Below are 57,671 nucleotides of genomic sequence, written 5' to 3' on the forward strand. Positions count from 1 at the left end.
TGCCCCGACCCGGGGGTCCGGGCTGGCCGTCCCGAGCCGGGACCCCGGCCCTCATCGGGGCGATGCGGTGGGCTACCCCTTGATCGCGCCGCCCAGCGCGAACCGGCCGCCCAGGGCTCCTGAGACGGCCATGTACAGCACGACCACGGGAACGGTGTAGAGCAGTGAGTACGCGGCCAGTTCGCCGTAGCGGACCGATCCGTACTGACCGAAGAAGGTGAACACGCGGACCGCCGCTGGCATCTTCTCCGGGCTCGTGAGCAGGATGAAGGGGACGAAGAAGTTGCCCCAGGTGGTGACGAGGGTGAAGATCGCGACCACCGCCAGCCCCGGTGCGAGCAGCGGGGCCACCAGGTAGCGGATCGACTGCCAGGCCGAGGCCCCGTCCACCCAGGCAGCCTCCTCCAGGGAGAGGGGGATGCCGTCGATGAAGTTCTTGGTGAGCCAGATCCCGAAGGGCAGCGTGCTGGCGGCCAGGAACAGCGTCGTCGCGACGAGGGAGTTCAGCAGGTTGGCCTGCACGAACATCCCATAGACCGGAACCATGATGGCGGTGACGGGCAGCCCGGTGGCGAACAGCACCGTGTACAGGAACGGCTTCCTGAACCGGAGGTTGTACCTGGAGAGCGGGTAGGCGGCCAGCATCGAGCACACGGCCGTGATGAGCGCGGCTCCCCCACAGGTCAGGATGCTGTTCCAGATCGGCAGGTAGACGATCTCCGGGGTCATGATGGCCGTGAAGTGGTCCAGGGTGAACCCCGAGGGCGGGCTGGCGCGCAGCGAGGGCTCGGGGTCCACCGCCGCGAAGACCATCCACAGCATCGGCACCAGGAACAGCACCGCGAGCACGCCGAGGACCAGGTAGGCGAGCAGGCCGCCCGCGGCCCGGCTCGGGGCGCTGACCACGGCGCGCGCCCGCCTCCGACCCGCCTCGGCCGCCCTCCTTCCGGGGTCGTGCCCACGGCTGGTTTCGTCGCTCACCGGTCCTCCTCCTTACGGAGCATCCACACGTAGACGATCGAGAACAGCCCGGCGACCACGAGCAGTGCCAACGCGATGGCGGTGCCGTAGCCCAGGTCGCCCATGCGCAGCGCCTCCTGGTACATCAGCAGCGGGAGCGTGGTGCTCCGGGAGCCCGGCCCGCCCGACGTCATCACGAAGATCAGGGTGAAGACCTGCACCGTCTGGAGCGTGATGAGAAGCAGGGTGGTGGCCAGGGTCCGACGCAGGAGCGGGATCACGACGTGCCACAGCACCTGGAAGGCGGAGGCGCCGTCCACCCGCGCCGCCTCCTTGAGGTCCTCGGGGACCTCGGACAGCCCCGCCGAGTAGGTCATCATCGAGAAGGCGGTCCCCTTCCAGACGTTGGCCAGGACCACCGCCAGGAGCGGGGCCGCGAAGAGCCAGTTCTGGGGGCCGGTGCCGAACCAGCCCAGGACCGTGTTGAGGGTGCCCTCCCGTTCCAGGAAGGCGTACCAGACGAACCCGGCCACGACCTCGGGGACCACCCACGCGCCGACCACGATCGCGCCCACTGTGGCCCGGACCGCGCCGTTGCGGTTCTGGAGCAGCAGGGCCAGGGTCAGGCCCAGCACCGTCTGCCCGAACACGCAGCCCACCAGGAAGAGCACGGTGAGGACGGTGGCGGTCCGAAAGCGGGGGTCGGAGAGGAGTTCGGTGAAGTTGTCGAGCCCCACGAACTCGGTCTGGGCGGCCTGCGCTCCGGTCAGGGCCGCGTTGGTGAGGGAGGCCCAGACCGTCCACAGGATGGGCCCCGCGAAGAAGGCGAGGAGCAGGAACAGGGCCGGGGCCATCGGGACGGCCCACCGCGCCACCCCGGCCAGGGGACGGCGGGACCGGACGGTGGCCACCGGTCACGAACCCGTCGTGACGTTGTCGGGCCCGACGATGCCCTCCACCTCTTCGGCGTAGACCTGGGCGGCCTCCTCCGGGGTGGCCTGTTCGAGCATCACGCTCTCCATGGCCTCCTGGACCGCCAGCGAGATCCTCGGGTACTCGCTGTAGGCGGGGCGGAAGCCGGTGATGTCGACCAGGGCGGCGAACTCCTCCGCCTTGGGCGAGTCCTCCAGGAAGGCCGGGTCCTCGGCGACGTCCGCGCGGACCGGGATCTGCCCGCCCTCGACGGCGAACTTGACGCCGTTCTCCTGGTTGAGCGCGTACGTCATGACCTCCCAGGCGAGGCCGGGGTCGGTGGCGTTGGCGCCCATGGAGAGCGCCCAGCCACCGGACATGCTGGTGGCTCCGGCGCCCTGACCGTTCTGGGTGGGCATCGGGGTGAACTCCATGACCTCCTCCCACTCGGGCCAGGGCTGGTTGGCCTCCTCGATCCAGGACTGGGTGGCCCAGGAACCCTCCAGGCTGATCGCCATCCCTCCGGAGGGGATGCGCTCCTCGTTGTTGACCGTGCCGACGTTGGCGTCGAGAGCGTCCTGGGGGTCGAGGGTGAGGTCCTCGTCGTAGAGGGTGCGGAGGAAGTGCAGGGAGTCGGTGAACCCGGTGCTGCCGGTGACCCACTGTTCCGAATCGTCGTCGAAGAGGGTGCCCTCGGTGCCGCTGAGGAGCATCTGGAAGCCCTGGAGGGAAGCCATCTCACCGGCGGGGGTGCCGGAGTAGACGTTGAGCGGGACCACGTCGTCCCCGAGTTCGGCGCGGACGGTGCGAGCCGCGTCCAGGACGTCGTCCCAGGTCGCGGGCTCCCAGGGCGTGTCGATCCCGGCCTGCTCCAGCAGTTCGGTGTTGTACCAGAGGCCGCGTACGTCGGTGCCGAGCATCACACCGTAGCGCTGGCCGTCCAGCGAGGTGACCGCCACCGCCTCCTGGTCGCTGTACTGGTCGCGTTCGTCCCAGGCGTCGAAGTGGTCGTCGAGCGGCATCAGGTACCCGGCGTCGGCGTCCTGGTTGATGGTGAACGTGTCCTGGTAGATCAGGTCCGGCGCCTCGCTGGGCGAACCGTTCATGAGGTTGACCTGCGTCTGGTAGTCCTCGGCCTGCGCCTCGATGGCGTTGAGTTCGACGGTGACACCGGGGTTGGCCTCCTCGAACTCCTCCTTGACCTGGCGCATCAGCGAGTCCATCGCGATGAAGGTGCCGAACTTCTGGTAGACGACGCGGACCGTGTTCTCGTCCCGGTCGGCGGCGGTCGAACAGCCCGAGGCGACCAGCGCCAGGAGCGGGACGGCGACCGCCGCACGGATGGTGTTCCGTCGGATTCTCCTCATCGTGGCCCCTCGCGCAGAAGTGGGTGCCGGGCACCCGAGGCCCCGACACGTGACTTACATCACTTGCTTACTAAAAACCTTGGATAAAGACAATGGGTGAAGTGGGCTCTTCCGGGGCGGTTACCCTCATGTGGTCAGTCGGCGGCCCGATCGGGCGGAGGGAATCGGCGTATGCGTACAAGCACCAACCTGCTGTGGCTGGGCGGGCTGAACCAGAGCAGGGTGCTCGACGCCGTGCGCCGCTCCGACGGGATCAGCCGGGTGGAACTGGCCGAGCAGACCGGCCTGACCGCCCAGACCGTGTCCAACATCGTGCGCAGGCTCCTGGAGAACGGTCTGGTCCTGGAGGACGGGCGGGCCAGCTCACGCGGCGGCAAACCGGCGACGGTGCTCCGGCTCAACGCGGGCGCCTACTACGCGGTCGGTATGCACATCGACCCCGCTTCCACCACTCTGGTCGTCACGGACCTGGCCGGGCGGGTCGTCGCGCGGAGTCGTCGACGCACCCCCACGTCGCAGGGGCCGCAGCGGGTGATCGACGCCCTCAGCCGCTCGGTGCGCGCCATCGTCGCGGAGGCGAACGTCCCCGACCGCATCCTGGGGCTCGGGGTGGCCACACCCGGCCCGCTGGACACCGAGGGCGGCGCGGTGACCCCGCCCCACCTGCCCGGGTGGAGATCGGTGCCGCTGCGTGAGGCGCTGGCCGAGGGCACCGGGCTGAAGGTGGTCATCGACAACGACGCCACCGCCGCCACCATCGGCGAACGGTGGTCGGGCGGCGAGGAGCGCTCCCCGGACATGGCCTTCGTCTACGTGGGGACCGGGGTGGGCGGAGGACTCGTCCTGGACGGACGCGTCTACCGCGGGGCCACCCTGAACGCCGCCGAGATCGGCCACGTGACGGTGGACCCGAGTGGACCGGAGTGCCCCTGCGGCAACCGGGGCTGCCTGGAGACCTACATCGCACCGCACGCGGTCGCCTCGGACGCGGCCAGACTGCGTGGGGAGGGTCCGGCGGACTTCGAGCGCGGCCAGGCCCGCACGGTGGCCGCGTACCGCAGGGTGTGCCGCGAGGCGCACGCGGGAGAGCCGGTGGCCCTGGAGGTGGTGTCCGCCGCGGGACTCCGTCTCGGCCAGGCCGCGACCACCCTGCTCAACCTGGTCGACGTGCCTCTGGTGGTGCTCGGTGGCTGGGGGATGTCGCACGTCGGGGAGCTGTACGGCGCCGCACTGCTCGAAGCCGTGTCCGGGCGCTCGATCGCCCGATCCATGCGGCGGGTGCGGGTGGAGACGTCGCGCATCGGCGAGGACGTCGGCGCCATCGGAGCGGCGGCGCTGGTGTTGCACTCGGCGTACGCTCCCGAGTTCACCAGCTAGTCCGTGCGGGTGCGGGCTCGCCGGTGGCCCCTGGGATCAGTCCTCGCCCAGCGCGTGGCGGAGGGTCTGCGCGACCCGGGCCTCGTCGAGGTCCTCGTCCCCGAGCAGGATCCTGGCACACAGCCCGTCGGCGGTGGCGGCGAAGCGGCGGACGGTCAGCTCGTCGACGCCCTCCCCCCTGGCCAACTCCGACACCGCGTCACGCCATCTGCGCGCCACCGGGCGTAGAGCCGGGCGGCGGGCGGCCAGCAGGTTGAGTTCCCGTTCGGCCAAGGCGCGTGCGCGCCCCTCGCCACCGGCTCCGGCGATCACGCGGGCCAGCCCCGCCACGGCCTCCTCAGCATTGCGACCGGGTTCCCGCAGGAGGGTGAGCTGATCGATGTAGGCGTCCGAAGCTGCTGTCAGCGCGGCGACCAGCAGGTCGTCCATGGTTTTGAAGTAGTAGACGGCGGAGCTGGCCGGGACGTCCGCCTCCCGGGCGACCGCTCGATGGGTGACCCCGGCGACGCCGTCGCGTTCCACGACCCGGAGCGTGGCGGCGATGATCTCCTCACGCCTGCGTTCGCCCCGGGCCCGACGTCCGTCGACCCGCTCCGTCGTGCCGCTCACGATCTCTCCCGTCGTTCTGGCGGCGACGATACCAGCGGGTTCAGGCCCGGGTGCGCTCTCTTGGGGCCTCGGGCTCCTCCCTCGTGTGGGCCCGGCCGAGTTCCATGGCGAGTGCGCCGGCCATCACCAGGGCCAGCCCACCGACCTGTACCGAGGTGAGCTCGTCCCCGAGCAGAACCACCCCGAGGAGGGCGACGATCGCCACTCCGGAGGCGGTCCACAGCCCGTAGGCGACACCCACGGCCATGCCACGCCTGAGGGCGAGGGCGAGCAGGAAGTAGGCGGCGAGGACGGCCGGAACCGCCACCAGGACCGCGATCGGGCGGGTGAAGCCCTCGGAGAGCCCGGTGGCGGTGGCACCGATCATCTCGGTCGCGAGCGCCGCCGCAAGGTAGAGCCAGGCCATGTTCGTTCCCCTCGGTCGTTGGCCGCTCCTGCGCGACCAACTACTTGAACTATCGTTCAGTTAGATGTGTACTCTGATCGTAGATCTACTTGAACCATCGTTCAAGTACTTGTGTGTCAGAGACCCTCAGGAGGACGCGTGTCCCTCGCCTATCTCTTCCTTTCCGGAACGATCACCCTGGAGGTCGCGGGTGCGATCGCCAGCCGGTACTCGGACGGGTTCACCCGCCCCGTCCCCACTGCGGTCACCTTGGTGACCATCGTCGGCGCCTACTACCTGTTCGCCCTGGCCCTGGAGGAGGGGCTCGGGCTGGGTGTGGCCTACGCCGTGTGGGCGGCTGTGGGCATCGTGGCCGTCACCCTCATCGGGGTGTTCGCGCTGCGCGACCGAATCACGCGCATCCAGGCCGCCGGGGTCGCGCTGACCGTGGCCGGGGTCCTGGCGCTCCAACTCGGCGGTTGAGGAGGGGAGCTACCGCTCGGGGTAGACGGACTGGATGCGTTCGGCGACGTCCGGGAAGCCGCTCCGCTCCAGGATCTCCACCTGCTCGCGGACGAACGCCGCGCGTTCGCCCTCCCCCTCGACGGAGTCGATGAGCCCGCGCAGGATGGCGACCTGGACGTCCTGCTCCATGCCACCCTCCTCCGCGTCCTCCTCGGCGGGCCACCAGTAGCTCTCGTAGCCCTCCTCGTCCACCCCGCTACCAGCGGTGGGGACGGCGGGCTCGGGCTCCTCCAGTAGGTCGGACAGATCGTGCGCCGGAAGGGGGAAACGCGGCTCCGGTTCCAGGTCGAGTTCGAGGCCGGGCTCGTCGGACAGCGACTCGCGGACCCGCGCGGCCTCCTGCTCGGCGACCCACAGCGCACGGTCCTTGCGCAGGTGCGCCATGCGGCCCAGGCGTTCCTCGTCCTCGTCGTCCAGTTCCAGGCGGACGTTCTCCGCCCACACCTGGATCGTGCCCCCGGCGACCGGCTCCTCCACCGCGAACACCGACTCGAGTTCGCTCTCGGCCAGCGCGCGTTCCCCGGGGCGGACGTCGCACAGGATCTCACGGGCGCGCAGCACGACCGAGCGGACCGCCGGGCCCGCCGGGTTGCGCAGACTCAGGTCGACCCGGTGGGCCCACCGCCAGTGCACCAGCGCGGAGAAGCCGAAGGTGTAGTCGTCCACGGCGCTCGGAAGCTCGATCCGACGCGTGCGGACACCGAGGGTTCCGCTCTGGCCGCGCGGCGCCTCCATGGGCGCGGGCTCGTCCCCCTGGTCCGAGCGGTCCCGGAGTTCGTCCCCAGAACCTCGCACGTCGCTCTCCTCCCGCTGCTCGCCCTTGTCGACCCCGCCACCGCCTGTCACCGAATCCAGCGCGGCCGCCAGCACCTCCGGTCGCGCCAGGGCCAAGCCCAGGAGCGCCATCGCGCAGGGCAACCAGAGCAGCGTCCATCCTCCGACCAGCGGAAACAGCACCGCCGGGACGATCAACACCACGATGACCGCCGTCAGGCGGATACGGGCGAAGGTGGCCACGGGGTGTCTCCTCGTGCGGGGCAGGGGTTCGGAAGGAAGGTTCCTCAGGCCAGTCTGCCCGAAGACCGGCGTGAACGCGTCACCAACGCCGAGTCGGACCCCACTTCGATCCCGTTCAGGGCCCACTTTCTCCCCCTCCGGGTCTGTTGCGCCCGGAGGGACGCCCTCCCGGTCCCCGTTTCCCCGCTCGACTCGCCGGATAAGACCCCAGTGCCCGACCGGTGCCCCGACCATCCGCCCCCGACGCGTTTCCCTCCGCCTCTGGTGAAGGCACCGGAACACCCCCGCTCCACCCCCCGAAAGGTGACAAGAATGTTCGGTGCCGAGCTTCGCCGACGTCGGCAGGAAGCCGGGATGACCCTCGAAGAGCTGAACCGGAGGGTGCACTTCAGCAAGAGTCACCTGAGCAAGGTGGAGACCGGGGCGAAGAACCCCTCCCAGGACCTGGTGCGGGCCTGCGACGCGGCTCTCGGAGCCGACGGGCGGCTGGCCGCACTCGCTCCGGTCACCACCGCGGAACGGGCAGACCAGGCCGACCGAGCCGACCAGGCGGAGCCTCCCAGCGTCGACCAGGAGGTATGGCTCATGAGTATGACCCCGAGCGGAGAAACGGGCTTCGCCGGAATGGACCGCCGCACCGCCCTCTCCCTCAGCGCGCTGGGCGTGCTGGGCGCCGGACTCGGGAGCGGTGCCGCACCGGACCGCCCTGGAGGGGAGGCAAGCGGCGACGCCCAACCCGCGCTGGCCAGTTTCCGCGTGCAGTTGGGCGAGCTGAGGAACATGGGGCAGCACGTGGCCCCGTCGATGGTGTTCCCCATCGCCGCGGTCCAGACCAACGCGCTCCGCCAACTGGCGAGGTCCGCTCCCCCGGCACAGCGGAAGGCCGCGCTGCGGCTGGCCGCTCGGTTCGCCGAGTACGCGGGGTGGATGGCTCAGGAGAGCGGAGCGGAACAGCGAGCCCTGTGGTGGACCGACACCGCCGTGTCACTGGCCGGTGCCGGTGATGACTCCGAAATGGGCGAGTACGCGCTGGTGCGGCGGGCCCTGATGACCATGTACGCGCACGACGGGCCGCAGACCGTCGCTCTGGCCCAGCGCGCGCAACGGGGCCGGGCGAGCTCTCCACGGGTCCTCGGCCTCGCCGCCAAGCGCGAGGCACAGGGCCATGCCCTGGTCGGCGATCTGGTGTCCTGCGAGAGATCTCTGGAGCGGGCCCGGGAGCACCTGGCGGCCGACCGGGCCACCCGTGGCGACTCCGAAGCGGGAGGGCCGGAGATCCTCGGGTCGCGCAACGTCAGTGATCCGGTGGGGGTCACCCGGGGGTGGTGCCTCGTCGACCTGGGCCGTGTGGAGGAGGCCGCCGCGATCCTGGACCAGGAGTGCGCGTCGCTGCCGGGGAGCGCGGTCCGGGCCCGGACCAGGTTCGGGGTTCGCCGGGCGCTCGCCCACGCCCTGTCGGGGGAGGTGGAGAACTCATGCGAGATCGCCACCGAACTCCTACCCGAGGGGAAGGGGGTCGACTCGGCCACCGTCCGTCTGGACCTGCGCCGTCTGCACCAGACCCTGGCGCGTCACCACGGCCACCGGTCGGTGCGTGAGCTCTCCCCGACGCTGGTCACCGCTCTGAGCGCCGTCTGAACGGTGCGGGGCTGCTTCAGGAACGCTGAAAGGGGCCGTGCCCGAGGTGCTCTCGGGCCCGGCCCCTGCTCACAAGCTCCGTCGCGGGGGCGTTGGTCAGAGGGGCACACCGTTGCCGTTGGGAGAGGGAACGGCCTCCGGGGCGATGTACGTGACACCCACCAGGGGCGATCCGTCGCCGTCGTCTCCGACTTCGTGGCCAAGGGGGTGGCGGCGCCGGATCAGTTCGGCGGTCTCGTACAGCGAGGCCGACTCGAAGGTCCTGGCCCACCGCTCCACGACCTGGGCTCGCAGATCCTCATCCTCGATGCCCTCGACATCGTCCATGAGCCTCCCGACCGCACCGGCGAGGCCGACTTCCGCCCCCGCGGCTCCCCCGTCGCTCGTGGGAGGACTGACGGTCACCTCATCCGCCCAGTCCCGCTCCTGCGGCCACTCCCACAAAGGGCGATCCGGTGCGAGGCCCCCGGGCACGGTCCCGTTGAGGAAGGAGAAGGCCTCCGGTGACGCGACGCGCAGGCGCTCCAGGAGGTCAGCCGGATCGGCGCCCTTCGACGCCTCGGCCACACGGGTGAGGATCTCGATCAGACCGTGGGTCCGGTTGATGTCCGCGTCACCACGCACCAGGTCCCAGACGATCGCGCTACCGGGCGTCGCGAGGACGTCGTCCGCGTAGTACCTGCGTTTGGCGGCCTCCACCGAACGCTCCACCTCCCACAGGACCCCTTCCTTCCGAGCCGTGGCGATACGGCTCAGACGTGTCTCGTCCTCCTCGGAGAGTGAGAGCGTCACGTCCTCGGCCCACACCTCCACGGCGCCACCGAACCCCTGGTGGGAGACCCCCAGGGAGGCCGCGACCTCGTGAAGCGCCACATCGTGTTGCTCGGGCCGGTAGTTCGCGCACACCTGTCGGGCCTGGTCGATGACCAGCTGCCCGGCCAGCCCGTCGGGATTGCGCAGCCGGTGGTCCGGTTCTCCCGTCCACCGCCACCGGACCACGGCGGAGAAGACGAACGGGTACTCGCTGTCCCGGCTGCATACCAGGGACGGCCTGATCCGGGTGCTCTTCGGTCCGCTCTCCACGAACCGGTCCGGACGCGGCGCGGTCTCGCCCGGGAGCGCCGGCCTGGTACTGCTGAGCATGAGCGCGAGCACACCGATGAGCACCAGGGGAGGTGCCAACAGCAACGCCCACCACTGGATGGTCAGGTACAGCACCAGGCCCAGCGGGACCGCCACCCCAGCCAGGACAGCGACGCGTCGAAGCGTGGAACTCATCCGTCCTCCTTCCTTGGCGCCGCGGCGCCATTCGGCCCGTGCGCCATGGCGGGCGTCCGGCTGCCCAGGCCCTCCACCTCGTCGACCATCCGGACGAGGTGCTCTCCGTCCGCGCGGCGCCGTTCCCTCTCCTCCGAGGTGGCCGTCTCGTCCCGCCAGCGCAGTCCGGCGGTGTAGAGCGAGGGGAGGGTCCCCGCGAGGACGGAGGCGTTCACGAGGATCTCCATCAGCTGCCTCCCGAACCCGATCCACCGGGCCGCGTAGGTCTTCGTCAAGGCGCGTTCACGGCGGAAGAGGGCGCCCAACCCCTCGGTGAGCCACCGCCGCACTTCGCTGGTGTCGTGTCGGCCTCGCTGGACCCCGGCTATGCGATCAGGATCAGCCAGGTCCCAGAGCAGCTCCCGTTCCGTGTCGTGTTGCCAGTCCGGCCTGGGGCCGTGGTCACGGAGACGCTCGCAGACCCTGCGGAGGAGTTGGAGGTACAAGGGGGCCTTCATCGCCAGGGTGCCCAGTTCGGCGCGGGCCGCGTCGGCCACCGCGCCTTCCCTGCTCCCTGCGAGCATGTGCAACCGGATCAGGGCCTGTCCGGGATGGGTCTCGGCCAGCTCCTGGGCGCACACGGCGACCAGAACCTGACCGAACTCGGAGGAGAGCGTTGCGTTCTGCGCCTTCGTGTAGAGGAACTGGCGAACGTCCCTCCCATATCGGTCGTCGCGCAGCATGGTTGTCAGGAGCACGGCGGCCTGCGGAGCGCTCCGGCCCTTCCGCGTGGCCCACCGCTCCGCACGGAGGAGGAGCGCCCCGGGGTCCGCGATCCGCAGCGTCTGTTCGGCCCAACGCTCCGCCAGCCGGTCCCGGTCCGAGGGCGTCAGGGAACCGTCGGCCATGAGGGTGTCCACCCACTCGCCGAACGCGCCATGGAGCTGGGGGTGCGCGTCCCAGAACGCCGATCGCAGCGCCCTGCCGCGCCCCGGGCGTGAGAAGCGCACCCTCCGTTCGGACCCCACCACGATCCCGCCGAGGCGCAGTTCCTCCTGGAATCCTGGGCGGTTGAGCAGCGGTGTGTCGTCCTCCGGGAAGGAGATCTGGGAGAGCAGGGACTCCACACCAACGGCCAGGTGCTCGACCGGCGCCCCCTCCATCAGTGAGGAAGCGAGCAGAATCGCCCGGGCACGTCCCTTGGTGTGCTCCAGGTTCTCGGGCGGGGGCGGTTCCCCCGGCTCCAGGGCCTTTCCCAGCCAGTCGTCGATCGTCCCCTCGTACGCGGCTTCCTTCCGAGCGGTCGACGCGCGCCTGGCAACCCTCTCAACCTCGCTCATGGAGGCGGTGACGGCCCAGTCAAGGACGTTCTCCGTGGCACGGTCGGGAAAGAACCCCGGCACGTCGCGAGAATCGAGGTGCCTGTCCAACACGGCGAGCGGATCGGGGCGGTTGAGGGGCACCACTCGGTCCTTCAGGGATTCGGGGAGTCTCTCCTCGTCCCCGCGCTCCACCAGCACCACGAGGGAGGCTGCCGAGCGATGAGCCCGTACCCGCAGCCCCTCCAGCTCGTCGCACACAGAAGCCGGGGAGACCCCACTCTCCCTGGTGAGGTCGACGAGCAGGCGTTCCCCGCCTTTGAGCGGTTCCGCTCCAAGAACGGGCCGACCATCGGCGCCAGTCTCGACGAGATCGTCCCGAACGTCCTGGTCCGACTCAGCGTTTCTGGGGGCCAGGATCATCAGAGCAGCGGACCTGGCTCCGTCACCGGGTGAGGCGCTGAGGACGACTGCCCCGTGGCGGGCGATGTCGGTGCGGCACCTCTCCTCCTCGAAACCGTCCGGCGCGACGAACCGCCGTCGGAGGGTGACCAACCGGTCCCCGGGGACGACCCTGCGTTCCTTGACGTAGTGCACCCGGCCTTCGGCGTCGAGACTGAGGCGCGCCGAGTAGGAGCCGACATCGGGACGACTGAAGTAGTAGTTGGTCTGAGAGTGCCAGTCACCGGCGACGCGGTTGACTGTCGAGTCCCGGTTGACGTCGCCCGTTCCAGCGTGGGTGGTGGCATGCTCGCCGTTCACGGACATGCCCGCCTCCCCCTGCGGGCGTTCGGTCTCCTGGGTCGTCACTCGCGCCCCCGCCTGTCAACGCGGCCGGAGATCTGGTCCCTGACTCGCTGGTCACCGGACACGTTGTTGACGGTCGAGTTGTGGTCTCCCGCGACGTGGTTCACGGTGGAGTTCTGGTTGATGTCCCCAGTTCCGGCGTGGGTGGTCGCGTGTTCGCCGTTGACGACCACTCCGTCGTTTCGGTAGTCCCTGGCCTGGGTCGCGACCCCCCTGACGTCGCCCATGGTGTTGCCCGTCGGGCTCGCGGACTTCTCCTCCATGGCCCGTTCCTCTTCGCGGGCGCGCACTCGTTCCTCCAGCTCAGGGGCGGCGATGAGAACAGCCTCGGCGATCTCGTCGAGGTCGGTGCCGCTGTTCCGGTGACGCAGTCGCCGGTACTGGCAGCGAGCGAGCGGGGCGAGTTCGTCGGGCAGGTCCGCGGCACGTAGACGCGGAGTGGACTCGCTCAGCACGGGGATCACCGTCACCCCTGCCTCGAAGGCCGCCGCGATCTCCCAGCGCGTCCAGTCGCCCGGGTCGTCGATCGCCCTCAACCCGTCACTTTCTCGCTTCTCCAGCCACCGCGGACCGACGATCGCCAGCAGCACCTCGCACGCTCGCACAGCTTTTCGAAGCCGCTGTTCGAAGTCGGCTCCGGCCGGAATCGAATCACTGGCCCGAAAAACCTCCCCCTCGCCGAACCGCTGGGAGAGTTCCCGGCCGATGAGTGCCGCTACCTGCTCCCCGTCACCGGTTCGATAGTTCACGAAACAGCTGTGCATGGACATTCCTCCGCACTCGACGAAATCCTCATCACCTGACGCGACTGGCAAACAGACAGGGCTTTCGACGGCGACCCATATAGCCGCCACCCCTCTTTCGCCAGCGCTCCGATAATGTGGCCAAACTGTCGATTCAGAAAGGCCGTTGGGCTTGTTTCCCGCAGTCTTTCCCAGGGGAAACGGGAAACTCTCGCGCGGATCGGTTCCAGCGCCGCCCGGTGGGGCCACCGGAGGGCCTTCGGGCAACGTGGTCGAAGCGGTGTCCCTCGGGAGGGCGAAGACTCAGGAAACACTGGCGAAAGGTCTCCCGAGTTCACTCCCCAAAAGCGGCGCCGGGGCGCAGTATGACGGCATGCGATCACCCGACTTCACTTCGCCGCAGGTCCGGTCCGCCTCGGAGCGGCCCGGGCCCCGGAGTGGTGGGAGCCGTTTCCGACCCGAGGTGCAGGGGCTGCGCGCCGTCGCCGTGCTGCTCGTGCTCGTCTACCACCTGAACCCGGACCTGTTGCCGGGCGGCTACGTGGGCGTCGACGTGTTCTTCGTGATCTCCGGATTCCTCATCACCTCGCTGCTCCTACGTGAGGTGCGGGAGCACGGCAGGGTGTCGCTGGCCGGGTTCTACGTGCGACGGGTCAGGCGCCTGCTCCCTGCCGCGACCGTTGTTCTCCTGGCGACGGGGGCCGCCGCGCTGGTGCTCCTGCCGGTGACCCGGCTGGGCGACACCGCCTGGCAGACGTTGGCCTCCGCCGCGTACGTGGAGAACCTGTACCTGGCCGATCAGACGCTGGACTACCTGGCGGCCGAGACGGCTCCCAGCCCGGTGCAGCACTTCTGGTCGCTGTCGGTGGAGGAGCAGTTCTACCTGCTCTGGCCGCTGCTGTTCGTGCTGTGGGCGCTCTTCCTGCGTGGGCGCTCCGGTGGGCTCCGGGTGCTCACGGTGGCGCTGGCCTCGGTGTTCGCCGCCTCGTTGGTCTGCTCGGTGGCGATGACCGCGAGTGGCGACCCCTCTGCTTACTTCCTGCCCACCACCCGAGCCTGGGAACTGGCGGCGGGCGGGCTCCTGGCGGTGTACCTGGCCGACCGTGGACTGCCGCGTGCGCTGCGGCTGCCGTTGGGGTGGGCGGGACTGACCGCCGTGGTGGCCTCCGCGGTGCTCTATGACTCCGGCACCCCCTTCCCCGGGTACGCGGCGCTGCTGCCCGTACTGGGCTGCGTGGCCGTGATCGCCGCCGAACGGCCGGAGGGCCCCTCCGCGGCGATGGTGCTGAGTACCGGACCGGCCAGGTTCGTCGGGGACATCTCCTACGCCCTGTACCTGTGGCACTGGCCGCTGATCGTGTTCGCCCTGGTCGTATTGGAGAGGCAGACCCTGGGGCCGTTGGGGATCGCGGCGGTCGCGGCGTCGTCGATCCTGCTGGCCTGGCTGACCAAGCTGTGGGTGGAGGACCCGGTGGCCCGGCACGGCCTGGTGCGCACCGGGCGCGGCGCGTTGGCCGTTGCCCTGGTGGGCATCCTCTCCGTGGCCGCGGTCTCCGCCGCGGGTCTGCTGCGCGTGGAGCGCTTCCAGGCGAGCGACTTCGATCCGACCGTGCACGTGGGGCCGAAGGGGATCGGCCTGCCCTCTCCCGAAGGGGCCTGGATGTACCCCTCACCGATCGGCGCGGAGGACGACACACCCGAGGCGTACGACGACGGATGCCACGCGGGCTTCGACAGGCGAGACCCCTCCGATCCGTGTGTCTACGGACCCGACGACGCGGAGACCACAGTGGCGCTCACCGGGGACTCCCACAGCACCCAGTGGTTCCCCGCCCTGGACTCGCTGGCCCAGGACCGGGGGTGGCGTCTGGTGGTGTTCAACAAGTCGGCCTGCGCGTTCACGGCCGCTGAGATGGGCCGCGAGGGGGCTCCCTACGAGGAGTGCCAGGAGTGGAACCGGGCGGTCGTCGACGAGATCGGGGAACTGGGGCCGGACCTGGTGGTGACCAGTTCCTCGGCTGCCGCGCTCCCGTACGGGTTCGAGTCCGGGCCGGAGGCGCGCGACGCCATGGCGGAGGGGATGGCCGAGCTGTGGGAGGAGGTCGCCGGTCCGGACACCCCGATCGTCGTGATCCGGGACACCCCCCGCACGACCTCCGACGTGCTGGACTGCCTCGCGAAGTACGCGGACGACCTCGCCGCCTGTGACCGGCCGGCGTCGGCCGCGCTGGAGCTGGACGACCCCCAGGAGCTGGCGGCCCTGGAGGTGGAGGGGGCCGAACTGGTCAACCTCAACGACCTGATCTGCACGGACGACTCCTGTCCGGCCGTCGTGGGGAACGTGGTGGTCTACCGGGACTCGCACCACCTCACCGAGACCTACGCCCGGTTGCTCGCCGACTCCCTGGGCACGCGGATGGATCAGGCCCTGGACCGGTCCTGAGGGCGATGCGTTCGGCGGATCCGAGGAGCGTGGCGCTGTTGACGGAGTCGAAGTTGGTGTGCGCAACGAGCCAGCCGGTGTGGGCCTCGGCGAGGTAGGTGCTCCCCGCCGCTGGAGCGGTGTGCTGGTTGATCGGTCACGGTGCGGCGATACCATCGGGAGTTCGGCGCGGCGGGCGGCCTCGGAGACGGTGAGCGCGGCGGAGGAAGCTGGAGGCACGGAGGATTCTCAGGGTGCGGGTGAGTACGGACTCCCCTGACGCCGACCTGGCCAGCGAGAACACCCCGACCCCTCGTCCAGATGTGTTCGCCCCGCACCCGTTGAACAAGGAGCGAACATCGGGCCGGGTCCAGTCACGCATCCCAGGCAACAGCGTGCTCAACGGATCTCCGGACGGGGCGCGGCCACCCCCTCGAAGCGGGCCCGACGGGAGGAGACCCGACCCCACCACCACGGGACCTGGCATCCTGGCTCCGGACCGACCACCCCTGCCCCCGGGCAGCCAGAAAGAAGGCACCCACCATGGCCGTCTACGCCCTCACCTACACCTACGCCGAGAACAGCACCGAGGCACGCGACCAGCACCGCCCCGCCCACCGCGCCTACCTCGACGAGCTCTCCCAGCAGGACGTGAACCTCTGCTCGGGACCCTTCGGCCCCGACGACGCCCCCGGCGCCCTGCTGCTCTTCCGAGCGGACTCCGCCAAGGAGGCCCTGGCCCACACCGAGCCCGACCCCTTCCGTGTCGAGGGCCTGGTCGCCGACGTTTCGGTGCGTGAGTGGATCCCGGTCCTGGGCCCGCTCGCCAAGGAGTTCTGACACCCCGAGCACCCACCTGGGTGCGGCCCTCTCGTGGAGGGGCGCACCCATGGGCGAACAGCGGTGCACGCCCGCCGCGACCCCCCGCACGGTGAGATCCGGCCGGGCCCGACCCCGCCTGCGATTCCACATGGTTTCATCATCCAGATGATTGGAGTATCTTAAACGGGCTACTTGGAAGGGGGGCCATGGAACCCGAGACCACACCGCACACCACCGGCGCGGACCTGCTGGCCCTGCACGCCCTGCGCTGCGCCGGGTTCTCCGGCACCGAACGGCTCGCCGAGGTCACCGGTCTCAGCAAGGATGAGACCGAGTCCGAGCTGATCGACCTCGCCGTCTCAGGACTGGTCACCCGCGCCGGAGGGGCCTTCGGCGGCTGGGGACTGAGCGGGGCCGGACGCGCGGCGGGCGCCGCACGGATCACCGCCGAACTCGACTCCACCGGCGCCCGTCCCCTCGTGGAACGCGCCCACGAGGGCTTCCTGGAACTGAATCCGGAGCTGCTCGACCTCTGCACGGCCTGGCAGCTACGGCTCGTGGACGGCGTACCGACCCCGAACGACCACACCGACGCGGACCACGACGCCCGGGTCCTCGATCTGTTCTCCGACCTCGACCAACGCCTCGCCGCCGTCTGCGCCGAGCTGTCAGCCCGCCTGGTCCGCTTCGGCCGCTACCGGGTCCGGCTCGCTGGCGCCCTCACCCGCGCCCGGGCGGGGGCCCTGGACCAGGTCGCGGACGGCACGGCCTCCTACCACGCAGTGTGGGCCCAGCTCCACGAGGACCTGCTGGTCACCCTCGGCATCCCCCGGTACTGACGGATCCAGGAAGGACGGTCGCGATGACCTGGACCTATCCGCTCTCGGCGCGGGTCGGGCAGGGCCCGGAACTGTTGGGCGGCAAGGCCCACGGGCTCCTCACCCTGAGGCGCCTGGGCCTACCGGTACCAGCGGGCTTCGTCGTCACCACGGAGGCCTGCCGTGCCTTCCTGGACGAGGGCCGATTCCCCGATGGGGCTCGCACCGAGATCGCCGCCGCCGTCACTGCGCTGGAGGCCGAGACCGGACGCCGGTTCGGCGACCCGCACGACCCCCTCACGGTGTCCGTCCGCTCCGGGGCCGCCGTGTCCATGCCCGGGATGATGACGACGATCCTCAACCTCGGCCTGCCCACCACGGACCCCGGCGGCAGGGAGGGCCGGTTGGACGGGCTGTACCGGGCGATCTCGGAGGTGTTCTCGTCCTGGGACACCCCGCGCGCCAGGACCTACCGCGCGGTGCACGGCGTACCCCACGATCTCGGCACCGCCGTGACCGTACAGGCGATGATGCTCGGCGACCGGGACGCTCGCAGCGGCAGCGGGGTCGCCTTCACCCACGACCCCAACACCGGTGAACACGTGCCCTTCGGCGAGGTGCTGTTCGGCAGCCAGGGGGACGCCGTGGTCTCCGGCACCGCGCTGACCAGCCCCCTACGGGACCTCGCCCACCGGGAACCCACCGTGTGGGCGGACCTCGTGGCCGCCCTGGACAGCGTCGCGGAGCACCACCGCGACGCCTGCTACGTCGAGTTCACCTACGAGTCGGGGCGGCTGTGGATGCTCCAACTGCGCCCCGCGCGACTCGTCGGGGCCGCCGCCGTCCGTGTCGCGGTCGACCTCGCCGAGGCCGGTGTGCTCAGCCGTGCCGCGGCCCTGCTGCGGGTCTCCCCCCAGCACCTGCGGCACGCGCGCACCGCCCGAGCCGTCCTGCCCGACGGACGGCCCCCGCTCGCCCGGGGCGTGGGCGCCTGTCCGGGGGTGGCGGTCGGCCGGGTGGTGACCAGTGCCGACCGGGCCGTCAGCATGGCGGCGCGGGGGCCGGTGGTCCTGTTCCGTCCGGAGACCTCCCCGTCGGACATGCGCGGTCTGGCCGCCTCGGCCGGGATCGTCACCGCACGGGGCGGCCCTGCCAGCCACGCCGCCGTGGTCGCCCGGTCCATGGGCACCCCGGCCGTGGTCGGGGTGGGGGACCTGACCGTGGGACCCGACGGGATCCGGGTGGGTGACCGCCCCGTCCCCGAGGGCGTGCTCGTGACCGTCGACGGAACCGGGGGTGAGCTGGTCCTGGGCCGTACCCGGGTCGCCTCCGGCGAGGGCTCTCCCCAGCTGGGGCGGCTGCTCGAGTGGGCCGACGAGGTGGCGGGGAGCCCCGGAGAGGGCTCGTGTCCGGGCACGCCGAGGGACGCGGACACCGAGGAGGCCCGCCTGCACGCCGCACACACCGCGCTGCGCGGTCAGGGACGTGCGCCCACCAGAGTTCGACGGCACCCCGGCCGCTGACCGCCGGTTGTCCCAGGGCGGTTAGGGAGCCCCGGGCCCGGTCAGAGCACCCCGCGTTCGCTGAGGTAGCGGGCCGCGCCCGGGTGGACGCTGTCCGCCCGCACTCCGCTCAGCGCCTGCTCCACGGTCGCGATCCGCTCATTGGGCGCGTTGGCGCCGAGTTCCTCGTAGACGGCGCGTACCAGCTCGTAGGCCAGGTCCTCGTCAAGGTCGGCGTGCGCGTACAGGGTCTCCCAGGAAGCCAGGAGGTTGGTGTTCCCGTCCTGTCCTGGCACGGCGCCCGCCTCCACGGTGAGGTTCGTGTAGGAGGCGTCGACGCGGCTGACCGTGGCCACCACCTCCTCCGGGACCTCCAGGACACGCAACTCCATCCCCTGCCGCTCCAGATGGTCGAGCTCCGCGTTCTCGACGCGGTCCCAGAGGACGTAGACGTCGGCGTCCCCGTCGATGAAGGGCTGCTGTGGGGTGTCGGTGTCGAAGTCGTGGCCCGAGGCCACGTCCATGGACCACGGGTCCACCCCGGCCGAGAGCAGGGTCAGGTCACTCAGTTCGAGGGTCTCCGGGTCGTCCCAGGCGACGACGGCCGTGCTGCCGGCCAGGTCGTCGAGGGAGTGGATACCGGAGTCGGCCCTGACCACGTACTGGAGGGTCCAGGCGGAGACGTTGCCCAGGACCAGGATGTCGCGTGGTTCCCCGACCGGGTCGCCGTCCCGCGCGTCGAGGGTTCCGTCCCGGAGCTGGGTGTACCAGGTGTTGTGGGTGAGGACCACGTCGTTGCGGTAGGCCGCGCCGTTCCTGGGCGCCGCGACCTCCTTCTCCAGGGCGAGGAACTCCACGCTGGGGTCCATGAGATCGTGGGCGACCTGCTCGGAGAAGGCGACCTCGGCGATGGCGTCGGTCCACGTCTCGCAGATCTCCCGGGACAGGCGGGAGTGCGCCAGGTACCAGGTGGGTTCGCCGAGCAGGTAGTCGCCCGCGTAGGGAACCGTCCGCTCGCCAACGACCGCGGGCTCGGGTTGGCCGAGGAGACCCGGGAGCGCCCAGTAGAGGGCTCCGCCGAACAGGGCGACCGCGAGCACCGTGGCTCCGACGATCAGCGGAGTCCTGATCCGCCCCGGGGGAGGGGACTCCACAGCGAGCCGGTGGTGGGCGGCCAGCGGGTTCGGGGCCACGTCGTGGTCCGGGAACTCCGGTGAACCGTGTTCCTGCTGGGGACGCCAGGGGTCGGGCAGGTTGGGGGATGTGTCCACGATGCCCTTTCAAGGACAGTGTTTCGTTCTTCTTCCCCCCGCAGGTTGAGGGGCGTTGTGGACGATTCGGTCAGTGCCTCTGCCGCTGGTGGGCGGCCGCCTGCTCCGGTCCGGTGTGCCGTCCCTGCGCCTGGTACTCGTCCTGCCCCGGGTGCTGGCCCGGGTGAGCGCCCTGACCGGGGTACTGACCGGGCTGGTTGGCCCGACCGAAGGCCTCCTGCGCCTGCTGCCCGCGCTCCCAGACGACGAAGCGCTCGCTCTCCCCCAGCGCCATGGTGGTGAGCCAGACGGCGACGGCGACGTCGTCGACCAGGCCGAACACCGAGAAGATCAGCTCCGGTACGAAGTCGATCGGGGAGATGATGTAGCCGACCAGGACGAGCATCGCGAAGAGCTTGCCGCCGCCGAGCTCCGGGTAGCGCCCGCGCAGCTTGGCACCGAGCATGCGGGGGACCGCCCGGACCCGCTCCCACAGCGAGACCTTGCTGTCCGTGTTCTGGATGACCTGCCAAGCGGCCGCACCGGCGGCGGCCCGGTTTGCCTTGCGCATCGTGTTCGTCTCCTCAGGGGGCAAGTGACTTCTCAAGATATGACGCGAAGTCACCCTCGATCGTTCCCCGTCGTGTGGAAGACAACCCCGAACGAGACCGACGCGACATCCCCGCCCCGCCCCTCCCCTGTCGGCAGTTGTCCACAGAAGGACCGGCGGCACTGGTGACTCCGGAGCCGGAGGGGCATCCTGAAAGGACGGGCGCATCCGCCTCTCCTCGCACCTCTCGCCGCCACTGGCCGTCGCCGATCCGATCCGCCATCCCGGCGGGCCGCGACCATCCGACCAGCACCGACACCGACGAACGCCCAGTGAACACGGGCCGGAGACCCGAAGCGGAGCCATGATCCGAAGAGGACAAATGGAACGAAGGCATAAGATCGTGTCGCAACTCAATGAAACTCGGCCGAACCGACCCGGGCGTTCCGGGCACGCGACCGACTCCCCCGCCCCCTACCAGCCCGAGGACCCCATCCCGTTCACCGGGTCACCTTGGCCTCATTGACGAAAACGCACCACATGGCGCAACCCGTGCCCCAAGGTGGTGATTACCGGGCCTCCCGCAGTGCCGCACCCATTCGTTACGATGCGTCCGAGTGGCACCTGAGACGCGGGGCGTCTCTGAAGCAACCGACATCGCCCGAGCGCGCAGAACCGATGGAGCCTTTCCAGTGTCCAATGCCCTACCGCGGTCGGCGACGACCGTAGCCCTGTTGGCGGACATCCCCAGCACGGGCCACGTGGGCGAGACCGGAGCACGGCGGTTCGCCATGACAGGCGACGACGTGGGCGCACGCAGCGCCGCCTTCGTCGTCTTCGCCAAGGAGGAGGTGCGCGCGGGTCGCCGGGTCGTGGCGCTCTATCCCGCCTGGCAGTCCACCGACGCCCGCAAGGCGGTCGACTTCGCGCGGGCCGCCCTGCGCACCGACCACATCGCCGGGATCAGCGTCGACCTGTCCCCGCTCGCCCTCTCCCTCATCGCCGACCAGCTCGCCTACCTGTCCCCCTACCTGCCCCCGGGGATGGTGGCCGCGCTCAGCGCGGAACTGCCCAAGCACCTGTTGGCGGGGGCCTGGCTGAGAACGGTGTCCGGGCTGTCCACCCTGCCCACGAGCCTGCGCCAGCACATGGGTTCGTACGCGCCCGCGGTCTCCTTCCTCGCCTACTGCGCTCCCTCCGCCCGGGTGGGCCGTCTGCGCCCCTCCGACGCCGTCAGCGTCCCCTTCCGCCCGGTGCAGCCGGTACAGCTGCTGTACTCCACCCCGGACCCGAGCATCACCCGGGTGTTCGACGAGAACCTGCCCCAGGCCATCCAGCCGGTGGCCACCCGGACCCTGCCGGTCCAACCCCTCGGCAGCACCTACTGGGGCACCCACAAGTACGTCGAGTTCGTGGCGCTGAGCGCCCACCCCCAGGCCCTGGCCTACGCCGCCGGGGCGCTCAGGGCGACGGAGTGCGCCTGGTGCGGTGAACCCGTGACCGCCAGCCCGTGCCCGTTCTGTCGCGGGGTCGGCGGCGAAGCCCCCACCGCGGCCCACCACACCGGCACCTCCACCCGGGCCACGCACCCGTCCCAGGCCGCCCCGGCCCCCGCGTCCCGTAACGGCGCCTCCGCGCCCAAGGGCCCGCTCCCGCCCCGCGACGTCCCGTCCGGGGCCCAGGCCCCCGTCGTCCCCTCACCGCACCCCGGTACGCCGGGCTCCCCGCTCCCTCCGGCTAACCCGACACCGCGCAGGCCCCCCAACCTCCAGGGAAACCCCGGCCCCCAGGCGCCCCGACCGTCGCAGGTGGGCCCGGCCTGGCAGACGAGCACGAGCCCTTGGAGTGCACCGCCCCACCGGAGCGGACCCAACCCTCCCATCGGCCCGGGCGCTCCCCCCGGCGCGCCACGTACCGACCGACCCCCCGAACCGGCGCACGGACAACGACCGTCCGCTCCGCCGAACCCGTCGGAGGGCGCCACGGACCCGGACGGCGCACCCCACACGGAATCCCCCAGAACCTACTCCCGCTAGGGCTCGCCGCTCCGACTCCAGGACGGACGGCCCCCGACGACACGGAAACGGATACCACCCCCTATGAACCCCCGTCAGCGACGCGGCGTCCTGCTCATGGTCGTGGCCGCTATCGGCGCCGTCGCCGTGTTCGCCTCCGTCTTCACCTACCTCAACAGCCAGCAGGACCAGGTGGGCAGGGTCGCCACCGTCCTGGAACTGGTCGAGGACGTCGACGCCAACCAACCGCTGGGACAGGACTCGTACACGACCGTCGAGGTGCCCGCCTCGTACTTCGACCCGGAGGTCTTCATCTCCGACCTGGACGAGATCGAGACCCCTGAGGGCCAGGAGCTGGTGGCCGCGAGCCACCTGGCCGAGGGGTCGATCCTCCAACACGGCATGCTCAAGCCCCAGCCGACCCTGACCGCGGGTGAGCGGGAGATCGCGATCATGGTCAACGCCGAGACCGGGATCGCGGGCAAGGTCCAGCGCGGTTCGGTCGTGGACATCTACGGCACCTTCCAGGCGCGCGACCACGGCGAGGCCTGCGCCACCCGGATCGTCACCGAGGTGGAGGTCCTGGAGATCGGGGAGCTGCGCAGTCAGGAGTCCGAAGCCGGCGGAGTGGCGGGCGTCGTGCCGGTGACCTTCCGGCTCGACCCGCAGACCGCGCTCCAGCTCGCCTACGCCGAGGAGTTCGCCACCAAGCTCCGCATGGGCCTGGTGAGCGCGGCGGGCGGGGGCGACCCCGGTGACACCCAGGTGTGCAGCGGTGACTTCGAAGGTGTCTTCGAGAACTCGGGCGGCGGATCCGGTTCGGACGAACAGAGCGACGAGCGGCGCATGCCGCATGGGGGGTAAGTACCAGTGAACTTCCGAGTCCTGGCGGGGATGCCCACCTCCGAGACGGAGATGGTGATCGCGGCGCGCTTCGAGGAGCTGGCCGGGGCCGACCTCGTCTCGTCCCGCCTCACGAGCACGGATCTGATCAGCGGAGCGGGCGAGTACCCCGACCTGGACGTGGTCCTCATCCACCAGGAGCTGGGTCCGGCACCGGTCTTCGACACGATCCGGGACCTGTCCCACCGCCATCCGCAGTTGGCGATCCTGCTGGTCTCACCGTCGATGGACCCGGAGACCTTCACGGCGGCCATGGAGTCGGGCGCCCGGGGCGTGCTCCCCGCCGACTCCGGGGCCACCGAGCTGGAGACCCGGGTGGCCAGGGCCGCTGAGTGGTCGCGAACCCTGCGACGCCACCTGGAGTCGGCGTCGCTTGACCTGCCCACCTCGGGGGTGCGCGGTCGGATCGTGACACTCAGCGGAGCCAAGGGCGGAGTGGGCACCACCACCTGCACGGTGCACCTGGCGATGGCGGCGGCCCGCCGGGACCGGCTGGTGTGCCTGGTCGACCTGGACCTCCAGGCCGGTGACCTGCCCGCCTTCCTCAACCTCCAGCACCGCAGGTCCATCACGGACCTGGTGGACGCCGCCGACGACATCAGTCCCGGCATGCTCGCCGAGACCCTCTACGTGGACCCGCGCGGCCCCCACGTGCTCCTGGCGCCCCAGCACGGCGAGCGCGGAGAGGACGTCACCGCACGGGCCACCCGCCGCGTCCTGAGCGCCCTGCGCTCCCGCTACGAACTGGTGATCGTCGACTGCGGCTCCACCATGAACGAGGCGACCGCGATGGCGGTGGAGGTGGCCGACAGCTCCGTGGTGACGGTGACCCCGGACGTGCCCGCGCTGCGGGGCGCCCAGCGGCTGATGGCGATGTGGGAACGCCTCCAGATCCGCTCGCACGAGGATGTCCACTCGCTGGTCACCCGGCACAGCCGCAAGAACGAGATCCAGCCGGAGTTCCTCCAGCAGCTGCTGGGTACCAAGGTGCTGCGCACGCCCGTCCCCGCCGCCTACCGGGCGCTGGAGCCCGGGGAGAACAGCGGTGACCCCACACGGGTGACCGACGAGGGACTGCGCAAGGCCTTCGCCCGGCTCGCGTCGGAACTGGACCTGCTCGTGCCGCCCACCGCCGTCGCGGGCGGCACCGGGTTGGGCGGCCACACCACGCCCTCGGCCGAACTCCCGCAGGGGCTGGCCGGGCGGGCCTCCCGGCCCCAACCGTCGTCGGGTCCGACCACCAGGGACGTGTCCGGCTTCCTCAACGCCATGGGCCCCGATCCGACCACCACCGGGAACCAGAGCCGGCCGACCGGCCCCTCCCCCTGGGGGCAGGGCACCCAACGGTCGGGGGGAGGAATCGGTGTCTGAGGAGCGCGGGGGACTCCGGAGACACCGGGGCCTCCGGGACGACCAAGGCGCGATCTTCGTGGAGTTCGCGGCCATGGTGCCGTTCATGATGCTGGCGCTGGCTCTGGTCTGGCAGGTGCTGCTGATCGGCGTCACCTCCATGTACGCCTCCCACGGAGCGGCCGAAGCGGCCCGGCAGGCCTCCGTCACCCCGGACGACATGGCGCGCATCGACGAGGAGGCGCGCAAGCGGGTGCGCGCGCCCTGGGACGGCGAGGACGTACTGACCACGGAGGTCGTCGAGCGGGACGGTGCCCGGTTCGCCCGGGTGAGCCTGGACATGCCGGTGTTTCTTCCAGGTGTGACGGCTCCGTGGCCGATCACCGGGGAGGCGAAGGTGGTCACCGAGGTTGCGCCGCGCGGGACCACGGATCCGGAGGGGGTGGAGGCACCCTGAACGGCGCACCCTCCTCCGAGCGAGTCCAGGCGTCCCGGCGACCCGGCAGCCGCACCGCCGCAAGCGGAACAGGGACACGCGGCTCCGGCACACGTCCCCCCGGGCATCGGCGGCTCCGACGCCTGCTGTTCGGCGGCCGTCCGCGCTCGGACCGGGGCGGACCCATCCTGGAGTTCGCCGCGATCCTGCCGGTCCTGCTGCTCACCGTGGTGGTGGCCATCGAGGTGTTCCTGGCCTTCGTGGCGATCGAACGCATCGAGTCGGCCGCCAGGGCGGGCGCCCGGGCCGCGGGAACCCAGCAGCTGTCCGGGGCCGAGGACGCCGCCCGTACCGCCCTGCCCGGCTGGTTGGACGACGCCACCATCACCAGCGGGGCCAACGACAGTGAAGGGTACTTCGTGGAGGTCTCGCACCCACTGCCGATCGTGTTCTCGTCAGTGGAGCTGAACCTGACTCTGACCCGACGGGTGGACATGCCGAACGTGTGAGGCGAGCCAACCGGAACACCAGGACGGCAGCGGCGAGGGAGGAGACGAGGGGCATGGGCCTGAAGGACCGTTTGGAGGAGGACCGCGGCGTCGAGGAGCGCGCGGACCGTGGCAGCGTGACGCACTGGCGTCGGCGCCTCCTCGAGGAGATCAACCTGGAGGACCTGACCCAGCTGACGCTGGCACAGCGCCGTGTCCGCCTGGAGCGAGTCGTGGGGCACCTCCTGTCCCGTGAGGGCCCGGTGCTCTCGGACCGCGAACGGTCGGTGCTGATCCGCCGGGTGGTGGACGAGGCCCTGGGGCTGGGTGTGCTGGAGCCGTTGCTGGCCGACGAGAGCATCACCGAGATCATGGTCAACGGCCCCGACAACGTGTTCGTGGAACGCGGCGGCCGTATGGAGCGCATCGACGCCGCCTTCAACGGCGAGGAGCAGCTGTACCAGACCATCGACCGGATCGTGTCGCTGGTCAACCGGCGCGTGGACGAGTCCTCACCGATGGTGGACGCCCGTCTGCCCAGTGGGGAGCGGGTCAACGTGATCATCCCGCCGCTGTCCCTGTCCGGGCCGGTCCTGACCATCCGGCGTTTCCCCAAGCCCTACCCCATCGAGGAACTCGTACGGATGGGCAGCCTGGACCAGGCGACCGGGGTGCTGCTGTCGGCGATGGTGCGCGCACGGTTCAACATCGTGGTGTCGGGCGGTACCGGTACCGGTAAGACGACCTTCCTGAACGCTCTGTCGGCCTTCGTACCGAGCCAGGAGCGGATCGTCACGATCGAGGACTCCGCCGAGCTCCAGCTGATGCAGGAGCACGTCGTGCGGCTGGAGTCACGGCCCGCCAACATCGAGGGGCGGGGCGAGATCGCCATCCGCGACCTCGTGCGCAACGCGCTGCGGATGCGTCCGGACCGCATCATCGTCGGCGAGGTCCGCGGCCCCGAGACCATCGACATGCTCCAGGCGATGAACACCGGCCACGACGGCTCACTGGTGACGGTGCACGCCAACTCGGCGGACGACGCCATCTACCGGTTGCAGACCCTGGCGACCCTCGGCGAGGGGAACATCCCCTACGACGCGATCCGCGACCAGATCAACAACGCCGTGGACGCGGTGGTGCACCTGGGCCGCTGGCCGGACGGGGCGCGGCGGATCAACGAGATCGCCGTGGTCTCCTCGCGCCGCCGCGAGGAGTTCCGTCTGGATCGGCTCATGGAGTTCGCGGCGTTGCCTGCCAATCCCGACCGCACCGTCGAGGGGCGGTACCGGCACCATCCCCTGCCCCGCCACGTGGCCGCTCGGATGTACCACGTGGGGGAGAGCATCCCGTCCGTGTTCGGGGTCGTGTCCGACGACCGCCCGCAGGGCAGCCAGTGAGGGCCCGAACAGCGTCCACGCGGACGCGACAGCGAAGTACGACACCGGGCCGCGCGGCGGTACCGGTCCGAAGGGAGTCCGCGTGAACTGGCAGGTTCCGGCGATCCTCGGCGGCCTCGCCCTGGTTCTGTTCCTGATGCTGTGGGCTCTGTGGGAGTTCGTGGCCAGCGCCGAGCAGCGGCGGCTGATCGCCGCCCGCAGCGCCCTGGACCAGGCGGAGTACGAGGCGTCCACCCCCCTGGCCAGGTTGGACGCACGTTTGCGGCGCACGCAGTGGGGTGCGCGGCTCGCTCGTCGCATGGCGCGCTCGGGCACGGACATTCGCCCGGCCACGTTCGTCGTGGCGCTCGTGTCCGGAACGCTGCTGACGGTCCTGGTGGTGTGGCATGTCCTCGCGCCGTTCTTCGGTCTGCTGGCCGCGGCGGGCGTGGCGTTCCTGTTCTTCTCCTACCTGCGCAGGGCCGAGGTCAAGCGCCGGGAGGAGTTCACCAACCAGCTGCCCGACCTGGCCCGTGTACTGGGCAACGCGACCTCCGCGGGGCTGGCGCTGCCGACGGCGGTGGCCATCGCCGCCGACGAACTGGACGGCCCGGCCGGAGAGGAACTCGGCCGGATGGCGGAGTCGATGAAGCTGGGTGCGAGCTTCGAGGAGGCCATCGCGGACCTGCGCCAGCGCATGCCCTCTCGGGAGCTGGGCGTGCTGTTGTCCACCCTGGTGGTGGCGTCCAGGTCCGGCGGTTCGCTCGTGACGGCCCTGCGCAACATCTCCGGCACGTTGGAGAGCCGCAAGGAGACCCGGCGTGAGGTGAGCACCATCCTCAGCGAGACGACCTCCACCGTGTGGGCGCTCGCGTTCATGTCGGTGGGCGCCCTGTTCATGGTCAACGGAATCGAGCCGGGGATCATGCGCACGATGACCAGCTCCGGGGCCGGGATCGCGGTGCTGCTGGTCGTGGCGGCGCTGTACGCCACCGGTTTCGCGCTGGTCGCCCGCATCACCAGGTTCAAGATGTAGCGCCCGACCGCACCACGTCCCGGTCCTCCGGGACCCCCGCCCCCTCGAAGGACACCCATGAACCTCCCGCTCCTGATACCCCTGGCGGCCGCGCTCGCCTCGGCCCTGGTCGTGCTCCTCGGTGTCTACGGCCTCCACCTGACCCAGTCGCAGACGCGGGTGACCGTGGACGACCCGGTCAACGCTCCGGTGACCACCAAGAGCGACGAGACCTTCTTCCTGCACCGCATCACCGAGCGAATCGGGCGCCCCTTCTCCAAGGCCCTGATGGCCTCGATGAGCGAGGCGTTGAAGGCCTCCGTCTCCTCCCGTATCGAGGCGGCTGGGCGCCCTGACGGTCTGACCACGGAACGGTACGTGCGTCGCAAGGTCGGAGAGGTGGCCGTCTACGGTTCCCTCGCCGTACTGGTGCTGGTGGCGGACTCCAGCCCGATGCTCGCCCTCCTGGCCTTGGCCTTCACGGGTCTGACCGACCTCAACCTGTACGTGCAGACCCAGGAGCGCGCCGACGAGGTGCAGACGCAGCTGCCCGACTTCCTGGACGTGCTCGCGGTGACGGTGAGCGCGGGCATGTCGTTCCGGGCCGCCGTCGCCCGGGTGGCGGTGTCGATGCCGGGGGTGCTGGCGGACGAGTTCACGATCGCGCTGCGACAGATGGAGCTGGGCACGTCGCGCCGGGAGGCCTTCGAGACCCTGCGCCGCCGCAACCGCAACGAGTCACTCAGCAAGTTCGTCACCGCCATCCAACAGGCCGAGGAGCTCGGCGCCCCGCTGAGCGACACCCTGGTGGACATCAGCAAGGACATGCGCTTGGCCGACGCCCAGTACATGCGCCGCAAGGCCCAGCGCCTCAACCCGAGGGTGACGATGGTGACCGCCGCGACCCTGCTGCCCGGTCTGCTGATCCTCATCGTCGGTTCCATGTTCCTGGGCACCGAGATCAACCTCGGCACTCTGTTCGGGGGGTAGGGCACCCGGCGCCGGTGCGGGAGTGCGTGGGGCCCGGGGACCGGCTGGCGGTTCCCGGGCCCCACGGCACGGGCGTTACTCGGGCGGGAAGGGGATCGCGGACAGCGTCGGGATGAGGGCTTTCTCCTCGAAGTCCAGGTGGGCCTCGAGTTCCTCGGTCAGCCGGTCCAGTTCGGCCATGAACCGCACGGGATCGGCGGTGCGCACGTCGGCGAGCAGCCCCTCCAACTCACCCCGGACGCGGTCGACCACACGGTGCTCCTCCACCAGGCGCTCGACGGGTTCCCGCAGGTGCGGGAAGCCCTCGGCCAGGCGGGGGAACATGGCGTCCTCACTGGTGTGGTGGAAGTGCAGGGACTCGCAGAAGGCCAGGCAGTGCTGACGGATCTGGAGGTTGAGCCCGACCGGCGGCGCGGTCGTCGCCGCGTCGCGCTCGGCGAGGTAGCGCTCGGCGTCCCCGCGCACGTTGGCGAGCTGGCCGCGCAGCCACGCGTGGATCTGGAACAGCTTGTCGGCGAGGTTGCGCACCTCACCGGAGCCGAACCCCGGTGAGGGCTGGAGTTCCACCACCGGGAGTCGACGCTCCACCTGGTCCTGGTAGTCGCCGTAGCCCGGGTGGCGGCGGACGATCTCCTCGAACACCAGGTCGCGTTCCCCGCCCGCCAGCGGAACCGCGACGCACTCCCGGGAGTCCTCTCCCGGTAGTTCCACGGTCACCATGGGGCGGGAGAGCAGGTTGCGGTACCAGTCGGGGTCCTTCGGGGAGCCCCCGGCGGAACCCACCACGTAGACGCGGTCGTCGATCCGCGCGAAGCCGAGCGGGTTGGTGTGTTCCCGGCCCGAGCGCGCACCGGTGGTGGTGAGCAGCAGCAGGTCGCCTCCGGCGAACGGACCGCTCACGTGGCCGCCGTTGGCTCGGAACTCCGCCACCACCGGCGCGTTCCAGGGGCTCACTCCCGGCTCGGGGCGCTCGTGGGGGCCGACGGGCGGCTGGCCCGCCTCGGTGTGGTCCTCGGTCGTCTGCTGGTTGTCGTTCTGCGTCAAGAAACGGTCCTCTCACTGAAGGTCGTGGAGGCGGACGTCCCCGGGGGCGCGGTCGTCGCGCTCGCCTTCCGGGCGAGGCCGTACGGGTCGGGAGCAGGGCACGGCGGCGGTCGGGGCGGAGGGGTTCGGGGAGTCCGCCGGAGTGTGGGTGCCAGGAGCACCTGCCGACGGATGGGCGGCCGGGGCGCGGGGCCGGGGTGGCGGGTCGGACTCCCCAGGGCCCGGTCTCTCACCAGGGCCGAGGGGGCACGGTCTCGACGGCCGCGTCACACCGGCGCCGCGAACGGCTCAGCCGCTCAGGTTCGGTACGCGAAGTGTGTGCTCACGATTGGCTCCCCGAACAGGTCATGGCGCCTCCATGCACTCCGGCCGGCCCACTGCTCTTTGGCCGGGAACACGCGACGCCCCACCATCATAGGCACTCGTTCGGGTGGGGACGGACCCACCCGAAGTCTCTGGAAGGCCCCATGGGAACGGTCCGCGCGGCTCCGTAGCTTCGTCGGGAGGCCCCTGAACCGGTACCGCACATGCGTCCTCCCTGCCTGACAGCGCCGACAAGAGAGTCCCCATGAGTCAGTCCAGCCGACATCCCTCGACCGGGGCCCCACCCGTGCCCGGTCCGGGGCGATCCCTCGCACCCGACCTCGCGCGCGGCTTCATGCTGCTGTTCATCGCGCTCGTCAACGCCCAGTTCTTCCTGACCCACTCCGAGACCGTCCGCACCCTCACCGACCAGGTGCTGTTGTTCGTCCAGAGCACGTTGGTGAACGGGCGGGCGATCCCGCTGTTCTCCCTGCTCTTCGGCTACGGCACCGTGTGGATCATGCGGCGGGTCGTGGACGCGGGCGGCGGCTGGGTGCACGCCCGCGTGGTGCTGCGCCGTCGCGGACTGTGGATGCTGGTGATCGGTCTGCTGCACGGGGTCCTGCTGCTGCCGGTGGACATCGTCGGGGCGTACGGGCTCGGCCTGCTCCTCTTCGTGGGGTTCCTGCGCGCACGCGACTCCGTCCTGCTGTGGTCCGCGGGCACCGTCGCACTGGCGTCGGCCGTGCTGAACACGGTGCTCAGCCTGGGTGACGCGTTCGGCACCTCCCCCGGGGACGCGGGGCCCGCCTCGGCTGTGCCGTCACTGGTGGAGTCGGGCTTCCTCGCGGCCAGTTCCGAGCGTTTCGCGGAGTGGACCCTGTACACGCCGGTGACCCTGTTTCTCGTGGTGCTGCCGCCGTTGCTGGTGGGGATGTGGGCCGGTCGCCGAAGCATCCTGGAACACCCTCGGGAACACCTTCCCCTGTTGGCGCGTACCGCCGTCGTGGGCCTGGGCGTCGCGGTGGTCGCCGGGCTGCCGGACGCCCTGGTGACCGCCCGGTTCCTGCCGGAACCGGAGCCGGTCGTGCTGGTGTCCCTGTGGATCGTGCACGACCTCGCGGGCTGGGCGGGCGGGCCCGGCTGGGCCGCGCTGATCACCCTGGTCGCCCTGTGGCTGACCGACCGGGCCGCGCGTCCCGGTGGCACCGGCTCCCCCGGGACGGTCGCCACCGCGATCGCCGCCGTGGGAGAGCGCTCCCTCAGCTGCTACCTCGTACAGGCGGTGGTGTTCACCGCGGTGTTCGCCCCGTACGGTCTGGGACTGGGCACCAGCGCGAGCGCCTCGAGCGCGGCTCTGGTCGCCGTCCTCACCTGGGGACTGACCGTGCTGCTCGCCGACCTCTCCCGCCGCCTCGGGCTGCGTGGACCGGCCGAGGTGTTACTGCGCCGACTCACCTACGCCCGCACCCGCCTGCCGGGGGCGCGGGGGAAGGGCACTGACGCCCGGTCCGCTCCGTGACCTCGGAGGTCAGACACCGTCCTGTTCACGGGGTTCGTCCACCGGGCAGCGCATCATGTCGTTCTCGCCGGGCTCGGTGCTCGGCAGCGCGAACTGGCCCGCACCCAGTCGGTCCCCGTCGCGCCACACCTCCGTGCCGTCCACGTCGTAGCAGTGCCCGCTGAGGTCGTGGACGAGCGCACCCGAGTACTCGGAGGGGCGGTAGGCGATCCCCGCCCGCTCCGGAGCTCCCGGGATCAGCACGGTGACCTCGGCTGACGGGTCCTGCGGACTCAGTTCCGCGAGCGTGGTCATCGGCTGTCCCAGCTCACTGCCGGTCCCGCCCCGGACGGTCTCCTTGTCGATCCCCCCGTTCCGCTCGGGGTCGAGGGGTGTCAGGGTGAGGAAGTCCTCCTCGTACACGCGATGGCTGCCGACCGTGGGATGGAAGGTGAGTTCCGCGGTGAACTCGACCCCCTCGCCCGTGTCGCGCGCGGCGGTCATGCAGACGGTGAGCACCGGGAAGCCGTCCAGTTGCGGCGTGACCAGGCCGAAGTCCGCGGTGTCGTGGTCGAGCGGGGAGACGAACGGCCAGACGTCGGGACTGGTGTTCGGCTCGCCCTCGGGCCCCGGGACGAGGAGCGGGGCGTAGGCGTCCGGGGAAACGGTCTCCGTGCTGAAGGGCCGCCAGGGAGCGTGGGCCTGCTGGGCACTCATCCGCTCGGTGTCATCGCAGTCCAGGGTTGAGGGACCGCTCTCCTCTTCGGGTTCGTCCTCGGGCTCGGGCTCGACCCGTTCCTCGGCGGCGCCCTCCGAGACGACGGTGTCGGCGGGCGACTCGCCCAGGGTGTCGAACAGCAGATAGCCGCCGCCGAGCACCGCGACCATCCCGACGGCGCCCGCCGCCAGCCAGATACCGACCCTGCCCCGGGAGACGGTGTCGGCGTCTCCGTCGAGGTCGATCCCGTCGGCCTCCGCACCTGAAGGACCGTGGCCCCCGGCCCCGGAGGGCCCGAACAGGTACTCCGCTCCCCCGTGTCCGGCCGTGCCCACGCTGCGTGCGCCGGGCACGGCCCCGTGCTCGCCGCTCACCGGGACGCGAGGGGTGTGCCCGTACGCCTCGGCCGCCGCCTCCGGCCCCCACTCCTCTTCGTCGGCGCCCGCGTCGGCCCCGCTGGAGGCGTCGGACCCGCCGGTCCCGGGATCAGCGGAGGGCGCTTCAGGGCCGGGCGTGACGACCGCCCCACCGGCCACCGCGCCACCGGTCCCACCGGGTGCCGGTCCGGTCGTGGCCGTCCGCCGATCCTCCTGGCTCAGGGAACGTGCGGCCTGGTTCCAACGCTCCGGATCGTGCCAGCTCAGGTCCGGTCGCGGCCAGTGCTGGGCGATGAGTGCGCGCAGCTGGTCGGGCCAGGTGTCGGCGGTCGACTGTTCGTCGATGCCGAGCATGAGCAGGCACTCGAGGTAGGCGTCCTCGGCCGAGGGCCGCAGCTCCGGGTCAGGGGAGAAGGCGCGCATCAGCAGGGGCCGCAGGTCCTCCGGGAGCAGTCTCAGGTCAACTCGCGCCTCGCGTGTGCGGCGGGCCATCTCCCACAGGATCTGCCCGGGCACCCGCCCGGGGTTGTGCCCGGCAGGTGACGCCCCGAACGGCGGTTCTCCGGTGGCGGCGAACACCACGAGGCAGGCCCAGCCGTGTACGTCGGACCCCTGTGTGGCGGCCGAACCCTCGTAGCGTTCGGGAGCCAACCAGCCCAGGCTCGTCCCACTCTGCACCGACGCCGTGTCGTCGATTCGGCGGGCGATCCCGAAGTCAAGCACGCGGGGCCCGCTCTCCGCGGCCACCACGCTCTCCGGCCGCACGTCGCCGTGCAGAGTGCCTGAGGCGTGGGTGCTGGCGAGTGCCTCGGCCATCCCGGCGGCGAGCACCAGCAGGGCGTCGCCGCCCACAGGTCCGTGCGAACGCACGTGCTCGCGCAGGTCAGCGCCGGGGAGGTAGTCGATCGCGGACCAGGGTCGGCCCTCGTGGGTCCCGAGCTCGCGGACGCCCACCGCGCACACTCCGGCGGTGTGGTCGACCGGTGCGACCTCCCCACCGGAGACGGCCGAGGGTGCCCATTCGGCACCCGCCATCCGGAGGACAGTCGGTTCGTGGTCGGGGGCGACGGCGGCGAACAGGGTGCTCACACCGTCGGCGCCCAGACGCCCGATGAGTCGGTAGCGGCCCACCTGGAGCGGGTCGCCGTCGGTCAGGGGGGTGACTTTCGGCGGCAGAGCGGGGAGGGAGAAGTCCATTGGGGGCAGCTTTCCACACATCAGGGACGGTTGTGGTGGGCTGTGCCGGGATAGCACATTCGATCCCGTTGTTCTGCGAATCTACCTAATTTGTGAGGGATCCGATGCGGCGATCCCCCTTTTCCGCGTGTGCGCGGGACCCATTCGCGACGAGCGCCCAGCCGCCCGCGAGGGCATGTCGACACCCCCGCACGGGAGGCGGTAACGCCTGTTCACCAAGGATCGCGGGGGTGGTCACGCCGACCCGGCCACTGCCCGATGGGCCGCCCTCCTGGGCTCCGTCCGTGGACACGGTGGGTGAGGACGTTATGGGATGGAGAGGAAATCGGTGCAATCCGGCGCCAACCGAACTGCGGAACCCGATGGAGGCGACCTCACCGCGACAGCGGTGACCGTGGCCGGGAAGACCCGGTCGACCCGACAGCGGACCAGCCACGGCACAGACTCCAGCCTGAAAGCGCCATAAACCGCCCGTGGTCGCACTGATAGTTTCTCCGCGACCACCGACTTCCCCCACCCGAGAAGACCATGGTTGACGACACCCCCCAGAACAGGGCGGCTCACCGCGCGGACCGCTCCCCCGAACCCGGTGACCCGATCCCGCCCGAGGTCGGACCCACGGAGGAAGTGACCGCACCGAAAGAGGCCGCACCGGAACCCCGCCCCTCCTTCGCCCGACTCGTGGGCGGGATCGCGGGAAAGGCCCTCCCGCTCTACCTCTCCATGGTCGCCACCGTCATCGGAACCCTGGTCACCGCCGGAGTCCTGGGCCACACCGGCACCGCCGTCCTGGCCGCCTACGCCATGACCGTCGCCCTGTACAACCCCGCCTCGATGGTGGTCCAGGGCGCGCTGCGCGGGTCCATGCCGTTCGTCGCACAGAACGCCGAGGACCCCGACGCCCTCGCCCCCACCCTTCGCGACTCCCTCTGGTTGGCACTGTGTATGGGCCTGCTCGGCGGCGTGGTGGTGGCGTCGGTCCCAACGGTCGCCCGGCTGATCGGGGTACCCGCCGAGACGGTGGCTGCGCTCGGCCCCTTCCCCTACCTGATGGCGCTCGCGCTCCTCGCCAACTCCTTCCAGTCCAGCGCGACCGTACTGCTGATCGGGCTGGGCAGGTCGAAGCAGGCGATGACCGTGGGCCTGGTGGGCACGGCGATGTCAGTGGTCCTGATCCCCACGCTGGTCCTGGTGCTCGGCCTGGACATCGCCGGCGCGGGCGTCGCGATGCTGCTGACCTCCCTGACTGTCGCGACCGTCGCCCAGGTCCTGCTGCGGCGCGGCACGGTCCTGGCCATCCGACCGCGAGGTCCGGGCGCACCGGACTGGTCGGGGGTCTGGCACATCGCGCGGGTCGGGCTCCCCATGGGCACGACGATGCTGATCAAGTTCGGTGTACTCGGCCTGCTCGCGATGGCGGTGGCTCGGATCGGCGCCACGGAGGCCGCGGCCCACCAGGTGATGGTGACCCTGGTGACCTTCGTGTTCCTTCCCGCGACCGCGGCGGGCCAGGCCTGCGTCCCCTTCATGGCCCGCGCGGCCAGGGAGGGCGAGGTCTCGGGGGACGGATTCGGTGAGGTCCGCAGGGCGCTGACCGCGGGGCTGACGCTGGCTCTGCCGGTGATCGCGCTGAGCATGCTCCTGATCCGGGTCGCGGCGACCCCGGTCATCGGGGTCTTCACCCCCGATCCGGCGGTGGCAGCGCTGGTGTCCGCGTTGATCCCGGTGGTCCTCGTGGTCGTCCTCGCCGACGGACTGCAGGCGATGCCGGGGATGGGGCTGCTCGCCCTCAAGCGCACCGCGCCGACCCTGTACACCTTCGCCGTGTGTTTCGGGCTGTTGGCCCTGGCAGCCTTCCCCGTCGCCTCCGCGGGTGGGCTGTCCTGGCTCTGGTGGGCCTACGCGCTCGCCAACCTCGGGCTGGTCCTCGGCCAGGGCGGTGGCTTTCTCCGACTGACCCGGGCCCGGGCCTGACCGAGGCCCGACTCCTGTCGGGCCCGGGCCCGGTACCCACCCCCAGCACGCGACTCCGACGGTTCGGGAACGCCCACTTCATGCGTGACCCGCATAGAAGTCATGCTTCGTACCGGTCATTCCCTCCTTCGCCATCACACCCACTCGGCGGCACGTCCACCACCAACGACCTCGACGGGGGCACCCCACGCCCCCCCTGCAGACCTCTGCTTTCCCACGCGTGAGGCCGCTTCGATTCCGGGGGACGTCCATTCGAATTTCACTGGGTAAAGCACCCGGTAAAGCACGCCGCCATTTCTCCGAAAACCGACTCGCGAACGCGACCTCGCTCATCCGCACCGAACCGCCGCGGACCCGAGCTCCGCGAATCGGCGACGGCCCCTCGACCCGGTGTCTCCGAACCCGGCACCATACGGCGACCGGGCCCTCCCGGGCTTCCCACCCGCGTCGTCACCCTCCAGCGACTCACCACGAGGGGAAACCGGACAGTTACCCCAAGGAACGAGACAACAGTCGATGCCTCCCTCGAGGTCGAAGAAGCCCTGCGAAGCCACCCCAGCGGCCGCCGGGAGCCCCCGAGGGCACACCCCCGACCCCTGCCCGCCAAGGAGCGTGTCGCCACGCCACAGCACCCACTGGGTGCCACGAGAGCACCACCGGCCGGGCCCCTCCCCTCCGAAACCTGTGCTCCGAGGGTGTCCGGTTTCCGCCAAGCGATGACTTTAGGCACCAAACCACCTACAAAAGACGGCGCGGAGCCCCCGCTCCGACCAATCCGGGCGACGCCATGACCGCCCCGAGTGCGCCACTCGGCCACATCGGAGAATCAGTTTGAGGAATTGCCACGGAACGGCTGCGAAGCACCCTCCGCCTCAGGCATACTCGGACCGTCGGTCGCCCGGTCGGCGCTGGCTTCGAGCCCGAAGCCAGCGCGTGTCCTGGCGTCGGCGTCATGCACTCAGCGTTCCGTGCGTTCGCCCGTTTCCGGGGCCCGGAGGTTGGTTCACGTTCACCACAGAACGGGATTCCCGGACATGGACAGAATGGTTCCGCGAAGCGATAGAGTGCATCTGCGGGATCTCGCTTTCTCTCGTTCGTCACACGAGGGATGCGCGGGTTCGATGGGGATTGACTTCGTGGAAGTTGTGATCTAGGGGGAACTTCCGCCAAAGGCACTCCCGCCCGCTCAAGTGGCATTGGATTCGGGGGAATTCACGTTCACCGAGCACGTGGATGTTCCATTCGCCACCAAGGGGCCCCTGCCCCTCTGCTGCCTTCCGTGCGACAGGGTCGCTGGAAGGGAAAGGGGAACAGAGGGTTCGCGGGCCCCGACCGAGAAGGAAAAAAAGGGGGGCACTCGCCGGTCCTGCCGTCTGGGGGGAGAGGCAGGAGCGGAGGCCATCCTCGGTCGCGGCCCCGGTTCGCGTCGGCTCACGAGGAGCCGATCGCGACCGGGGCCGCGGTCCTTCGCCCCCATCCCACGATCGGGACCGACCGTCGAGCCCCCACCCGGATCACGCATACGGCTCCGCTCCGACCAGTCGCCGCCCACCACGGGGACACCCGCGCCAGAAACACGATGAGGGCGGGAACTCAGCGTCACCGGGCTTCGTTGCGCCAGCGTGAGTGAAGACATGACGTGTTCGCGCCGCGGAGCCGCCCCGGTCCCGTCGTCCCCTGGGGGATCGCCCGGACGGAAGCTCACGCCGACTCCGGCACCGCCAGCGCGCGCCACAGCGTCCACACAACAGCGCCTAGTGCGAGTCCCGGCAGCTCAGCACCGTCTCCAGCAGCCCAGGGAACCGTCCGTCGAGCTCCTGGTCCCGCAGCGAGACGAAGCAGCGTGTGCCCTCGGTGCGGTTCTGGATCACGCCGGCGTTGCGCAGGATCTTCAGGTGGTGGCTCAGGGTCGACTGCGCGATCGGCAGTTCGATGTCCTTCCAGGCCCGCTCACCCTCGAAATCGGCGAGCATGCACACGATCCGCATCCGGGTGGGTTCGGCCAACGCGCACAGGACCGTGACCAGATCCACTTCGGCCAGGGCCGGATGCTCATGTCCCTTGGACGGCCCCTTGGGAACCAAGACCCCACCTCCACTTCCTCTGTCCTACAGCCGTTCCGCGCGTTCATCCGAGCGCGTCGCCGCCCCACCGAACCCGTCCGGCGGCCTCGCCGATCCGTGGTCAGGATTTGGTGTGCGTTCAGCGGCGAGTGTACCGTCAATGTTCGATGTTCGTCGATCATCGAATGATTCAGGCCAGTGGGGGTAACTGAGATGACGGAATCAGCTGGGGCAGCACGGACCGAGGCACCGGGGGCAGGGCCCGCCCTGTCCGTCCTGGACCACGCGAGCATCGTCGAGGGCTCCACCCCCGGCGAGGCCCTGCGCGACGCCCGCGAACTCGCCCAGAACCTGGAGCGCTGGGGCTACACCCGTTTCTGGTTGTCCGAGCACCACAACATGCGGGCCATCGCCAGCGCGGCCACCTCGGTCTCCCTCGGCTTCATCGCCGAGGGAACCTCCACCATCAGGGTGGGCTCGGGCGGCGTCATGCTCCCGAACCACTCCCCGCTGGTGATCGCCGAACAGTTCGGCACCCTGGAGTCCCTCTACCCGGGACGCATCGACCTCGGGCTGGGGCGCGCCCCCGGAACCGACCCGCGCACCATGCGCGCGATGCGCCGCGACCACTCCGCCTCCTCGACCTTCCCGCAGGACGTCCAGGAGCTCCGGTCGCTCTTCGAGCCCGCCAGCCCCGGACAACCGGTGCGCGCCGTCCCCGGCGAGGGCCTGCGGGTGCCCCTGTGGATCCTCGGGTCCAGCCTGTTCGGCGCACAGCTCGCCGCACATCTGGGGCTGCCGTACGCCTTCGCGTCGCACTTCGCGCCGAGCGCGCTCCACGACGCGCTCGCCGCGTACCGGCAGGACTTCGCGCCCTCGGACCAGGCCCAGAAGCCGTACGCGATGGCCGGGATCAACGTGGTGGTCGCCGACACGGACGCCGAGGCGAAGAACCTGTTCACCTCGCAGCAGCAGGCCTTCCTGGGCATCATGCGCAACGCGCGTGGTCTGCTGCAGCCTCCGGTCCGGAGCTCGGCCATGGACACGATGTGGCGTCCCGGGGAGAAGGAGCAGACGAGCGCGATGCTCCGTTACTCGTTCGTGGGCTCCCAGGAGACCGTGCGAGGCAAGATCGACCAGTTCGTCGCCGACACCGGCGTGGACGAGCTGATGATCTCCTCGATGATCTACGACAAGACAGCCCGCTTCCGCTCCTACGAACTGCTGGCCGACGCGTTCGGCCCGGCGGCGCCCGCCGGGAGCTGAGTGCGGCACGAAACCCTGACCGGGGGTACTGGTCAAGGGTGCGGAACCGGATCAGGCAGGGTCCGGAACCGCTTCCTCCGGTGACAGGGATGGGGCGGGGTCGTCAGGGACCCCGCCCCGCACTGTCTCCGGCGACCGTCCCCTGAGTGGAGAACGGTCGCGTCGGGCTAGCCCTCCTCCGCGCGTACCCGGCCGTCCTGTTCACGGGCGGCGGCACTGTCGAGTTCCCTGCGCGCGGGGCCGCTCAGCGGAATACGCCGCCACCACCACTTCTCGTCGGTCCGGGCCTCGGCCTCCGGTTCGGCCAGGGCCAGGAGACCGACGCCGTCCTCCTCCGTGAGGGAACGGAAGCCCTCGTCGAGGTCGGCCAGGGCGGAGTCCACGTTCGTGGTGAGTTCCGTGCCCAGGGTGGCGATCCCCCGATCCACGAAGTCGCGCAGGACGAGCGCGGTCACGAGATCGTGGACACCGCAGGCGGAGGGGTCGCCGTCCGAGAGGGTGAGGTCCGCCCGCAGTCTTCGGACGTGCGTGTGCCAGGCGCCGAGCAGGCCCAGCAGGCCGAACTCGTGGCCCGTGGGAATGCGGACCGGGAACTGTTCGAGCCGGTCCAGCTCCTCGGGGGCGAAGTAGCGGCGAAACCACTCCCCCGCCTCTGGTTCCGCTGGTTCCGGAGTCATGGAACTCCTTCTGGGGTGAGCTGGGTCGGTTCTGGGGGCGGGTGTCGGGTCAGCCAGGCGGGAACAGGGCCAGGCGGACACGGGGAGCGGGGTCGGGGGCAGAGGACGTTCGAGACTCGGTGTGGGGGCTTCGTGCCCCGAAATCGGCCCAGGACTCACTCGGGTAGACGATAACGTCCCCGCGCCTCATGCGGTCGGAAAGGTCATCCGGGCGCCGGACATCGAAAGCGGCACGGTTCGCACCGCCACGGGCGACGATTTCCGCCTCCCGGGTCTCCCGAGCCGCCAGGCACACCATCGTGGCACCCCCCACACCTGCCTTCCCCCGCATTCTCTTACGCCGCTCCCCCACACCGCCGGTTCACCCCTTTCCCGGGAACGGGATGCGGAGCGGCCGCCGCGGGTGTAGGGGCACGGCCCGGGGGTCAGTCCCCGCCCCCGCCGCCTCCACCGTCACCGCCACCGGAGTCACCCCCCGAACCGTCACCCGAGCCGCCGTCGAAGAGGCCGCCACCGCCCGAGGAGCCTCCGTGGGAACCCGATGGGCCCGAGCCACCGGAGTCGCCGCCCACCGAGCACAGGCCAGCGAACTCGCACAGGTCGCCCCATCCGAGCTCGAACCCCTCCCGGGGCTCGGGGGTCCGCTCCCCGGCCCCGCCCGAGGACTCTCCGACCAGCTGCGCGGATCCGGAGTCGGTCACGACCCGTACGGCGTCTTCGCTCGAACCGTCCCGTCCCCGGCGTCCCGCGCCCTCACGGCTCATCCGGCCGAGTCCGATCACCGCGGTGTAGCCCAACGCCACCTCCCTCACCATCGAACGTCCCTCGACGCCGTCGACGGAGTAGGTGCGCTCCGCTTCCAGGAGCAGTTCCCGGCCCGAGGGGGTCCTGGTGGAGACGTTCCGACCGCCTCGCCCCAGGTACAGGGCGAAGGAGAGGCCGTTCAGTACGGAGAGGAACCCGCCGAGCACGGTCAGGGCGACCGTCCAGCCGTTCTGTTCATGGGCGGTCACCAGCACCAGTCCGGCCAGGAGCAGCCCCGACCCCACGAAGGAGAGCCGTTGGGAGATCCACCCGCCGTCGTGGAAGTCGGCCAGCGTCCTGGTGAGCTCACCGGAGTGGGCGATCAGACGCCGTTCGGCGAGCCGCTCCCGAAGCCGGTCGATGCCCCGACTGAAGGTGGCGGTCCGGATGATCCCCCGCGCCGTCAACCCCGTGCGGTCCTTGAAAGCCTTGACGATGTCCCTGCGTACCCGGTCCTTCTCGGTGACGTAGGCGTTGGAGGGACCCACCAGGGTGAAGAACCCGCCCCTGGCCTGGCGTCGGACGCGTCCCGAGAGGAAGAGGTCCAGGAGCACCACCTCTCCGACGCGGGTGGCACCGCCCACCAGGTAGGCGAGTTCGGTGGGGGTGAGTTCGTCGGGCCTCGGCTGTCGGCTCGGGGCGGGGACCCCCGAGACGGACGCGCTGATCACACGAATCGCGTTGACCACCTTGACGAGGGGAAACAGACCGATGGCCAGGCCGAGCAGGGCCCCCAGGAGGGGGATGAGCACCGTGGCGTCCAAGATTTCGGGCCTTTCTGACAGGTCGGCCGTTGGGGGCGTCGGCCAGGAGGATCAGCTGGAGCAGGGGGTGCGGCGGTGGAGGTCACTGGGGTAAGGGGGCGAGGAGTGGTGAGCGTCGTGGGCGAACTGGACAATTCAACACCATCGTGCGGACATACCCTCTGGCCTGGGGTTTTGTTTCCACATCACGGATTCGACCCGGGAGAACACGGCGACCACCTCCGTGTCAAATGACCCGATGAAGACCCCCACGGACATCCGAGCCCTCCACCGAGACGAGAGTGCCGACGAGAATCCACCCTTACCTGCGACTTCTCGGACGGAAGGGGGACGGGGAATCCAGAGCGCCTAGGATGAGGCCCGAATCAATGTGGCCACATTCGGCCAGACTCGGGGGTGGGACACCGAGTGATGTCCGATAGTGGAGGGGCACAGGTTCAGGGCACCGCCATGCGCGGACCCGGATCAGTTCAGCCCCGCGAGGAGGTGACCGCGATGACCACGTTCCAAACAGCACGGGCCACACAGAGCGCAGGACGGCGCACCCTTGGGCGCGCCCCGAGTCGGCGTCCGGCCCTCGAACCAGGCGAACACGCCAGCCGCCGTGGCGTCGCAGCCCCAGCCCCCCAAGGAGGCTCCCAGTGAACTTCACGCATCAGGTCTGGGTCAGGCTCAGCTCCCTCGCCCTGCCCAGGGCCGAGCGGAGCAGCGACAGAGGCGCTGGTTTCGTCGAGTACGGGGCCATCCTCGTGTTCGTTGGACTGGTCGCAATGGTCCTCATGAGCAGCGGGATCGCCGACACCATCGTCCAAGGGATCAGCCGGACGATCCGGACCACCCTGACGCCCCCGTAACCTCCGACTGCTTGCGACGACGACCCCCATTGTGAACAGCCAGAGGAGCGGTAGCAGTTTGACGCCCGAGACCAGGCCTCTCTCGGTGGAGGCGAGAGCAGGAGGCATGTCGGCGGCAGCACTGCTCTCCGTGCTTCTGTTCACTCTCTCAGGCTGCGTCGTTGCTTCGGACAGCGCGCCCGAACAACCCCACGCGACATCGGAGGGGTCTGGAGGAGAAGGCACCGATGACGCTGGGACCGAAGAGGACGACCTGGAAGTCATCGCCAGTTCGGTCACCACTTCGACCGACATCGGTTCAGACCTACAAATCGATGTCTACGCCCTTGAGAGGCTGGAGAACGACCTTCTTCGGCTCCGCATGGGAGTCACCAACAACTCCTCTGAGAGCTTCATTCTCGGATATGGCCTGTCCGGCTCGAATGATGAGGACAGCGCGAGCGACATCAGCCTCATCGACAGTGCGAACCAGAAGAGATACCGGAGCCTGAAGCACACTGACACCAGTTGCTTCTGCAATGCCCTCCCCGGAGCGTTGGAAAGCGGATCGACCGAAGAACTCTGGGTCATGTATCCGAATCCGCCAGCCGATGTGCGCAGCATGAGCATCGTCACCCCGCTGACTCCTCCGATGCTGGACGTACCCGTAAGTCGGTCCTCCGAGTCGGTGGAGAGCGGGGACCTGGAAAGCGACGAGGTTCTCAACCTCACCCTGATTTCCGACAGCCTGGATGGAGACCAGACCGGACGGACCGAGAGCGGAGACGAGGTGAGCATCATTCTTTCCTCGGACGTTCTCTTCGACACGGGCAGCTCCGATCTCAGCAACGAGGCTCAGGAGATCCTCGAACAGGTGGCCCAAGAGATCGATGACGCGGGCTCGAGCGTGGTCTCCGTCGACGGATACGCCGATGACACCGGCAACGACGCGGTGAACCTCCCGCTCTCCGAGGATCGTGCCGCGAGCGTTGAATCCTCCCTGATCGGGCTGATCACCCGCGAGAGCATCACTTTTGAGGCCGCGGGCCATGGATCCGCGGACCCTATTGCCAGCAACGCCACCGAAGAGGGACGCGAACGCAACCGCCGTGTGAGCGTCACGTTCGAGAAGTAGAGGTCTGATGAAGCGAATCGTCCGAGCCGTCGGGGCCGCCGTTCTGCTCGCGGTTCTGCCCGCCGTCACCTCTTCTGGCGCGCTGGCCGCCTCGGTGCCGATGACTGAGAACCTTGATTCTCTGGGAACCGCGGAATCGAACGAGGATTTCAGCTCGGGTCTGTCCGCCGAGGTCCACTCTGCAGAGAAGGACGGAGCTGAATCCTTCCTTTCCGTAACTTGGAGCATCCGGAACGACAGTGGCGAGGACGTCTACTTCGACTGGCCGACGGGGGATTCGTATCTGTACGAGAACATTCCCTACTCCGGCGTCACGGCGACTTCCGCGGACATGGCCACTCGGTTCCACCCGATCATGGACAGCTCCAACGCGTGTCTCTGCTCCGGGGTTTCGTCCATCGACTTCAAGGAACGGATCGGCCCGGGTGAGCAGGTAGCGTACTGGTCCATGTTCTCGGTCCCCGAAGACGTCGACGCGATCAACCTCGAGATCCCAGGCTTCGCTGACGTCGAAGACATCACAGTCTCCTGAACACAGCCCCCGATCGTCCCGGACTCTTCTGGAGGCGGAGTTGACCACCCCTCACCGTCCCGAGCTCGGGGACACCCGCCGACCCTCCTCCAACCGGCCCCCCAACCGTTCGGACGGGCGCGACCGCCCTCCTCGGATGTCCGTGTGGCGGCAGAGGCTCCTGCGCCTTTCCAGGCCCCCTCGGGACACCGGGCGGGACCGCGGGGCCGCGTTCGTGGAGATGGGTGCGGCGGTCATCCTGGCGGCGCTGATCATCACCACCGTCTACGCCTCCGGTGTGAGCTCCACCTTCAACGAGGGTGTCCGGCAGATGGTGTGTCTGGTGAACGGCCCCGGCTGCGGTGACCGGACCTGGGTGGACGAGGACCGCCCGGACGAACCGGAGCAGTTCGAGTGGGGCTCGGGAAACTCCAACGCCAGCGACAACAAGAACCTCGGCATGCAGGCGGCCGCCGCCGACCCGTACAACTGGACCGACCAGGAGTGGACCTGTCTGGACGGTCTCTGGGGCGCGATGTCCAACTGGGACTCGGGGATGGTCGATCCGACGACCGGCGCACGCGGGATCGTCGGGTTCAACCCCGCGGAGCACGGCTCGTTGCCCTCGGGGTTCAATGACAGCGCGTCGGCGCAGATCAGCTGGGGTCTGGGCTACATCCAGGAGGCCCACGGCTCCCCGTGTACCGCGTGGCGGTACTGGCAGAGCACCGGGTACTACTAGGCGGGAGCCGTCCGCGAACCCCGGTGCGGACCCACGGTTCCTCTCACCGTGCGCGACCTGGCATTTCCTTAGGGTGGCCGGATTCGGCCAGGGGAAGTCCGCTCACAGCCGGGATTTTTGACCGCCCATCCGGCAGAGTGTCCATCGCAACCAACGTTGCGTTGCTCCCGGCGAGACGTTGTGGGTGGGTCAGGCACCGATCGTTGGATCGAGACCGGCGTTCACCGGCCGGGGGCGGAGAATCCGCCTGCGGTCGAGCGTGTGCGCCCACGTGCGGGAGGCGCACGGCGGTGCGGCACGACCACAGACCAGGAGACGGCACCCGGACGGGGGACGGGCCCCGTTCGGGTGGGTCGGGTTCGGTGGTCGGGGATGGTGCTCGGACCTGGAGGGTCTCCGAGCACTCGCCCCGACCCGGTTTCCGGAACCCGGCCGGGCTGTCTCCCCCACCGCTCCCCCGTCCCGAACACCGGCTCCCCTTGCCGAGGGACGGGGGAGCGGACCTCACCCCCGGAGCCCAGGAGCCAGGCCCTGGTGTTCGCTCGCGCCACGACCGTGTGAACGCGCCGCAAAACCCCCACAGTTGGCAGCAAACCTTTGGACAGTACGGGACAGATTCGGACTTTTAGGCCCATATCGCCCATAGCCTGATCCCTCAATCCCCACCGAGCCCCGGCCAGGAGTCGGCTCGGTGTGGGGGGACGGGGCCGGGACCCTCTCGCGCGCATTCGGCGCGGGGCGGTCTCGAGGACATGGGGGCTCGATGAGGATCGCCTATCTGATCAACGACATGTACGGCATCGGTGGCACCGTGCGCACGGTCGCCAACCAGGCGGCGGCTCTGTCCGCCCGGCACGACGTGGAGATCGTCTCGGTGTTCCGGCACCGCGCAGATCCCGTGCTCCCCGTCCCCGCACAGGTCAGCCTGCGTCCCCTGGTCGACATCAGACAGCATGACGAACGGTCGACCGGGGTGGACGGGCGCCCCCTGTACGAGGGATCGGAACGGGCCGGTCTGCCCCCGCTGCTCTTCCCGCCGGAGGACGGTCGCGGGAGCACGCACAGCCGCCTCACCGACGACCGGCTCGAGGAGTACCTGGCCACCACCGACGCCGACGTGATCGTCGGGACCAGGCCCGGACTCAACGTGGTGATCGCACGGGCCGCGCCCAGCCGGGTCATCAAGATCGGCCAGGAACACCTCACCTACGAGCAGCACTCCGAGGAACTGATCCGGGTCATGGCGGCCGAGTACCCCAACCTCGACGCGTTCGTCACCGTCACCGAGGCGGACGCGCGCACCTACGCGGCACGGATGCCGCTGCCGGGGGTGCGGCTGCTGTCCATCCCCAACTCGGTGCCCGCTCCGCCCTTCACCGTGAACGGTCACGACACGCGCACGATCGTCTCCGCGGGCAGACTGGCCCCCAGCAAGCGGCACGACCTGCTGGTCCAGGCGTTCTCCATGGTCAGCGAGGAGTTCCCCGACTGGACGCTGAGGATCTACGGGCGGGGCAGCCGACGCGGGGCCCTCGGCAGACTGGTGGGTTCCCTGGGACTCCAGGACCGCGTGTGGCTGATGGGACCGCACCCGAGGGTCGAGGAGGCATGGGCCCAGGGCTCGTTCGCCGCGGTGACCTCCAGTGAGGAGCCCTTCGGAATGACCATCGTGGAGGCCATGCGCTCCGGGTTGCCGGTGGTGAGTACCAACTGCCCCCACGGTCCCGCGTCCATCATCCGGGACCGGGAGGACGGCCTCCTGGTGCCGAACAGGTCCGCGCCCGGGATCGCCGAGGGCCTGGCCCAGCTCATGGGTGACGACGAGATGCGTCAGCGCATGTCGTCGGCGGCGCTCTCCGGATCCGAGCGCTTCGACCCGGTCAACGTGGTCCGGTTGCATGAGGAGCTGTTCTTCGACCTCGCCGGAGCGGGGACGCCGTCCTCGCCGGTGGCGGCCGTGCCCGCGCCCCGCCCGGAGCTCCCCGCCGCCTGCCGGGTGGAGGTCGGACCCGACGGAGTGACGGTGCTGTCGTTCGGCCCGGCCGAGTGGAGGTCCGGGGCCGTGGCGGGTCGACTCCCGAACCGGTTGGTGCTGACCAAGAAGGGAAGGCGGGTCGAGCTGCTGCCCGAGGCCGACGGACGGTTCCTGGTGGACGCGTCCCGAACGGGGGACGACACCGAGGGGCCCGGGGGTGAGCCGCCGAAGGGTCTGGTCACCGGAACGTGGCAGGTGTTCCGGGTGGACGACGGTGTGGAGGCCGCGGTGCGCGACGTGGAGATCCACCAGCACGGCTTCCCGCTGGCTCCCGAGCGGACCGGAGAGCTCTCCATCGTGATTCCCGCGCGGTCGGCGAAGGGGCGCCTGGTGCTGCACGTGCGGCGTTCGGCGCACCACGCGGAGATCTCGCACGTGGAGGTCGCGGACGGGCTGATCACGGTGCAGGGGCGGGTCCTCGGTCGGCACCTCCCCGACGCGCGCGCACGACTGGTCGTGAGGCTGCGGACCTCCCAGCAGACCAAGCGCGAGTTCCCCTCGGCCGTCGCGGCCGGAGGTGAGTTCACCTCCGTGATCGATCCCGAGCTGGTGGTGCGCGGGAGGGAGGGCGACTCCGAGAAGTGGGAGATGCGCGTGGTCCTGTCGGACGGCACCGAGTACACCGTGGGCCGACACCTGTCCGGGGTGGTCGGGTACAAGAAGATCATCGAGTACGCGCCCCAGAAGGTGCGGCCCGAGCACGGCCTCGGCACCAGGGTGCGCCCGTACTACACGGTCAACGACCGACTGGGACTGCTGACCGCTCCGTTGGCGCCTTCGCTGCCGGTGGACCGGGTCCGCGTGCGCCCGATGGGCTGCCACGGCGACCAGCTGTACATCGAGGTGGCCCTGGGAGCCCCGGTGCCCGTGGACACGAGCTTCGCGCTCGAGGTCGTACGGGGCACCGGCGCCGGGCAGCGGTTCCCACTGGAAGTGATACCCGCCCAGCCGGGGGGCGAGGCGGGGCGTGTGGTGGGGATCCTGCCGTTGCTCGACCACGACGACTACCGGGGGCTGTCGGCGCTGCGCGCCTCCTGGCAGCTCAGGTTGAAGGCCGGTCCGGCGGGGGCCCTGGCCAAGCTGGGCGCGAAGGCGGTTCCGGACCGGACCGCCCGCCGGTGGAGCCATGGTGCGTACGTGCGGTCCGCGACCGTCTCCCCACTGGGTTCGGGGGATCTCAGGGTCACCGTCGCCGACGTCCACCTGGTGGAGGCCATCAACCGCCGTATCCACTGAGACAGACCCGGGGAGCGCCGGGGCCGGGTCGGCCCACCCCGGCCTGGACAACCGTGAGCACACCGCTACAGTTCCCCTCATGAACGGGCACACCACGACACGGCGGTGGGGCACCCTCGTGGTGCCCCTGGTGGCCGTCGTCGTGCTGTGCTTCCTGTGCGCGTTGTGTTATCCCGGCGAGGGTTCACCGGGGGAGGCTGGCTCCCGGGTCTCCACGGAGTGGTCCGCGGCCTCCGACCCGGCCGAGGATTCCGGTTCCTCGCACGTCTGCCCCACCCCGGACGAGCGTGGCCTGTTGACCGCGCAGCCGATGCTCGCCCTCGGATCGGCCCTGGTCCTGTGTGTGCCCGCACTGCCCCGGGTCGGGCCCTCCCCACGCCGCACGCGCGGGGACCCCGCTGGTCCGCACGGCCACCGCCTGCTCACCCTCCTCTGCGTCCAGCGGGTCTAGGAGCACCGACGAGCCCCACCCCGTGCTCGTGGGGCTCACACGCGTGCCCTCGTTCGCAACGGACCACAGGAACCCTCACATGAGCAAGAACCTGATCATCACCCTCTGCCTCCTCGTCGTCGCCGCCCTCGGGATCGGCCTGCTCGTCCACCTCGACAGGGACGAGGCCGCGACGGCCCAGGGCGGCGCCAGACCGACCGCGCCGGGATCCTCACCCGAGGCCCAGCCCACCGCCCCAGCCGACGTGCTCGTTCGGGACGACAGCCGCTACCTCGACCGGGTCGAGGACGCCCGGGTCACGGTGGTGGAGTTCCTGGACTTCGAGTGCGAGGCCTGCCGCGCCCAGTACCCCGCGATGGAGCAGATCCGGGAGGACTACGAGGGCCGGATCAACATGGTGATCCGCTACTTCCCGCTCCCCGGTCACCTCAACTCCGGCCCGTCCGCGGCCGCGGTGGAGGCCGCCGCCCAACAGGACGCTCTGGACGAGATGTACCAGCTGATGTTCGAGACCCAGGGCGAGTGGGGAGAGTCCCGCGAGGACCAGAGCGAGGTGTTCGTGGGCTTCGCGGAGGACCTCGGCCTGGACATGGACGAGTTCGTGGAGACCATGGGGTCCGAGGAGACCGAGGCGCGGGTCCAGGCGGACTTCGACGACGGTCTGCTGTTGGGCGTGCAGGGCACCCCGACCATCTTCGTCAACGGCCGTCTGGCTCCGAGCATGCCGACCCCGGAGGTCCTTTCCGCCATGATCGACTCGGAGCTGGAGTGATGGCCGCCTCCGTGCGTCACGTCGGCGCGGCCGGTTCCCCGAACCCGCTTCCCGGTGCGGACGTTCCCGTCGTCAGTCGGACGCTGCCATGGCTGCTCGTGGTGGGCGGGCTGGTCGGCCTGATCGCGGCCGCCGCGCTCCTCGTGGAGAGGATCCGGGTCCTGGCCGACCCCGACCACGTTCCCGCGTGCAGCTTCAACCCGGTGCTCTCCTGCGGGACGGTGATGGTGACTCCGCAGGCCGAGGTGTTCGGTGTCCCCAACCCGCTCGTCGGAGTGGCCTGCTTCGCGGTGGTCACGGCCGTGGGGGCGGCCCTGCTCGCGAGGACCGAGCCCAGGACGGGGGCGCGAACGGGACAAGGGACCGTGCTGGGAGCGGGAGCCGACCTCGGGTTCCGTCGGTGGTTCTGGCTGGGTCTCCAGGCGGGGTGCCTGTTCGGTGTGGTGTTCGTGCACTGGTTGATCTTCCAGAGCCTGTACCGGATCGGAGCGCTGTGCCCCTACTGCATGGTGGTGTGGGCGGTGACGATCCCGCTCTTCTGGTACGTCACGCTGCACAACCTGCGATCCGGGCACGTGCCGGTTCCGAACGCGCTGCGTCGCCCCGTCGGGATGCTTGCGCGCAACCACACCGTGGTGCTGACCGTGTGGGGCGTGGTGATCGTGGGCGCGGTCGCCGAGGCCTTCTGGAGCTACTGGACCACCCTGCTGTAGGGAGACCGCCGCGGAGCGGGCTACCGGCACCCGGCCGCCCGCTCCGTGTTCCGGAGACGCGGGCCGCGTGATGGCGACCGGGTTCTCCCGCCGTGTCACCGTTGTCACCTGCGGTGACGGGCCGGTCGTCCACAGGGTCCACGGCTCTGCCTTTCCCTGCCGCGCCCGCGCGGGTTAAGCTGCGCCAGGCAGGGGTTTCTCGGTGTCCACGCGCCCGGCCCCGCTGCTCCCGACCGACCGACTCCTCCCGCTCCCGCCTCCCCCGCCCTCCGCGCGGGGACCGACCCCCCGGACCGCCATGCGAAGGCCCACTTTCTCCCCGGTACGCAGACGCCATCTCCAGGGTCGCCGCGACGACGGTCAGGCCAATGTCCTTCTCCTGTTCGGTCTGACCCTGAGCCTGCTCGCGCTCACCGTGCTGTTCGTGCGGGTGGGCGCGGCCAACGACATGCGTTCACAGGCGCAGACGGCCGCGGATGCCGCGGCGCTGGCGGCTGTGGCGGGGCTCCGGGACCACGCGGCCCGCCAGCTCGCTGACGGGGTCCACCCCATGCCCCGGTATGACGAGGAGATCGCCGAGACACGCGCCGAGACGTACGCCCGCAACAACGGCGGCGTGCTCACGGACATCCGGGCCAGTGACAACGCCATGGGCCGCTTCGGCAACATCGTCCGGGTGGAGGTGCGCGGCGCGCTCTGTCAGAAGGAGCTGACGGAGGACGGGTCCCGTGCCTGGAACGACGTCGTGTGCGACGGCGAGGAGGACGACGCCACGTCCTTCGAGGGCACCGCGGCCGCCGTCGCGATCATCGACCTCTCTGCGGACTGCGGCCGCGACGGCGACGGACTGGTGTGCGGCGGCGACGCCGTCACCGACGAGGAGCAGGCCTCGTCCTACTTCGACGTGCACCTCATCGACCGGGAGGGCCAGTTCAAGTTCGACCCGAACTCCGTGTTCGGCGGCGGGGCGATCACCGACTGCGGTTCCCTCGGCGGGCTCCACCCACAGATGTGTGCGGCGCACGAGGCGCTCAACCAGGAGTTCCCCGGCTTCTACCTGAGCGCGGGCGGGTACCGGGACGAGGACGGCAGCGACCACGGCTACGGCGAGGCGGTGGACTACATGATGGCCGACCTGGGCGCGACGCCGACCCCGGAGATGGACGCGACCGCCGTCGAGGTGATCGACTTCCTCATCGCGAACGCCCAGGACCTCAACATCAAGGGAATCATTTACAACTACCACATCTGGAGCCCCAGCAGGGATCGTTCCGGGCCCTGGATGGAGGTCAAACGTCCGGCGAACACGGTGTACAACATCCCGACTCTGGACCACGTGGACCACATCCACCTGTCCGCCGGTCCACCGCCCTTCCGGTAGTCCCCACAACCACGTCTCGTCCACGGGGTCGAGCGGGCAGCGGTCCACGGTCCCGCGCCGGTTCCCCCGTCGTGTGCTCCGGCTCCCTCAGCCCCCGCGGCGGGTTGTCCACAGATTCGGATCGGGGCTTGTCCGGGGTGACCCGGCGGCCGAACCTGGAAGCATGAAGCGAGACCGCCGTGCTCCCTCTGGTTGTTCCCCGCTCTTCCCGCTCCCCCGCCCCGTGCCCCGGCCCGGACCACGCCGCAGGGAACCCCCGCCGCGACGCCCCTCCCCGCTGACGAGTCCGCCGACCGACCACGACCTCCTCCTGCGCACGCTGCGCCCCGTCCTGGCCCAGCTGTCCCCGGACGCGGTGGCCTTCGGTCGGACGGCCGCCTACGTGTGGGGAGTCGACCTGCATCCCCAGGGCACCTCCGTCACCCGGAACCGGCTGCACGTGGCGGTACCTCCGGGAGTCGAGGGCGCTGCCCGGGCCGGGGTCATCGCGCACCGTGAGCGCCTCCCGGAGGCCGAGCGCACCCGGGTGCACGGGGTGCGGGTGACCACACGGGCGAGGACCGCGCTGGACGTGGCGGTGCAGTCGACCTCCCTGTACGCCGCGACCGCGGCACTGGACCGCTTCCTCGCCCTGGGCCTCACCTCGGAGGAGCGGTTGCGGGCCGCGGCGCTGACCCACCCCCGGCGGTCCCAGCGACAGCTGCGGCGGGCGCTGGGGCTGGCCGACGGGCGCAGCCAGTCGCCCGCCGAGAGCTGGACCCGGGTCCTGTTGCACCAGGTGGACCTGCCCAGGGCCGTGCCACAGTGCTCGGTCTCCACCATGGAGGGCGACTTCAGGGTCGACCTGGGCTGGCCCGCCTACCGGGTGGCCGTGGAGTACGACAGCGCGGAGCACCACTCGCTGCCGATCGACCGCGCCCGCGACCGGCTGCGGTACCGGGCCATGGAGGAGGCCGGGTGGATCGTGATCTCCATCGGGGTGTACGACCTGTGCGCTCGCCCGGCCGGGTTCCTGCGCCGGGTGATGGCGGCGCTCACCGAACGGGGCTGGTCGGGGACGCCGGAACGCACGGCCGGGGCCTGGCGGTCCATCCGTCGGATCGAGCGCCATCCCCCGCGGTTGGGCTAGTCCGTTCCCGGCGGGGATCGCGCGGCCCCATACGGCCACATGCGGACACCGGACGGACGCGTACCGTGGCCGACCGTCCCGGGCGCGCCCGGGTCACGGATTCGGGCGGCGGGACCTGGCCCCTGCCGCACCCTGGTCGAACGTGTCCGGGGCCGCGTGGTGGGGCCCCGGAGGTCGGCGCCGCCGGGCCCTCCGTACACGGCCCCGGGCCCCGTGACGGGCCGCCCGATCGTCAGTGGTGACAGCGATGATGTTCGCCCGATCCCCGAACGGAGCGGTGAGTTACCGCGTCGTACTCCGCGTAAGCGGTACCCCCCGATCGTCGAGCCGCAGAATCGAGGCGTTGTCAGTGTCGACGTCGATGCCGTCCACGGAGCAGGAGCTGGAGGAGGTCCCCGGGCAGCCCAACTGGCTGCTGAGCCTGCTGGTGGCCGTGGCCAGCCTGGCGGTGGTCGCCAGTGGTTGGAGCGTGGCCCGGCTGACGCTGGACGGGGAGTCCGCGGTGCCACCGCTGGCGGACCCGGTCGGGGTGGAGTCACCACTGGTGCGGGCCGTGGACGCCGACCCCTCGGACCCGGAGGTGTTTCTGGAGTCGGCCGTCCAGAAGGTGCGGGACGCCCCCGCCTTCCACGTGAGCTACACGCGGACCGTGGAGGATGAGGAGCCCGCCCAGGGGTGGGCCCGCCACGAGCCCGGCTCCGACACCGCCTTCGAGCACTACTTCGAGTCGTCCGAGGGGGTACGGGTCCACCGCTACGACCTGCCCGGCACCGGTTTCATGATGACCGCCGAGAAGGGCCTGCCCGGCATGACCGTGCTGACCCAGCCCACGGAGGCCGACCGCCGCCTGTGTTCGGAGGAGTTCGTCCTCGGCGTCCTGGAGGACCTGGTGGAGACCGCGACGGACCTGGAGCTGGTGGGCTCGGAGAAGATCGATCTCCCCGAGAGCACCCGCGGGGTCGGGGCCAGCACGCACACCGCCTACCGGTACTCGGGGACCTTCGCGACGGAGGCGGGCGACTACCTGCCGGAGCCCGGCCGCAACAGCCTGGTCCAGGTCCCCGAAGCCCGGTTCGACCTCTGGGTGGACGAGGGCGGCCACCCGCGAAGACTCAGCTACACCGCCCCGAACGGGTTCGGTGAGACCTACGAGTACCACCCCGTGGAGACCTAGGAACCGCTCCGGCAGCGTGCGCAGCGCGGCGGTCAGTCGATTCCGGCCCGGCTCATCACCAGCTCGGGGACGTTGACGGTGTCGTCGAGCTCATAGGCGTAGGGCGGGTCGGGCACGGTGCCGCGCGGCTCGGGCTGGTCGGAGTCGACCAGCAGGTTGTCGCGGGTGACCACGTTGCCCGGTTCGTCGGGCTCGGTGGACACGGAGACCGGGGTGTTCTCGAAGTAGTTGCCCTCGACCAGCACCTGGGAGCCGTGCGAGGACTGGACGCCGTACTCGGGGTTGGCGCGGAAGTAGTTGTTGAAGACATGGACGTGCTCGGCGTTGCGGGCACGCGGATGACGCTCGGAGGTGCCGTCGAAGAAGTTGTGGTGCACGGTGACCCGCAGCGCGCCGGGCTCGTCGTCGCCGACTCCCACGGTGACCGCGGACTCGGCCTCGGTGAAGTGGTTCCAGGAAAGGGTGACGTGGTCGGCGCCGTCGGTCACGGAGATCAGGGAGTCGTCCTCACCACCGGAGAAGGTGGAACCGTCCACCCACACGTGGTGGGCTCCTCCCCTGATCGTGACGGCGGGTCCCGCGGAGACCATGCCCAGGTTGGCGAGGATGACGTTGTCGGCACCGTCCACGGCAAGGCCTCCGCCGGTGAACTCGGCGCCCTCCCCCACACCGAGGAGGGTCTTGTCGGAGGCGACCCGGACAGTGCCGTCGAGGTCGATCCCGCCCTCCACCTCCACCACGAGGGGCTCCTCGGCCCCCAGGTACTCGGCCAGCTGGTCGGCGTCGGTCGCGGTCACGGTCTCGCCGTCCGCACCTCCGGTCACACCGGGGTGTTCGGCCGGGGCGTCCTCCGCCGGGTCCTCCGCCTCCTCGGAGTCGGGGTCCTCCTCGTCCGCCGAGGCCTCCGCGTCGTCTCCGGAGTCCCCGTCCGCCTCGTCCTCGTCCACCGGGCCAGCCAGCGCCATGGGCTGGTCCGCCCAGCCGACAGGAGTGCCGAAGGGCCACTCCTCCTCGGGCCTCTCCGGGGGCGGGCTGGACTCGTCCGCCTCGCCGGTGTCCGGGTCCAGGGCGGCACCGACGGGGGGTTCGGGCGTGTCGTCCGCGTCCTCCTCCTGCTGGGAGCAGGAGGTGAGGGCCACACACAACAGAGCCGCCAGGCAGGCGGCGGCGAGAGGGTGGAGTCGCATCTGGAACTTTCCAACGAGCGGGGCGGGGGGAGGGGAGGTGTCGGGCTCCGACGATTCTCTCAGGCGGGGGGAGACACCGAACACACCGCCCGCGCGGTCCCGCCCCGTGCGGGCACGACGAAGGGCGCCGTCCCCCGTCCGACGGGGGCCGACGCCCTCACTCTCACGTTTCGCGATCACTCACCGTGGCCGCGAGGGCTCCCCGGTGCCCGGTGTGGACACCGGTGACGCCCCTTGGAGGCACGTCACCCTGGGGTGGCGCCTAGTCCTCCTTGGCCCAGCCGATGTCCTCGTACACGTAGTCCGAGGCCAGACCGAACTCACCCCAGTTGTGCAGGTTCTCGTCCATGATCCACAGACCGGGACGCTCGAACAGCGGGATGGTGACGACCTCGTCCCACAGCAGCGCGTCGATCTCATTGGCCTTGGCCGCATAGGCTTCGGGGTCCGGCTCCAGAGCGAGTTCATCGTAGAGCTCCTCGACCTCCGGGGTGGAGTGGCGACTGCTGTTGTTACCCCAGTCTTCACCGTCCTCGTCAAGCGGCATGCCGTAGTTGCCCTTGGAACTCGAGGAGAACGGGCTGGTGCCGGTGAGGACGAATCCGGCCATCTCGTAGTTGCCGGGGATGACGTACTCGGAGAACAGGGCATTGCCGGGAACGTGCTGGACGTCCACCTCAATACCAACTTCGGCCAGCATCTCGCGGGCCATGTCGCCCTCGTCCTGCGCCAGCGTCATGTCGTCGGAGGCGACGTAGGCGAGGGTCAGGGTGTCACCGTCCTCATTGGTACGAAACTCCTGGCCCTCCTCCAGGGTCCATCCAGCCTCGTCGAGCAGCTCTGCCGCGCGCTCCAGGTCTCGGGTGCCGAGCTCACCGCTGTTGTCCTGGTAGCCGTTCTGGCTGGATCGCAGAAGACGGTTGACCTCACCGGTGATGGGCCAGTTCACGGCTCCGAGGGCGACCTCGGCCATGGTGTCCCTGTCAATGCTCAGTGCGACGGCCTGACGGACGCGCTTGTCCTCCAGTCGCGGACTGGAACCGTTGATGGAGAGGAAGCGATGGCCGTGGTTGACCGCCTGGGTGAAGTACGCGCCGTCATCCTCCTTGTCCTTCAGCAACTGGTAACCGGCCGCGTCATAGCCGAGGTAGAAGCCGTCGACTTCACCGTTGTTGAAGGCAGCGGGCTGTGCGTCCAACGCCATGGCGTCGAAGATGATGCGGTCGAGCTTGGCCTCGGCCCCCCACCAGTCCTCGTCCTTGTGGATGGTGATGCGCTCCGCGACGTCGTCGAACTCCACGTCCCCGAAAGGACCGGCGGTAACGGGCATCGCCTTGTTGAACCCGGAGTTGAACAGCTCCGCGTCCTCCATGTACTCCTTGGGGTACAGAGGGGAGAACAGGGTCGGCCACTCGCCGTAGGGCTCGGTGAAGGTGAGCGAGAAGGAGTACTCGTCCTCCCCTTCGACGAACTCGTCGATCCATTCGTAACCGACGGTGGAGCCGATCTCGAAGTCGGAGCCCCGCTCGCCCGTGCGGGTGATGACGGTCGCCTCGTAGTCCTCGGAGGTGACCGGGTTGCCGTCCGACCACACGGCGTCCGGGTTCAGGGTGTAGTCAAGCTGGAGGCCGTCGTCACTGAGCTCGTAGTCGAGGACGTACTCCTCACGCGGGAAGTAGTCACCCTCGGCGGTGTAACGGCTGGCGGAGGGCAGAACAGCGGCGGCCACGCGGCGGACATCCGCCTTGTTGCCCTGCACGTGGTGCATGTTGTGCTGCTCTTCGTACTGGCTGAGCGCCCAGACGAAGGTGCCACCGTCCTGGAGTTCGTCACGGGGCGCAGGGTTCAGGTCTTCGGGTGGAAGCTCCGCGACCGCCTCCTGAGCGGCTTCCGGGTCGTTTCCGTCGTCACTACTGCACGCGCTGGCGAGAAGCACCAGGACCGCGGCGGGGGCGAGATAACGCGCCTTCCCGATTCGCATGGGGATCTTCCTCCTGTGAGTGTCGGCCAGTACGCGGGGTGGTACTGGCCTCTGCCGTCTCGGACCGCGGTCAGAGCACGTCCTGTCGCTCCGCGAAGTGGCAGGCCGTTCCCTGGTCCCCACCGTTGGTGGGCAGGATCCGCGGTTCGACGCTCATGCACTGCTCTTGGTCGGACTCCGAGAGAGTGATGAACTTCTGGCACCTGGTCCGGAACCTGCAACCCGAGGGCGGGTTTGCGGGGCTGGGCAGGTCACCGTCCAAGACGATGTGCGTGCGGGCGCGTTCCTTCTCGGGGTCGGGGATGGGAATCGCGGACAGCAACGCCTGGGTGTAGGGGTGAGCGGGCCGGGTGTAGATCGACTTGGTGTCACCGATCTCCACGATCCGGCCCAGGTACATGACCGCCACCCGGTCGGCGATGTGCCGGACCACGGACAGGTCGTGTGCCACGAAGAGGTAGGACAGGCCCAGCTTGGCCTGTAGCTCCTCCAACAGGTTGACCACTCCCGCCTGGATGGACACGTCCAGAGCGGACACCGGCTCGTCGAGCACCAGCAGCTTCGGCTCCAGGGCCAGGGCCCGGGCGATGCCGATGCGCTGGCGCTGGCCGCCGGAGAACTCCGACGGGAACCGGACAGCGTGCTCGGGGTTGAGGCCGACCAACTCGAGCAGCTCGTACACGCGCGCGGTGGACTCAGCGGAGGGGACGCCGTGCGTGCGCAGGGGCTCGGCGATGATGTCGAAGACCGTCATGCGCGGGTCCAGCGAGCTCATCGGGTCCTGGAACACGATCTGCATGTCGCGGCGCATCGCGAACCGGTCGGCCTTGCTGAGCGAGGCGGTGTC

General features: G+C 70.2%; 48 protein-coding genes (1 of these 48 running past the window's edge). 29 read left to right on the forward strand and 19 right to left on the reverse strand.

The window, feature by feature from the left end:
- Positions 1 to 72: 72 nt before the first annotated feature.
- The 3 genes from KBX21_RS15510 to KBX21_RS15520 all read right to left on the reverse strand — a co-directional run bounded on the left by KBX21_RS15510 (position 73) and on the right by KBX21_RS15520 (position 3,239).
- Positions 73 to 906: a carbohydrate ABC transporter permease gene (locus tag KBX21_RS15510; RefSeq protein WP_210842392.1), complete on the reverse strand. Its 834-nt coding sequence runs from the start codon at positions 904 to 906 to the stop codon at positions 73 to 75.
- A 71-nt stretch (positions 907 to 977) separates the two neighbouring features.
- Positions 978 to 1,871 (reverse strand): carbohydrate ABC transporter permease, encoded by an 894-nt coding sequence (locus KBX21_RS15515; protein ID WP_049574563.1) that lies wholly within the window; start codon positions 1,869 to 1,871, stop codon positions 978 to 980.
- Between the two features lie 3 nt (positions 1,872 to 1,874).
- Positions 1,875 to 3,239: an extracellular solute-binding protein gene (locus KBX21_RS15520; RefSeq protein WP_210842327.1), complete on the reverse strand. Its 1,365-nt coding sequence runs from the start codon at positions 3,237 to 3,239 to the stop codon at positions 1,875 to 1,877.
- A gap of 171 nt (positions 3,240 to 3,410) precedes the next feature.
- Between KBX21_RS15520 and KBX21_RS15525 the strand changes: the two genes are divergently transcribed.
- Complete coding sequence (locus tag KBX21_RS15525; protein WP_210842328.1) at positions 3,411 to 4,616, forward strand: ROK family transcriptional regulator; 1,206 nt, start codon at positions 3,411 to 3,413, stop codon at positions 4,614 to 4,616.
- Positions 4,617 to 4,652: 36 nt separating this feature from the next.
- Here KBX21_RS15525 and KBX21_RS15530 read toward each other — a convergent pair whose 3' ends face one another.
- Entirely contained in the window at positions 4,653 to 5,225 is a 573-nt protein-coding gene (locus KBX21_RS15530; RefSeq protein WP_210842329.1) for a TetR/AcrR family transcriptional regulator, read from the reverse strand.
- Between the two features lie 40 nt (positions 5,226 to 5,265).
- Positions 5,266 to 5,631: a multidrug efflux SMR transporter gene (locus KBX21_RS15535; RefSeq protein ID WP_210842330.1), complete on the reverse strand. Its 366-nt coding sequence runs from the start codon at positions 5,629 to 5,631 to the stop codon at positions 5,266 to 5,268.
- Positions 5,632 to 5,769: 138 nt separating this feature from the next.
- Between KBX21_RS15535 and KBX21_RS15540 the strand changes: the two genes are divergently transcribed.
- Positions 5,770 to 6,093 (forward strand): multidrug efflux SMR transporter, encoded by a 324-nt coding sequence (locus KBX21_RS15540; RefSeq protein ID WP_210842331.1) that lies wholly within the window; start codon positions 5,770 to 5,772, stop codon positions 6,091 to 6,093.
- 9 nt (positions 6,094 to 6,102) lie between these two features.
- Here KBX21_RS15540 and KBX21_RS15545 read toward each other — a convergent pair whose 3' ends face one another.
- Positions 6,103 to 7,152, reverse strand: a complete 1,050-nt coding sequence (locus KBX21_RS15545; protein WP_210842332.1) for a hypothetical protein — start codon at positions 7,150 to 7,152, stop codon at positions 6,103 to 6,105.
- 312 nt (positions 7,153 to 7,464) lie between these two features.
- Here KBX21_RS15545 and KBX21_RS15550 point away from each other — a divergent pair, with 312 nt between their 5' ends.
- Positions 7,465 to 8,790 (forward strand): helix-turn-helix domain-containing protein, encoded by a 1,326-nt coding sequence (locus KBX21_RS15550; RefSeq protein ID WP_210842333.1) that lies wholly within the window; start codon positions 7,465 to 7,467, stop codon positions 8,788 to 8,790.
- Between the two features lie 96 nt (positions 8,791 to 8,886).
- Here KBX21_RS15550 and KBX21_RS15555 read toward each other — a convergent pair whose 3' ends face one another.
- Genes KBX21_RS15555 through KBX21_RS15565 form a run of 3 tightly spaced genes read right to left on the reverse strand, consistent with a single transcriptional unit; the run spans position 8,887 to position 12,922 of the window.
- A complete protein-coding gene (locus KBX21_RS15555; protein WP_049574544.1) occupies positions 8,887 to 10,068 on the reverse strand; it encodes a hypothetical protein in 1,182 nt (393 codons plus the stop codon).
- Positions 10,065 to 12,176 (reverse strand): hypothetical protein, encoded by a 2,112-nt coding sequence (locus KBX21_RS15560; RefSeq protein ID WP_210842334.1) that lies wholly within the window; start codon positions 12,174 to 12,176, stop codon positions 10,065 to 10,067. The genes KBX21_RS15555 and KBX21_RS15560 overlap by 4 nt, the downstream gene beginning before the upstream one ends.
- On the reverse strand, positions 12,173 to 12,922 hold the full coding sequence (locus KBX21_RS15565; RefSeq protein WP_307869222.1) for a toll/interleukin-1 receptor domain-containing protein: 750 nt from the start codon (positions 12,920 to 12,922) through the stop codon (positions 12,173 to 12,175). The genes KBX21_RS15560 and KBX21_RS15565 overlap by 4 nt, the downstream gene beginning before the upstream one ends.
- Positions 12,923 to 13,289: 367 nt before the next feature.
- On the opposite strand from KBX21_RS15565, the gene KBX21_RS15570 reads away from it, so the two are divergent.
- The 4 genes from KBX21_RS15570 (at position 13,290) to KBX21_RS15585 (ending at position 18,501) form a co-directional block, all read left to right on the forward strand.
- Positions 13,290 to 15,359, forward strand: coding sequence for an acyltransferase family protein (locus KBX21_RS15570; protein WP_247665814.1), 2,070 nt, complete (start codon positions 13,290 to 13,292; stop codon positions 15,357 to 15,359).
- A 522-nt stretch (positions 15,360 to 15,881) separates the two neighbouring features.
- Positions 15,882 to 16,178, forward strand: a complete 297-nt coding sequence (locus KBX21_RS15575) for a YciI family protein (RefSeq protein WP_049574529.1) — start codon at positions 15,882 to 15,884, stop codon at positions 16,176 to 16,178.
- A gap of 188 nt (positions 16,179 to 16,366) precedes the next feature.
- Positions 16,367 to 16,999, forward strand: coding sequence for a transcriptional regulator (locus tag KBX21_RS15580; protein ID WP_210842336.1), 633 nt, complete (start codon positions 16,367 to 16,369; stop codon positions 16,997 to 16,999).
- A 23-nt stretch (positions 17,000 to 17,022) separates the two neighbouring features.
- On the forward strand, positions 17,023 to 18,501 hold the full coding sequence (locus KBX21_RS15585; RefSeq protein WP_210842337.1) for a PEP/pyruvate-binding domain-containing protein: 1,479 nt from the start codon (positions 17,023 to 17,025) through the stop codon (positions 18,499 to 18,501).
- A gap of 41 nt (positions 18,502 to 18,542) precedes the next feature.
- Here the strand turns inward: KBX21_RS15585 and KBX21_RS15590 are convergent, their stop codons facing one another.
- Together KBX21_RS15590 and KBX21_RS15595 are read right to left on the reverse strand one after the other, a co-directional pair.
- On the reverse strand, positions 18,543 to 19,751 hold the full coding sequence (locus KBX21_RS15590; protein ID WP_210842338.1) for a TAXI family TRAP transporter solute-binding subunit: 1,209 nt from the start codon (positions 19,749 to 19,751) through the stop codon (positions 18,543 to 18,545).
- Positions 19,752 to 19,821: 70 nt separating this feature from the next.
- Positions 19,822 to 20,301: a YkvA family protein gene (locus tag KBX21_RS15595; protein ID WP_210842339.1), complete on the reverse strand. Its 480-nt coding sequence runs from the start codon at positions 20,299 to 20,301 to the stop codon at positions 19,822 to 19,824.
- A gap of 713 nt (positions 20,302 to 21,014) precedes the next feature.
- Here KBX21_RS15595 and KBX21_RS15600 point away from each other — a divergent pair.
- The 8 genes from KBX21_RS15600 to KBX21_RS15635 all read left to right on the forward strand — a co-directional run bounded on the left by KBX21_RS15600 (position 21,015) and on the right by KBX21_RS15635 (position 28,856).
- On the forward strand, positions 21,015 to 22,316 hold the full coding sequence (locus tag KBX21_RS15600) for a hypothetical protein (RefSeq protein WP_210842340.1): 1,302 nt from the start codon (positions 21,015 to 21,017) through the stop codon (positions 22,314 to 22,316).
- A gap of 63 nt (positions 22,317 to 22,379) precedes the next feature.
- Positions 22,380 to 23,159: a Flp pilus assembly protein CpaB gene (gene cpaB / locus KBX21_RS15605; RefSeq protein ID WP_210842341.1), complete on the forward strand. Its 780-nt coding sequence runs from the start codon at positions 22,380 to 22,382 to the stop codon at positions 23,157 to 23,159.
- Between the two features lie 6 nt (positions 23,160 to 23,165).
- Positions 23,166 to 24,569, forward strand: a complete 1,404-nt coding sequence (locus tag KBX21_RS15610) for an AAA family ATPase (protein ID WP_210842342.1) — start codon at positions 23,166 to 23,168, stop codon at positions 24,567 to 24,569.
- 58 nt (positions 24,570 to 24,627) lie between these two features.
- Entirely contained in the window at positions 24,628 to 25,005 is a 378-nt protein-coding gene (locus tag KBX21_RS15615) for a pilus assembly protein TadE (protein ID WP_049574627.1), read from the forward strand.
- A gap of 122 nt (positions 25,006 to 25,127) precedes the next feature.
- Positions 25,128 to 25,493, forward strand: coding sequence for a TadE/TadG family type IV pilus assembly protein (locus KBX21_RS15620; protein WP_049574624.1), 366 nt, complete (start codon positions 25,128 to 25,130; stop codon positions 25,491 to 25,493).
- Positions 25,494 to 25,546: 53 nt separating this feature from the next.
- Positions 25,547 to 26,872: a CpaF family protein gene (locus KBX21_RS15625; RefSeq protein ID WP_049574506.1), complete on the forward strand. Its 1,326-nt coding sequence runs from the start codon at positions 25,547 to 25,549 to the stop codon at positions 26,870 to 26,872.
- An 82-nt stretch (positions 26,873 to 26,954) separates the two neighbouring features.
- A complete protein-coding gene (locus tag KBX21_RS15630) occupies positions 26,955 to 27,887 on the forward strand; it encodes a type II secretion system F family protein (protein ID WP_049574503.1) in 933 nt (310 codons plus the stop codon).
- 57 nt (positions 27,888 to 27,944) lie between these two features.
- Positions 27,945 to 28,856, forward strand: coding sequence for a type II secretion system F family protein (locus KBX21_RS15635; RefSeq protein ID WP_210842343.1), 912 nt, complete (start codon positions 27,945 to 27,947; stop codon positions 28,854 to 28,856).
- 75 nt (positions 28,857 to 28,931) lie between these two features.
- Here KBX21_RS15635 and KBX21_RS15640 read toward each other — a convergent pair whose 3' ends face one another.
- A complete protein-coding gene (locus tag KBX21_RS15640; RefSeq protein ID WP_210842344.1) occupies positions 28,932 to 29,900 on the reverse strand; it encodes a nitroreductase/quinone reductase family protein in 969 nt (322 codons plus the stop codon).
- 568 nt (positions 29,901 to 30,468) lie between these two features.
- Between KBX21_RS15640 and KBX21_RS15645 the strand changes: the two genes are divergently transcribed.
- Positions 30,469 to 31,725 (forward strand): DUF418 domain-containing protein, encoded by a 1,257-nt coding sequence (locus KBX21_RS15645; protein ID WP_247665815.1) that lies wholly within the window; start codon positions 30,469 to 30,471, stop codon positions 31,723 to 31,725.
- A 9-nt stretch (positions 31,726 to 31,734) separates the two neighbouring features.
- Here KBX21_RS15645 and KBX21_RS15650 read toward each other — a convergent pair whose 3' ends face one another.
- Positions 31,735 to 33,996 carry a protein kinase gene (locus KBX21_RS15650; RefSeq protein ID WP_210842345.1) on the reverse strand — a complete coding sequence of 754 codons (2,262 nt, stop codon included), beginning with the start codon at positions 33,994 to 33,996 and terminating at the stop codon, positions 31,735 to 31,737.
- Positions 33,997 to 34,524: 528 nt separating this feature from the next.
- Between KBX21_RS15650 and KBX21_RS15655 the strand changes: the two genes are divergently transcribed.
- Positions 34,525 to 35,970: an MATE family efflux transporter gene (locus tag KBX21_RS15655; RefSeq protein ID WP_247665816.1), complete on the forward strand. Its 1,446-nt coding sequence runs from the start codon at positions 34,525 to 34,527 to the stop codon at positions 35,968 to 35,970.
- Between the two features lie 1,754 nt (positions 35,971 to 37,724).
- On the opposite strand, the gene KBX21_RS15660 is transcribed toward KBX21_RS15655, so the two are convergent.
- Positions 37,725 to 38,003: a metalloregulator ArsR/SmtB family transcription factor gene (locus KBX21_RS15660; protein ID WP_210842396.1), complete on the reverse strand. Its 279-nt coding sequence runs from the start codon at positions 38,001 to 38,003 to the stop codon at positions 37,725 to 37,727.
- Between the two features lie 243 nt (positions 38,004 to 38,246).
- On the opposite strand from KBX21_RS15660, the gene KBX21_RS15665 reads away from it, so the two are divergent.
- Complete coding sequence (locus tag KBX21_RS15665) at positions 38,247 to 39,299, forward strand: LLM class flavin-dependent oxidoreductase (RefSeq protein ID WP_210842346.1); 1,053 nt, start codon at positions 38,247 to 38,249, stop codon at positions 39,297 to 39,299.
- 167 nt (positions 39,300 to 39,466) lie between these two features.
- Here the strand turns inward: KBX21_RS15665 and KBX21_RS15670 are convergent, their stop codons facing one another.
- Positions 39,467 to 39,976 (reverse strand): hypothetical protein, encoded by a 510-nt coding sequence (locus KBX21_RS15670; RefSeq protein WP_210842347.1) that lies wholly within the window; start codon positions 39,974 to 39,976, stop codon positions 39,467 to 39,469.
- 425 nt (positions 39,977 to 40,401) lie between these two features.
- Positions 40,402 to 41,544, reverse strand: coding sequence for a TIGR04222 domain-containing membrane protein (locus KBX21_RS15675; RefSeq protein WP_210842348.1), 1,143 nt, complete (start codon positions 41,542 to 41,544; stop codon positions 40,402 to 40,404).
- A 641-nt stretch (positions 41,545 to 42,185) separates the two neighbouring features.
- Between KBX21_RS15675 and KBX21_RS15680 the strand changes: the two genes are divergently transcribed.
- The 11 genes from KBX21_RS15680 (at position 42,186) to KBX21_RS15730 (ending at position 53,656) form a co-directional block, all read left to right on the forward strand.
- Positions 42,186 to 42,398 carry a hypothetical protein gene (locus KBX21_RS15680; protein WP_210842349.1) on the forward strand — a complete coding sequence of 71 codons (213 nt, stop codon included), beginning with the start codon at positions 42,186 to 42,188 and terminating at the stop codon, positions 42,396 to 42,398.
- Positions 42,399 to 42,456: 58 nt separating this feature from the next.
- Positions 42,457 to 43,512 carry an OmpA family protein gene (locus tag KBX21_RS15685; protein WP_247665818.1) on the forward strand — a complete coding sequence of 352 codons (1,056 nt, stop codon included), beginning with the start codon at positions 42,457 to 42,459 and terminating at the stop codon, positions 43,510 to 43,512.
- A gap of 7 nt (positions 43,513 to 43,519) precedes the next feature.
- Positions 43,520 to 44,044 (forward strand): hypothetical protein, encoded by a 525-nt coding sequence (locus KBX21_RS26650; protein ID WP_247665819.1) that lies wholly within the window; start codon positions 43,520 to 43,522, stop codon positions 44,042 to 44,044.
- Positions 44,045 to 44,084: 40 nt separating this feature from the next.
- On the forward strand, positions 44,085 to 44,765 hold the full coding sequence (locus tag KBX21_RS15695; RefSeq protein ID WP_247665820.1) for a hypothetical protein: 681 nt from the start codon (positions 44,085 to 44,087) through the stop codon (positions 44,763 to 44,765).
- A gap of 763 nt (positions 44,766 to 45,528) precedes the next feature.
- Positions 45,529 to 48,036, forward strand: a complete 2,508-nt coding sequence (locus KBX21_RS15700) for a glycosyltransferase family 4 protein (protein ID WP_210842350.1) — start codon at positions 45,529 to 45,531, stop codon at positions 48,034 to 48,036.
- Between the two features lie 79 nt (positions 48,037 to 48,115).
- Entirely contained in the window at positions 48,116 to 48,487 is a 372-nt protein-coding gene (locus KBX21_RS15705; RefSeq protein ID WP_049575069.1) for a hypothetical protein, read from the forward strand.
- A 79-nt stretch (positions 48,488 to 48,566) separates the two neighbouring features.
- Positions 48,567 to 49,259, forward strand: a complete 693-nt coding sequence (locus KBX21_RS15710) for a thioredoxin domain-containing protein (protein ID WP_210842351.1) — start codon at positions 48,567 to 48,569, stop codon at positions 49,257 to 49,259.
- Complete coding sequence (locus tag KBX21_RS15715; RefSeq protein WP_210842352.1) at positions 49,259 to 49,972, forward strand: vitamin K epoxide reductase family protein; 714 nt, start codon at positions 49,259 to 49,261, stop codon at positions 49,970 to 49,972. Before KBX21_RS15710 ends, KBX21_RS15715 begins: the two co-directional genes overlap by 1 nt.
- Before the next feature lie 298 nt (positions 49,973 to 50,270).
- Positions 50,271 to 51,353, forward strand: a complete 1,083-nt coding sequence (locus KBX21_RS15720; protein ID WP_210842353.1) for a pilus assembly protein TadG-related protein — start codon at positions 50,271 to 50,273, stop codon at positions 51,351 to 51,353.
- 163 nt (positions 51,354 to 51,516) lie between these two features.
- Positions 51,517 to 52,482 (forward strand): endonuclease domain-containing protein, encoded by a 966-nt coding sequence (locus KBX21_RS15725; RefSeq protein ID WP_247665821.1) that lies wholly within the window; start codon positions 51,517 to 51,519, stop codon positions 52,480 to 52,482.
- A gap of 349 nt (positions 52,483 to 52,831) precedes the next feature.
- Positions 52,832 to 53,656 (forward strand): hypothetical protein, encoded by an 825-nt coding sequence (locus KBX21_RS15730; RefSeq protein WP_307869224.1) that lies wholly within the window; start codon positions 52,832 to 52,834, stop codon positions 53,654 to 53,656.
- Positions 53,657 to 53,688: 32 nt separating this feature from the next.
- Here KBX21_RS15730 and KBX21_RS15735 read toward each other — a convergent pair whose 3' ends face one another.
- The 3 genes from KBX21_RS15735 to KBX21_RS15745 form a co-directional block, all read right to left on the reverse strand.
- Complete coding sequence (locus KBX21_RS15735; RefSeq protein WP_210842354.1) at positions 53,689 to 54,843, reverse strand: right-handed parallel beta-helix repeat-containing protein; 1,155 nt, start codon at positions 54,841 to 54,843, stop codon at positions 53,689 to 53,691.
- 262 nt (positions 54,844 to 55,105) lie between these two features.
- On the reverse strand, positions 55,106 to 56,824 hold the full coding sequence (locus tag KBX21_RS15740; protein WP_210842355.1) for an ABC transporter family substrate-binding protein: 1,719 nt from the start codon (positions 56,822 to 56,824) through the stop codon (positions 55,106 to 55,108).
- Between the two features lie 70 nt (positions 56,825 to 56,894).
- A protein-coding gene (locus KBX21_RS15745) for an ABC transporter ATP-binding protein (protein WP_210842356.1) crosses the window boundary here: on the reverse strand, positions 56,895 to 57,671 show its final stretch. 1,422 nt of this gene lie beyond the right edge of the window; 777 of the gene's 2,199 nt are visible here — the last part of the coding sequence; its start codon lies off the right edge, out of view; it ends in the stop codon at positions 56,895 to 56,897.

The sequence above is a fragment of the Nocardiopsis sp. B62 genome, from assembly GCF_018070675.1.
GTDB lineage: Bacteria > Actinomycetota > Actinomycetes > Streptosporangiales > Streptosporangiaceae > Nocardiopsis > Nocardiopsis prasina.

Excerpts from the sequence above, each read along its gene's own strand:
- KBX21_RS15520 (WP_210842327.1), bottom strand. The coding sequence starts at position 3,239 with ATGAGGAGAATCCGACGGAACACCATCCGTGCGGCGGTCGCCGTCCCG.
- KBX21_RS15525 (WP_210842328.1), top strand. The coding sequence starts at position 3,411 with ATGCGTACAAGCACCAACCTGCTGTGGCTGGGCGGGCTGAACCAGAGC.
- KBX21_RS15535 (WP_210842330.1), bottom strand. The coding sequence starts at position 5,631 with ATGGCCTGGCTCTACCTTGCGGCGGCGCTCGCGACCGAGATGATCGGT.
- KBX21_RS15550 (WP_210842333.1), top strand. The coding sequence starts at position 7,465 with ATGTTCGGTGCCGAGCTTCGCCGACGTCGGCAGGAAGCCGGGATGACC.
- KBX21_RS15555 (WP_049574544.1), bottom strand. The coding sequence starts at position 10,068 with ATGAGTTCCACGCTTCGACGCGTCGCTGTCCTGGCTGGGGTGGCGGTC.
- KBX21_RS15570 (WP_247665814.1), top strand. The coding sequence starts at position 13,290 with ATGCGATCACCCGACTTCACTTCGCCGCAGGTCCGGTCCGCCTCGGAG.
- KBX21_RS15575 (WP_049574529.1), top strand. The coding sequence starts at position 15,882 with ATGGCCGTCTACGCCCTCACCTACACCTACGCCGAGAACAGCACCGAG.
- KBX21_RS15580 (WP_210842336.1), top strand. The coding sequence starts at position 16,367 with ATGGAACCCGAGACCACACCGCACACCACCGGCGCGGACCTGCTGGCC.
- KBX21_RS15585 (WP_210842337.1), top strand. The coding sequence starts at position 17,023 with ATGACCTGGACCTATCCGCTCTCGGCGCGGGTCGGGCAGGGCCCGGAA.
- KBX21_RS15595 (WP_210842339.1), bottom strand. The coding sequence starts at position 20,301 with ATGCGCAAGGCAAACCGGGCCGCCGCCGGTGCGGCCGCTTGGCAGGTC.
- cpaB (WP_210842341.1), top strand. The coding sequence starts at position 22,380 with ATGAACCCCCGTCAGCGACGCGGCGTCCTGCTCATGGTCGTGGCCGCT.
- KBX21_RS15625 (WP_049574506.1), top strand. The coding sequence starts at position 25,547 with ATGGGCCTGAAGGACCGTTTGGAGGAGGACCGCGGCGTCGAGGAGCGC.
- KBX21_RS15635 (WP_210842343.1), top strand. The coding sequence starts at position 27,945 with ATGAACCTCCCGCTCCTGATACCCCTGGCGGCCGCGCTCGCCTCGGCC.
- KBX21_RS15645 (WP_247665815.1), top strand. The coding sequence starts at position 30,469 with ATGAGTCAGTCCAGCCGACATCCCTCGACCGGGGCCCCACCCGTGCCC.
- KBX21_RS15650 (WP_210842345.1), bottom strand. The coding sequence starts at position 33,996 with ATGGACTTCTCCCTCCCCGCTCTGCCGCCGAAAGTCACCCCCCTGACC.
- KBX21_RS15655 (WP_247665816.1), top strand. The coding sequence starts at position 34,525 with ATGGTTGACGACACCCCCCAGAACAGGGCGGCTCACCGCGCGGACCGC.
- KBX21_RS15665 (WP_210842346.1), top strand. The coding sequence starts at position 38,247 with ATGACGGAATCAGCTGGGGCAGCACGGACCGAGGCACCGGGGGCAGGG.
- KBX21_RS15670 (WP_210842347.1), bottom strand. The coding sequence starts at position 39,976 with ATGACTCCGGAACCAGCGGAACCAGAGGCGGGGGAGTGGTTTCGCCGC.
- KBX21_RS26650 (WP_247665819.1), top strand. The coding sequence starts at position 43,520 with ATGAAGCGAATCGTCCGAGCCGTCGGGGCCGCCGTTCTGCTCGCGGTT.
- KBX21_RS15700 (WP_210842350.1), top strand. The coding sequence starts at position 45,529 with ATGAGGATCGCCTATCTGATCAACGACATGTACGGCATCGGTGGCACC.
- KBX21_RS15705 (WP_049575069.1), top strand. The coding sequence starts at position 48,116 with ATGAACGGGCACACCACGACACGGCGGTGGGGCACCCTCGTGGTGCCC.
- KBX21_RS15710 (WP_210842351.1), top strand. The coding sequence starts at position 48,567 with ATGAGCAAGAACCTGATCATCACCCTCTGCCTCCTCGTCGTCGCCGCC.
- KBX21_RS15715 (WP_210842352.1), top strand. The coding sequence starts at position 49,259 with ATGGCCGCCTCCGTGCGTCACGTCGGCGCGGCCGGTTCCCCGAACCCG.
- KBX21_RS15720 (WP_210842353.1), top strand. The coding sequence starts at position 50,271 with ATGCGAAGGCCCACTTTCTCCCCGGTACGCAGACGCCATCTCCAGGGT.
- KBX21_RS15725 (WP_247665821.1), top strand. The coding sequence starts at position 51,517 with ATGAAGCGAGACCGCCGTGCTCCCTCTGGTTGTTCCCCGCTCTTCCCG.
- KBX21_RS15735 (WP_210842354.1), bottom strand. The coding sequence starts at position 54,843 with ATGCGACTCCACCCTCTCGCCGCCGCCTGCCTGGCGGCTCTGTTGTGT.
- KBX21_RS15740 (WP_210842355.1), bottom strand. The coding sequence starts at position 56,824 with ATGCGAATCGGGAAGGCGCGTTATCTCGCCCCCGCCGCGGTCCTGGTG.